Raw genomic sequence first — 56,827 nt, forward strand, 5'->3', positions numbered from 1 at the left:
CGAATAGTGAAGTTTTTCAGCAAATACATAATAATTTCCTTGCCATTGATGAGGAATTCGCCATCAGGCGATACTTCCCCTTGTTATCGGCAGGCAATGAAGAAGATATAATACGTTCTTTATTTTTTTACTTTTTTAAGTCTATCTATTATCCCTGCTGGTCATATCAATATGAATGTTAATGAAATTAGGTAGCATTATTATTCAGATAATTAACCTAAAGCTGCAAGTAATGCGTTGTTTTTCATAACAAATATTTATCAAACCAGGCAAGAGTGCGTTCCCAGGCTAAATCAGCAGCTGCTTTATCATAACGGGGTGTCGAATCGTTATGAAAACCATGATTAACACCGGGATAGATATATGCTTGATAGATTTTCTTATTCACTTTGAGTGCAGCTTCATAAGCGGGCCAGCCTTCATTAATTCGTGTGTCTAGTTCTGCATAGTGTAATAATAAAGGCGCATTAATTTTAGGGACATCAGAAGCAGGAACCTGACGACCATAAAAGGGCACCGCACATGCCAGTTCAGGGAAAGCAACAGCCGCTGCATTCGCCACACCACCACCGTAGCAAAATCCGGTGATCCCCACCTTTCCTGTCGCCATCGAATAACGCTGCATAAACTCAATAGCGGCAAAAAAATCATTCATCAGCTTAACGGGATCAACCTGCTGCTGTAATTCCCGGCCTTTATCATCATTGCCGGGATAACCGCCCAGTGAACTTAATCCATCGGGTGCCAGCGCAATATAACCCGCCTTCGCCACCCGCCGTGCTACATCCTCAATATACGGATTCAGCCCACGATTCTCATGTACCACTACCACCGCCGGAACCTTCCCCGTCACCTTCGCGGGTTTCACCAGATAACCTCGCACATCACCATGCCCATCAGGCGATGGATAGGTAATGTATTCTGCCAGAATATCGGGATCGGTAAATTCTACCTGCGTTGCCAGGGCATAGTTCGGTTTCAGCAAATTGAATAGCGCCAGTGCCGTCATGCCACCTACCGCATATTTCGCCGCCAGATTCAGAAACTCGCGTTTCGTAATTTTGCCATGGGCGTAATAGTCATAGTAATCGAGTAACTCCTGCGGAAAGTCTTTAGCAGTCAGACGCGGCATGGTCGCACTCCTGAGTGATGTTTTTTTAAGCAAAGCACAGCGGTCTGTTTTTGCCCAGTTTTTCATCCCAATGTGACCTGGTGAACGGGATATTCACCACGAACCCGCTAGAATAGAAACGTTGTTTTGAAATTCACCTGCACTAAGGAGGTCTCATGGCCTGGTTTGCCAATCCTGAACGTTATGAGCAAATGCTCTATCGCTACTGTGGGCGCAGCGGCTTGCGCCTGCCCGCGCTGTCGCTGGGTTTATGGCACAGTTTTGGACACGTTCACGCTCTGGATTCACAACGAGCACTGCTGCGAAAAGCATTTGATTTAGGGATCACTCATTTTGATTTAGCCAATAACTACGGGCCACCTCCGGGCAGTGCTGAAGAGAATTTTGGTCGATTGCTGCGCGAGGATTTTGCACAATATCGTGATGAATTGATCATCTCGACCAAAGCGGGTTACGACATGTGGCCGGGGCCTTACGGTTCTGGCGGCTCACGCAAGTATCTGCTGGCCAGCCTCGACCAGAGCCTCAAGCGCATGGGTCTCGACTACGTCGATATCTTCTATTCGCACCGCGTTGATGAAAATACGCCAATGGAAGAGACCGCTTCCGCGCTGGCCCATGCTGTGCAAAGTGGCAAAGCACTGTATGTCGGTATCTCATCTTATTCGCCAGAGCGCACGCAGAAGATGGCCGAACTGCTGCGGGAATGGAAAATTCCGCTGCTTATCCACCAGCCATCCTACAACCTGCTTAACCGCTGGGTAGACAGCAGCGGATTGCTGGATACGCTGGAATCCAACGGGATGGGCTGTATTGCCTTCACCCCATTGGCGCAGGGGCTCCTGACAGGGAAATACCTCAACGGTATTCCTGATGGTTCCCGCATGCAGCGTGAAGGGAAAAAAGTCCGTGGGCTGACGGAAAATATGCTGACGGAAGCAAATCTTAACAGTCTGCGTTTGCTCAATGAGATGGCCCAACAACGTGGGCAGTCGATGGCGCAAATGGCGTTAAGCTGGCTACTAAAAGATAACCGGGTCACATCGGTATTAATTGGTGCCAGCCGACCTGAGCAGTTGGAAGAGAACGTTCAGGCACTGGCAAACCTGACATTCAGCGCCGAAGAACTGGCACAGATTGATAAACATGTCGCGGACGGCAAGCTCAATCTGTGGCAGGCCTCATCAGACAAATAACGATCTGAACATTACGCCGGGTGTAGTCCTACCCGGCCTTAATGGCCTGCTGATGAGAGTGGCAAGTAAATCTCGCCTCACACCTCGTCCTCTTTAATCAACGGACGCTGGTATTCCGGCCATACCAGTGCGACAAGTGCAGGATAGGCTTCCAGGCTGAACTCCCTGAAGCACTGCCGCAAGTTAAGCACATCCAGATCGGCGTGCGGGACTTTCTCCCCGCTGAGGCAGCGCTTTTTAATATTGTCATAATACTTATAAACCGCAGAGTTAAGATCGCTACAGCGCCGCTGCGCGTCAAAGAGCCCGGGCGTTTCATTCAGCTCCACCATTGTCATCCTCTTGACTGTGGAGTGGATAAAATCAATATATTCGTGATTGACTCGCCAATACCATACCGAAGTAATCGAATTCATCAGGGCAGAAAAATGATCTTCTCCCTCTTCTTTACTTAGCATTTCCGGCTGGCGCTGTGCGTTAACATCTTCTGCATAACGGTTTTTATTTGCACTACGCATTAGCAAAAGTACCCCGCAGGTAAGCAATAGCAGGGTAATAACAGAATAAAATATACTGTTCATAGCGGGCTCCATTTTTTTTGATTTTAAAATTACCCCATGCTATTGTCAACGCGGCCTACCTTATTAAAAACATCATATTATTGGCAGCAAAGGATATTTCAACATGCTTCCCGAGCATCTTGTTCCCTCTCGTTTTCATTTATCCGCAACCCCGAACAATACAAATACCACAGAAAATAGTGAAAATTTGACTCAGGGAAAGATAAAACTAAGTGATTACGAATCAGAAATTTTGATTAGCTCCGCAGCTACCGGCCAGTCCCGGAATATGTTATTTGAAGAGTGCGATCGTCATTTAAAAGAGCGCCTTTTCCGCGCCGCAAAAATTGAGTCATTTACTCGTCTGCTCAATTCATTACAGGCGGAAGGCGACATTAATGCCCAGGAATTAAGTAAAATTTTGGCCAAAAAAACCACCATGATAAATGAACAAGGCAACAAAATTTGGCTTAATTTAATTACTCGCGAAACCAACGATCCTATTTTTTATTCTCTGGAAGAGAAATAAAATGAAAGATGTTGAAGATAATAATGTTTATTTGGCTTTAGATAACCACAAAAGCGATGAGTTTGTCTTAAAACAAAATCTGTCTGTGTTGATAGCCAATAAAAACACGACGCTGGAAAGCCTTGCTCAAGAGATGGTTTCTATTCCCGCCGCACTGGTGCGGATGAAATGGCAAAATCGTCATGAAATCTACGCGCTGCAAGCCAAAGAAGAGATTTACGGTGCCACTATCGAGGCCATCATCGCTCAGCAACCAGAATTGCGGGACAAAATAATGGCCCGTCTGGAAAGCACATACCAGCATCTGCTTGCACGTGAAACTGCCACACTGCGCCTGACCCGTAAGCTATCCGATGGGAACTACGAGCCCACAAAAATCACTACGGTGGCGTTGGACGAGAACAGATAAGGCAAAAGACTTGCAGAGGAGTGATATCAGGAGAAGCTTGCCGGGTAAGGTCAAACTGTACCCGGCAACAAGGATTATTTGGCTTTCACGGTCTCTTCACCGACCAAACCAATCTTCAGGTAGCCCGCCTGGTGCAACGTATCCATAACCTTCATCATAGTTTCGTAGTCGACGGTTTTATCTGCCCGGAAGAAGATGGTGGTGTCTTTCTTGCCTTCAGTTAGCGCGTTTAGCTCGTTAATCATCGTCTCATCGGTGACCTGATCGTTACCAATAAACATGGTGTTATCGGCTTTTACTGACAGGTAAACCGGTTTTTCCGGACGCGGTTGCGGCGTACTGGTGGATGCAGGGAGATTGACCTTCACATCCACGGTTGCCAGTGGCGCTGCCACCATAAAGATGATCAACAATACCAGCATGACGTCGATAAACGGCGTCACGTTGATGTCATGCATTTCACCGTTATCGTCCAGGTTTTCATTAAAGCTCATTGCCATGGAACATTATCCTACACGTAATTTCTGCGCAGCACGTACCGGGTGTGCAGACGCGCTTGCACTCAGGTCCAGGTCACGACTTTGCAGCAACAGTACCTGCGCCGCGACATCGCCCAGCATCGCTTTATAGCTGCCGATCTGACGAGCAAAAATGTTGTAGATAACAACAGCAGGGATTGCCGCGACCAGACCGATCGCGGTTGCTAACAGTGCTTCTGCAATACCTGGAGCAACAACAGCCAGGTTGGTGGTTTGGGTTTGTGCGATACCGATGAAGCTATTCATGATGCCCCATACTGTACCAAACAACCCGACAAATGGAGAGATAGCCCCGATGGTTGCCAGGTATCCATTACCCCGCCCCATCTGACGGCCAACGGCGGCAACGCGACGTTCCAGACGGAAACCGGTACGCTCTTTGATCCCTTCGTTGTCATCACTGCCTGCTGACAGTTCCAGTTCATTCTGTGCTTCGTTAATCAACAGAGCGCCCAGGCTTTTGCCATCGAATCCAGCGGCAATCTCACTTGCCTGATCTAAAGAGCGGGCATCTGCCAGCATTTGCTGTTCACGCTTAAGACGGCGCTTCTGCGTAAAGAACTCAAGGCTCTTACTAAAGAAGATAGCCCAGGTGACCACTGACGCCAAAATCAGCCCAATCATCACGCACTTAACCACGATATCGGCGTGCTGATACATACCCCAGACGGAAAGGTCCGTCTGCATCAAATTATTACCCACTCTGTATCTCCAGGACGCAAATCACAAAATCTGAGCGTAATCATATCAAAACGACGTCGAATTGATAGTCGTTCTCATTACTATTTACATAGTGCCGCACCTTTGGTTTCTTTTCCTTGCGCTCACGCAGTAAAAAAGTCACCAGAAATCGATTTGAGAATATTTTGTACTTTATGGCTGTTCTGCAGGACGCGGCAGATGAGATTCATGCTAGTTTAGACATCCAGACGTATAAAAATAGGTAATACAACATGGCAGATAAGCAGCTTGAGACCAAACTCGTTCACGCCGGGCGTAGTAAAAAATACACGCTGGGTTCGGTAAATAGCGTGATCCAGCGCGCGTCTTCACTGGTATTCGACACCGTTGAGGCGAAAAAACAGGCGACGCATAACCGCGCAAACGGTGCCCTTTTCTATGGCCGTCGCGGCACGCTGACGCATTTCTCACTGCAGGAAGCGATGTGTGAACTGGAAGGCGGGGCCGGTTGCGCCCTGTTCCCCTGCGGTGCAGCAGCCGTTGCCAACACCATCCTTGCCTTTGTTGAACAAGGCGATCATGTGCTGATGACCAACACAGCCTATGAACCCAGCCAGGATTTTTGCACTAAGGTGCTGGGCAAGCTTGGCGTGACAACCGGCTGGTTCGATCCGCTGGTCGGCGCGGATATTGTGAAGCATATACAGCCGAACACTAAAGTCGTTTTTCTTGAATCTCCAGGTTCTGTCACCATGGAAGTTCATGATGTTCCAGCCATTGTTGCCGCCGTCAGAAGCGTAGTGCCTGACGCGATCATCATGATTGATAACACCTGGGCTGCGGGCGTGTTGTTCAACGCGCTGGATTTCGGTATCGATATCTCAATTCAGGCAGGGACGAAATATCTGATTGGTCATTCCGACGGCATGGCTGGGACAGCGGTATCCAATGCCCGTTGCTGGGATCAACTGCGTGAAAACGCCTATCTGATGGGACAAATGCTGGACGCCGATACCGCCTATATGACCAGCCGTGGATTGCGGACGTTAAGCGTTCGCCTGCGCCAACACCATGAAAGCAGTTTAAAAGTCGCCGAGTGGCTGGCTGACCATCCGCAGGTTGCCCGCGTGAATCACCCGGCACTTCCCGGCAGCAAGGGACACGAGTTCTGGAAACGCGACTTTACCGGTAGCAGCGGTCTGTTCTCATTTGTTCTGAATAAGAAGCTAAATAATGAAGAACTGTCTGCGTACCTGGATCACTTCAGCCTGTTCAGCATGGCCTATTCCTGGGGCGGTTTTGAATCACTGATTCTGGCTAACCAACCGGAACATATCGCGGCAATCCGTCCGCAAGGCAAAGTGGACTTCAGCGGAACGCTCATCCGTTTGCATATCGGTTTAGAGAATGTTGACGATCTGATTGCCGATTTAGCCGCAGGATTTGCCCGAATCGAGTAACATTGCCGCAGATGGACATATATGCAGACACTTCTGGTGGAAAAGTCTGCAATTGTTGCGTCCGGGATCAAGGCATCCCGGACAATTCAGGAGTACAATCCACTTATAAACGCTGTTCCACAGGAAAGTCCATGGTAGTCATTCAAGATATTATCTCTGCGCTTTGGCAACACGATTTTGCCGCGCTGGCGGACCCACACGTCGTGAGCGTGGTGTACTTCGTGATGTTCGCCACACTGTTTTTAGAAAATGGCCTGCTGCCCGCCTCCTTTTTGCCCGGTGACAGCCTGCTATTACTGGCAGGAGCGCTGATTGCTCAGGACGTGATGAGTTTTTTACCTACCATAGCGATTCTGACTGCCGCTGCCAGTCTCGGTTGCTGGCTGAGCTACATTCAGGGGCGCTGGCTGGGCAACACGCGGACGGTAAAAGGCTGGCTGGCACAATTACCTGAAAAATATCATCAGCGTGCTACCTGTATGTTTGACCAACACGGGTTGATGGCACTACTCGCCGGACGTTTCCTGGCGTTTGTACGTACCTTACTGCCAACCATGGCGGGGATTTCAGGGCTGCCTAACCGTCGCTTCCAGTTTTTTAACTGGCTGAGCGGGCTGCTGTGGGTCACTGTGGTCACCAGTTTCGGCTATGCGCTCAGCATGATCCCGTTTGTTAAACGCCACGAAGATCAGGTGATGACCTTTTTAATGATCCTGCCTGTTGCCCTGTTAACCGCAGGTCTGCTGGGAACGCTGTTCGTGGTGATTAAAAAAAAATACTGTAGCGCCTGAGTATCAGCCGTATGCCGGAGTCACTCCGGCATTTCGTTGATGGCGCGCAGCGTTAAGGCCGACAAGAAATCACCCCCCCTGCATCATCCGAATTCTGGCTGCATCTTCTCCTGGCGTGACGCCAAAGTAACGTTTGAACTCCCGACTAAACTGCGATGCACTCTCATAACCTACGCGCATGGCCGCCGCGCTGGCTTTCATCCCGTCATGAATCATCATCATCCGCGCTTTATGCAATCGATAGCTCTTCAGATACTGCAACGGTGAAGTACTGGTCACCGATTTAAAATTATGATGGAACGCCGACACGCTCATATTGGCCTCTGCCGCCAATTGCTCAACATTGAGATTTTCGGTGTACTTGGTTTCAATTCGCTTCAGCACACGGCTTATCAAACTGAAATGCGTCTGGCGACTGACCAGCGCCAATAACGCGCCACCACGCGGCCCGGTCAGTACGTGGTAGAGGATCTCACGAATAATCTGTTTTCCCAGAATACGTGCATCCAATGGCCGCTCCATCACATCCAGCAGGCGTTCCGCAGCACAGAGAATTTCATCGGATAGCGTCGCCGAATTGATCCCGCTTGCCGCCATTGCAGGCTGGAACAGCTCATCCTCACCAATATCCATCAGCAATTCCTGCAATTGCAGGATATCGACGTTCAGGCGGATACCAGCCAACGGAACGTCCGGTGTCGCATACGTTTCACATTCAAAGGGTAAAGGTACTGTGAGCAGTAAGTATTCGTTGGCATCATAGCGAAAGACACGCTCGTTGATATAACCAATTTTATATCCTGAAAAGAGAAATATAATGCCAGGCTGATACATCACTGGTGTGCGCACCCCAGGTTCAGAGCCGTACAGTAAGCGAATATCAGGCAGCAGATCATTTAATTTATTTTCATTATTTTTCAGCTGTTTAATTTTATCTGTCAGCAGGAGACAGATCTCATCACGGTTCATAGGGCACCATTTCATCATTGATTTGCAACCCTGATATAGTGCGGACTTTTATCCATTTTCTCCAGTAGTCTGTAGAAATGGGCAAGACATTGGCAGAAATGAGCATTGAGAGGAACGCTTCTGACGACCACAATGTTCACCATCAGGCAGGCACTCGCCTACCCTCTTTTTTACCCACACAAGGTAACGAGCAATGAACAACTTTAATCTCCATACCCCAACCCGCATTCTGTTTGGTAAAGGCGCGATTGCAGAACTGCGCGACCAAATCCCACAGGATGCTCGCGTACTGATTACCTACGGCGGTGGTAGCGTGAAAAAAACCGGCGTTCTGGCACAGGTTCAGGATGCACTGAAAGGCCTGGACGTGCTGGAATTTGGCGGTATTGAGCCGAACCCGTCTTATGAAACGCTGATGAACGCGGTAAAAATCGTGCGTGATGAGAAGGTGACATTCCTGCTGGCGGTAGGCGGCGGTTCTGTTCTGGATGGCACAAAATTCATCGCCGCAGCAGCACATTACGCTGACGGTGTTGACCCATGGCGCATTCTGGAAACACGCGGTAACGACGTACAAAGCGCCGTTCCAATGGGCTCCGTATTAACTCTGCCGGCAACTGGCTCCGAATCTAACTCTGGCGCGGTAATTTCGCGCAAAACGACTGGCGACAAACTGGCCTTCATGACCCCGTTTGTCCAGCCGGTATTCGCTGTACTCGATCCGGTTTACACCTATACTCTGCCGCCACGTCAGGTTGCCAACGGCGTGGTAGATGCTTTTGTTCATACCGTAGAACAATACGTGACTTATCCGGTAGACGGGAAAATTCAGGATCGCTTCGCCGAAGGCATTCTGCTGACGCTGATAGAAGACGGTCCGAAAGCATTGCAGGAGCCGGAAAACTACAATGTGCGTGCGAACGTCATGTGGGCAGCCACTCAGGCGCTGAACGGACTGATCGGCGCAGGCGTACCGCAGGACTGGGCAACCCATATGCTGGGTCATGAACTGACGGCAATGCACGGACTTGACCACGCTCAGACACTGGCAATCGTCCTGCCTGCATTGTGGAATGAAAAACGCGATACCAAGCGTGCCAAACTGCTGCAATACGCAGAACGCATCTGGAATATCACCGAAGGCTCCGAAGACCAGCGCATTGATGCCGCGATTGCCGCCACCCGTCAATTCTTCGAACAAATGGGTGTACCGACTCGCCTGTCTGACTACGGTCTGGATGGCAGCTCCATCCCGGCACTGCTGGAAAAACTGCAAGCGCACGGCGGCACGAAACTGGGTGAACATCAGGACATTACGCTGGACGTCAGCCGCCGGATTTACGAAGCTGCCCGCTAAGGTTTTTTAACCTCCGACTTTCGTTTTTGGCTATTTATACCAGGCTTAAGTCACACCTATGTCACCGGAGTATGTTCCGGTGACAGTCATTAAGGGGAGGAATTATGACCACTCCAACCATTATCAAACTACAGGATGGTAACGTCATGCCGCAACTGGGCCTGGGGGTCTGGAAGGCAAGCAACGAAGAAGTCATCACCGCCATTCATAAAGCGCTGGAAGTAGGGTATCGCTCAATTGATACCGCTGCGGCGTACAAAAACGAAGAAGGTGTCGGCAAAGCAATACGCGATGCTGGCGTACCGCGCGAAGAGTTATTCATTACCACCAAGCTGTGGAATGATGATCAGAAACGCCCACGGGAAGCGTTGCTCGAAAGCATGGAGAAACTCCAGCTCGATTACCTCGATCTCTACCTGATGCACTGGCCTGTTCCGGCGATCGATCACTACGTTGAAGCGTGGGAAAACATGATCGACCTGCAAAAAGAGGGGCTGATTAAGAGCATCGGCGTGTGCAACTTTCAGATCAATCATCTCCAGCGCCTGATGGATGAAACAGGTGTCCCGCCGGTGATTAACCAGATAGAACTGCATCCACTGATGCAACAGCGCCAGCTGCACGCCTGGAACGCCACACATAAAATCCAGACCGAATCCTGGAGCCCGCTGGCGCAGGGCGGCAAAGACGTATTTGATCAAAAGATCATTCGCGACCTCGCTGAAAAATATGGCAAATCACCGGCGCAGGTCGTCATTCGCTGGCATCTGGATAGCGGCCTGGTGGTGATCCCGAAATCCGTCACCCCTGCCCGTATCGCCGAGAACTTCAATGTCTGGGACTTCCGCCTGGACAAAGATGAACTCGGTGAAATAGCAAAACTCGATCAAGGTAAACGCCTTGGCCCTGACCCGGATCAGTTCGGCGGTTAATCTCTCCTCTCCAGCCCGGCATTCCCGTCGGGCTTTTCTCCTGTCGAAATATTAAGAAACAATAAACGCGCAACTATTGATGTATTTATGGCACATCCACGTGCAGCATTACGCAATATAACTTACTAATTATTCAGTAATAATATTGATTTAATGAACACATCACAAATATCTATAGGTGCGTGACCATGGCGGAAAAAACACAGCAAGGCGTCAAATGGCTCCCATTGATTCTTATACTATTTATTTCTGCCGGACTCTGGCAGCTTACCCCACCCAGTGGGTTAAGTGCGCCAGCCTGGCATTCAGCCATTATCTTCGTTGCTACCATTGCTTCTATCGTGGCAAAAGTTCTGCCTATTGGCGCAGTCGGCATTATCGGTATTACCGTTTTTGCCCTCGCTTATGCTGCCGGGGATAAAACCGCCAGCGGCGCTATTACCACCGCACTGAGCGAACTGAACAGTTCTCTGATCTGGCTGATTGTCGTCGCCTTTATGATTGCCCGCGGGTTTATCAAAACGGGCCTCGGACGACGTATTGCGCTGCAGATGATCCGCCTGCTCGGCAAGCGCACGCTGGGACTCGCCTACGGACTGGCGTTTGCGGACCTGATACTTTCCCCCGCAATGCCAAGCAACACGGCCCGCTGCGGCGGCGTCATCTATCCCATTGCCGACTCCCTGGCGCGCAGTTTCCACTCGAACCCGGAAGATGAATCCCGCAGTAAAATCGGCACCTTTCTTATCACCTGTATTGGCAACGTCAACGACGTCACCGCCGCGCTCTTTATGACCGGATATACCGGCAACCTGTTGGCAGTGAAGCTGGCGGCCAATGCGGGGGTCACTCTGACCTGGGGCAGCTGGTTTATGGCGGCGCTACTGCCTTGCCTGGTTTCCTTACTGCTGGTTCCATTACTGGTCTACTGGATTGTGCGCCCGGAAATTAAACACACGCCGGATGCCCCTAATCTGGCGCGTAAAGAACTGGCGGAAATGGGTCGTATGTCACGCGGGGAATGGCTGATGCTGGCGACCGTCGGCGTCCTGCTGGTACTGTGGATTTTTGGTGATACGCTGGGCGTCGACGCCACCACTGCCTCATTTGTTGGTTTATCCATCTTGCTGCTCAGCGGCGTTCTGAGCTGGGAAGATGTCAAAAGCGAGAAAGGTGCGTGGGATACACTGATCTGGTTTGCCGCACTATTGATGATGGCAAATCAGTTGAAAAAACTAGGCTTTACCACCTGGTTTGGCAACCTGATTGGCGATAGCCTGAGCAGTACTATGCATGGGACCAGTTGGGTGGTTGTCCTGCTGCTGCTCAACGCCGCGTACTTTTATACCCACTACTTTTTTGCCAGCGGTAATGCGCAGATTGCGGCGCTGTATGCCGTTTTCCTTGGCGTCGGTCTGCATTTGAATATTCCTGCAGCCCCTACGGCGTTGATGCTGGCCTTCACCAGCAGCCTGTACTGTTCCCTCACTCAGTACACTCACGCTCGCGGGCCGATTCTGTTTGGTGCCGGGTACGTACCGACGGGAGTCTGGTGGCGAACAGGATTCATCATCAGCCTGTTCAATCAAGCCGTCTTTATCACTGTAGGGCTGATGTGGTGGAAGATGCTGGGTCTGTACTAAACTCACTGCGTCCTGACGAAACGTCTTATCTACGGAGAAAAGGAATGACCTGTATTTTCTGTCAAATTGTTGAAGGTAAAGCGCCCTGCCATAAAGTCTGGGAAGACGAGCATCACCTGGCCTTTCTGTCGATTTTCCCAAACACCGACGGTTTTACCGTGGTGATCCCGAAAAAGCACTACCCAAGCTATGCATTTGATATGCCGCCACAGGCGCTGGCAGACCTGATGCTGGCGACCCAAAAGGTGGCGAAAAAACTGGATAAGGCTTTCCCGGATGTCAGTCGTACGGGGATGTTTTTCGAAGGGTTTGGCGTGGATCATGTGCACAGTAAACTCAGCCCTATGCATGGCACAGGTGATTTGACGCACTGGAAACCGATTGAGTCCCGGCAGACTAAATTTTTCGAGCAGTATGAAGGGTATCTGTCGTCACATGACCACGAACGGGCTGACGATGAAAAACTGGCCGCATTAGCGGCCAGAATTCGCGAAGCATAAATACTGAGCATGTCTGCCGGATGGCGGTGCGAGCACCTTATCCGGCCTACGGTCTGTCTGGCCCGGTAAGCATTTCACTACCGGGCAAGACAGATTAGCGCCCCGCGACTTTCCCGCGTTTTTTATTCGCCGCAGGTGTCTGACGCTGGTGCGCGACTGGCGTATGCTTGGTCAGTGCCGGACGGGTATGGCGGTTCTGACGACGTGCTTCACGCATCTCTTCCAGCGTCGGGGCCGGAACCAGACATTCGCGACGACCGCCAATCAGATGCTTTTTCCCCATATCTTCCAGCGCCTGACGGATTAACGGCCAGTTAGCAGGATCATGGTAACGCAGCAGTGCTTTATGCAGACGGCGCTGTTTATCACCTCTTGGCACTACTACATCTTCACTCTTATAACCAATTTTGCCCAACGGGTTTTTCCCGGTGTAATACATGGTTGTAGAGTTTGCCAGCGGTGATGGGTAGAAGTTCTGCACTTGATCCAGACGGAAACGACGCTGTTTCAGCCACAGAGCCAGATTCACCATATCCTCATCACGCGTACCCGGGTGCGCAGAGATAAAATAGGGGATCAGGTACTGCTCTTTACCGGCCTGTTTAGAGTAGGTATCGAATAACTCTTTAAAGCGGTCGTAGCTGCCCATACCCGGCTTCATCATCTTCGACAATGGGCCTTCTTCTGTATGCTCCGGCGCAATCTTCAGGTAGCCACCCACATGGTGAGTTGCCAACTCTTTAATATAGCGCGGGTCCTCCACGGCGATGTCATAACGCACCCCGGATGCGATAAGGATCTTTTTAATGCCTTTCAGATCACGCGCGCGGCGGTAGAGATTAATCGTCGGTTCGTGGTTAGTATCCATATGCGGGCAGATATCCGGGTAAACGCAGGACAGACGACGACAGGTCTGTTCTGCACGCGGAGACTTACAGCGCAGCATATACATGTTTGCAGTTGGACCGCCGAGATCGGAAATCACGCCGGTAAAGCCCGGAACGGTATCGCGAATGGCTTCGATCTCATTGATGATCGAATCTTCAGAACGGCTCTGGATAATGCGCCCTTCGTGCTCGGTGATCGAACAGAACGAGCAACCACCAAAACAGCCACGCATGATATTGATCGAGAAACGGATCATCTCATAGGCGGGAATACGGCTGTTACCGTACGCCGGATGCGGTACGCGCTTGTACGGCAGTGCAAAGACGCTGTCCATTTCTTCAGTCGACAACGGGATCGCTGGCGGGTTAACCCAAATATAGCGATCGCCATGCTTTTGCATCAGCGCACGCGCGCATCCTGGGTTCGTTTCGTGATGCAGAATACGCGACGCATGGGCGTACAGAACTTTGTCGCTCTTCACTTTCTCGAAAGACGGTAACAGTACGTAGGTTTTTTCCCACGGCTTCGGACGCGGCGGCTGTACGGTTACCGCTTTCGCTTCTTGTTTTTTCGGTGCGACCGGTTTGTTATCAGCACACGGCAAGTCTTCGCCATACGGATGGGGGATGGGGTCAATTTTCCCAGGCATATCCAGACGTGTGGAATCCACTCCACTCCAGCCCGGCAGCGCTTCTTTAACCATAATCGCGGTATTACGCACGTCGCGGATCTGATCAATGGTTTCGCCCATCGCCAGACGGTGTGCAACTTCCACCAATGGGCGTTCGCCGTTACCAAACATCAGCATGTCAGCTTTTGAATCCACCAGCACGGAACGGCGTACGGTATCTGACCAGTAATCGTAATGCGCAGTACGGCGCAGGCTGGCTTCAATACCGCCGAGAATAACCGGCACATCTTTCCAGGCTTCTTTACAGCGCTGGGTATAAACCAACGTCGCACGGTCCGGGCGTTTACCCGCCACGTTGTCCGGCGTATAGGCATCGTCATGGCGCAGTCGGCGATCGGCGGTATAACGGTTGATCATCGAGTCCATGTTGCCTGCGGTTACGCCGAAGAACAGGTTAGGTTTGCCCAGACGCATAAAGTCATCTTTGCTGTTCCACTCCGGTTGGGCGATGATCCCCACGCGAAAGCCCTGCGCTTCCAGCATACGGCCGCAAATAGCCATGCCGAAGCTCGGGTGATCGACGTACGCATCGCCGGTAACCAGAATGATGTCGCAGCTATCCCAGCCAAGTTGATCCATTTCGTCGCGTGACATCGGCAAAAATGGTGCCGGCCCAAAGCAGGCGGCCCAGTACTGCGGCCAGGAGAAAAGGTCTCTGTCCGGTTGGATCAGGGATATTGCGCTCATAATGCTTCCAAAAAAATGGTAAAAAAATAATCAAAGGCCGGGGATTATACGCTGGATCAACAGGGGAAATGAAGGAGTATTGTAAGGATGTTAAATTTCATCTCTGCTGGTGCTACGCTGACCGTTCCTGTGCTTGCGCACGGTCCAGGCCGGGTTAGGCGAAGCCGCCACCCGGCACAGGAATATCTATTACGGTGCCGGATTCACCAGCATCTGGCCAATAGAACCACGGTCTGCCATTTCCAGCGTCTGGCTGTTGAAGTAGAACGGGAAATGCGCCCAGGAAGGCTGCCCATAATAGACCAGCAACTCCACTTGCCCATCAACCCAGACGGTATCTTTCCAGCCACGGTCTTCCGGGAACGGCATCGCGCCATTCACATTACGGATCAGGAAAGAGACGCCTTCAATATGGAACGACTGCGGCATATCTGCACGCACCGTCCAGCGCTCCCAGGATCCCTGCTGCGCCGTGATGTCCATGCGATTGACATCCCACAGTTGGCCATTGATTCCGGGATCGTCATCAAGGCTAATATCACGGCTGCGAATCGGCGAGCCGCTCAAAATTTCGGTGGGTAACAGACGCATTGGCAGGCTATCCGTTACCAGCGGCAGAAGGCCGGTTGGTCGCAGAGTCAGTACCAGCGTGGAGATCAGGATACTGGAAGGTTCAAAGAAACCACGGATCCTGTCGACAATACTGGCCGCCTCGCCGCAGGTAATCGAAACTTCATCACCGTTGGTCATATCGACCAGAATCTCACGACGCTCGCCTGGCGCCAACGATAGCTGCTTCACCGAAACCGGCGCGGGTAAAAACCCCTGATCGCCTGAGATAACATGCAGCGCACGACCATCGCTCATTTTCAGCAAATAACGACGCGAATTTGAGGCATTCAGCAAACGCAAACGCACCCAGCCGCGGGACACTTCGACATACGGACTTTGCGCCCCGTTGACCAGAAGAGTATCCCCCACAAACCCCCCACTGCCCGGTTCGCTATATTCTGGCGTACCGAAGTTATCCAGACGCTTATCCTGAATAATGACTGGAAAATCATCCACGCCGTAGTGGTTAGGGATCGGCAGTGATTTACTCACTTCATCTTCAACCAGCCACATCCCGGCAAGGCCGTTATAGACCTGCTGGGCAGTGCGATTTGGCGTGTTGGCGTGATACCACAAGGTTGCAGCACTCTGGCGAATCGGCAGCACGGGCGCCCAGTCCGCATTAGGCGACATCATACGCGCCGGCCCCCCCATAAGAGGACCTGGGACCTGTAACCCGGCAACGGTCATTGAGACATTTTCTGTCAGACGGTTGCTGTAGATAAGCTTGACGTCATCACCTTTCCAGACGCGGATTGTCGGCCCCAGGTAGCGCCCGTTAACACCCCAGACGGGTGCGCGCGTGCCCGGCGTAAACGACCAGTGCGCACGTTGCAGCGTCATAAATAGCGGCTGTCCCCGACGGGACTCCAGCAGGGGGGGAACAGGTAGCGGTTGTTGCTGACCGGCAGCATTAGCCTTCAGCGGAACAGCACCTGCACACAGTGCGATCCCCGATGCCTGAATGAACTGACGCCGACTGAATGACATATAAGCTCCATGAAAAACTGGCGATTAACACGCAGGAAATCATTTCCTGTAACAAACCCGAAATGAGCGAATCAAACCTTACCGGCAGCCTCCCGCTCAGCAACTTCTTTATCGAGTTCTGCGATTTTTTGTTCCATCAGCGTGCGGCAATGCGCTGCCAGTTCACGAACCTGATCTTTACCAAAATGACTGATATCCACTGGCGGCAGCATCTCTACAATCGCCAGCCCATTATTGAGTCGGTTCAATTTGATCTTATTAGAGGTCGTTGAAACGCAAACAGGGATAACCGGGACACCCGCAGCAATTGCCGCATGGAACGCACCGGTTTTAAACGGCAGCAGACCGCGACCGCGGCTACGCGTTCCTTCAGGGAACATCCAGATAGAGATACGACGCTTTTTAAAGTGGTTCACCACCGCCGCAATGGTGCTGTGCGCTTTGGCGCGGTTATTTCTGTCGATCAACAGATTACCAGTGAGCCAGTACAGTTGTCCGAAGAAAGGGATCCACAACAGGCTTTTTTTACCTACTGTGACCGTCGGTGGCTGAACGATATTCGCTGCGGTAACCATGTCATAGTTATTCTGGTGGTTACAAATATAGATAGCATTACCATAGTTCTTCGCGTCAGGCGGCATGCGACACTCGACCTTCAGGCCATACAGGGGAGCCAGGCGACCAAACATATGGCCGAACGTCGCAACGTGTTTTGGATTTCTTGGGCTGAACAGACAGTATATGCAACCGAAAATACAGACCAAAATGCAGTAAATAACAGTAATAATTAAACGAAAAATATATAGCATAACAACCTCTAAAGGCCTAAGAGCCTGGCATTCTACGTCACCTGATTCCGAATACTGCATCAGGTTAGGGCATTGTTAAGAGTGGCTCTCTGGAAAAGCGTATTGTTAATCGCAACGCACGAATAAACAACGGTTTCACGGGAATTTTTAAAACAAGCTCTCCCTGTGCGAAAACAGGGAGAGCCAGACGCTGGCGTTATTCTTCACTGTCGCCGTGACTGGCGCGTCGAGGCGAGTCAATCTCAACACGGTCGATGCGTTGCAGACCGCGCATGAGCGTACCGCGACGACCACGCTCGCTGGTTACCTTCTGTAGCTCTTCAGGGCGCAGTTTAATTTTGCGTTTCCCGACGTGGATAGTCAGCGTGCTTTGCGGCGGCAGCACGTAGAGTTGTGCCAGACCATCTTCGCCTTTCGCAGCTTCCGCAGAAGGAATATTGATTATCTTGTTCCCTTTGCCTTTCGACAACTGCGGCAAATCGCTCACCGGGAACATCAACATGCGGCCCGCATGGGTAATCGCCAGCAGCATATCGGTTTCATCTTCAATCACCACCGGCGGCATAACATGCGCGTTTTCCGGTAGCGTAATCAATGCCTTGCCCGCACGGTTACGCGCGACCAGGTCATTGAAGGTGCAGACAAAACCGTAACCGGCATCAGATGCCATCAGCAGCTTCTGATCGTCGCCTTCCATCAGCATATGCTCAACCGTCGCGCCCGGTGGCAGCGTGAGCTTCCCGGTCAACGGCTCCCCCTGACCACGCGCCGACGGCAGCGTAATTGGGTCGATAGCATAACTACGCCCGGTTGAGTCAACGAACACCACCGGTTGGTTGCTCTTACCCTTCACAGCCGACTTAAAGCTGTCGCCCGCTTTATAGCTTAAGCCTGGCGCATCGATGTCGTGGCCTTTCGCGCTACGCACCCAGCCACTCTGGGACAGCACAATAGTCACCGGCTCAGACGGCAGCATGTCATGCTCGCTCATCGCCTTCGCTTCTTCACGCTCCCGCAGTGGAGAACGGCGATCGTCACCATAGGCATCCGCATCAGCCTGCAGTTCTTTCTTCAGCAGGTTACTCATTTTGCGTTCAGAGGCCAGAATGCCCTGCAGTTGATCGCGCTCTTTCGCCAGTTCGTCCTGCTCACCGCGGATTTTCATCTCTTCGAGTTTGGCAAGGTGGCGTAATTTCAGCTCAAGAATGGCCTCCGCCTGAGTTTCTGAAATACCAAACCGCGACATCAGCTCGGGTTTAGGTTCATCTTCATGACGAATAATTTCGATTACTTCGTCAATATTGAGGAACGCTATCAGCAAACCTTCAAGAATGTGCAGGCGTTTGAGTACTTTCTCCAGGCGATAGTTCAGGCGACGGCGCACGGTATCGCGACGGAACGTCAGCCATTCGGTGAGGATCTCCAGTAGGTTTTTAACTGCCGGACGACCGTCGAGGCCAATCATGTTCAGGTTAATGCGATAGCTTTTTTCCAGATCGGTAGTGGCAAACAGATGGTTCATCACCTGTTCCATATCTACGCGATTCGACCGCGGGACAATCACCAGACGAGTCGGGTTTTCGTGATCCGATTCGTCGCGCAGGTCATCGACCATCGGCAGCTTTTTATTGCGCATCTGAGCGGCGATCTGCTCCAGCACTTTAGCCCCGGAAACCTGATGCGGCAGCGCGGAAATCACCACCGCGCCGTCTTCTTTCGTCCATACCGCACGCATACGTACGGAACCGCGTCCGTTTTCGTAAATCTTACGAATCTCCGCACGCGAGGTAATGATTTCTGCTTCGGTCGGATAATCCGGCCCCTGTACGATATCCAGCAGTTGATCCAGCGTCGTTTTCGGCTGCTCAATCAGCGTAATTGCCGCTTTGGCCACTTCACGCAGGTTATGCGGTGGAATATCCGTCGCCATACCCACGGCAATCCCGGTCGTGCCGTTTAGCAGGATATTCGGCAGACGCGCAGGCAGCATTTTCGGCTCCTGCATGGTACCGTCGAAGTTTGGCACCCAGTCTGACGTGCCCTGACCGAGTTCACCCAGCAGGACTTCCGCATATTTAGACAGGCGGGATTCCGTGTAACGCATCGCAGCGAAGGATTTCGGATCGTCTGGTGCCCCCCAGTTCCCCTGCCCGTCAACCAGCGGATAACGGTAAGAGAAGGGCTGGGCCATCAGCACCATCGCTTCATAGCAGGCGCTGTCGCCGTGCGGATGGTATTTACCCAATACGTCACCGACGGTACGGGCGGATTTTTTAAATTTGGCGCTGGCATTCAGCCCCAGTTCGGACATCGCGTAAACGATGCGACGCTGAACAGGTTTCAGACCATCACCAATAAACGGTAACGCCCTGTCCATGATGACGTACATGGAGTAGTTCAGATAGGCGTTTTCCGTGAATTCATGCAGCGCAAGGCGCTCTGCCATATCGCTCATTAATCGTGGTTCCTCAACTTATACCCGTCTATTGAAGGGCAATATTGCCGCAGATACTACCCTATCTGGCGTGTTGAGTCACAAAGAAAAGGGCCGCGACTGCGGCCCTGATGGGGATTATTTGGCAACTTTGGTAATCTGTTTCACGTCGATTTCAACGGAGTTCCAGTCTTTATCCACTTCACCCTGGATTTCAACCACATCCTGCGGCGTGACGGTCACGCCGTTCCAGCGTTTGTGGTCGATATCTACGTTCACTGTGCCGGTTGCATCTTTAAACACATACAGGTCGTCGGAAATACGCTCAACGATGTTCCCGCGCAGGGTAACCCAGGTGTCATCACGCAGCGATTTGGCGCTTTCTACCGTCGTGCTGCTACCGTTTGGGCCAACAAAGCCGCCATTTTGGCTTTGCGTTGTCGTCGTCGGTCCAGAGAAGCCGCCCTGCTGCGCTGCCAGAACAGGTGCGGAACACAGTGCCATTACGGCAACCATTGCAGCTAATTTTTTCATCGTCATGTCTCCCTTTCATGTTGGTTTACGACTATTAAATAAGTTAATCCTTAACAAGTTCTTAAGGCAAAAAAAGATACTTTTTTTACTGTACAGAGGCTGTAGCCACAGGTTTACTTGACGGTAATGAGAGCGACCGCAGGGAAGAACATATGCGTATTTTACTGGTAGAAGATGACACGCTGATTGGCGACGGCCTGAAAACAGGTCTGAGTAAAATGGGTTTCAGCATCGACTGGTTTACCGAGGGTCGCCAGGGGAAAGAAGCACTGTACAGCGCCCCTTATGATGCGGTGATCCTCGACCTGACGCTGCCAGGCATAGACGGGCGCGATATCCTGCGCGAATGGCGAGCCAACGGGAAGCAGGAGCCGGTGCTGATTCTTACCGCTCGTGACGCGCTGACAGAACGCGTGGAAGGTCTGCGCCTGGGCGCGGATGACTATCTGTGTAAACCCTTTGCGCTGATCGAAGTTGCCGCCCGACTGGAAGCATTGGTACGCCGCGCCAGCGGCCAGGCCACCAGCGAACTGCGCCATGGTCAGGTTTCGCTTGATCCCGGCGCGCTGGTCGCCACGTTCGCAGGTGAGCCGTTATCGCTTAAGCCAAAAGAGTTCGCGCTGCTGGAACTGCTGATGCGTAACAAAGGGCGCGTCCTGCCCCGCAAGCTGATTGAAGAAAAACTGTATAACTGGGATGAAAACGTCTCCAGTAATGCGGTGGAGGTCCACGTCCATCACTTGCGCCGTAAGCTCGGCAGCGACTTTATCCGCACGGTACATGGCATTGGCTACACCCTGGGTGACGCATGAAACTCACACAACGCCTGAGTCTACGCATCAGACTTACGCTTATATTTATCATTTTGGTTTTGGTAACCTGGTTGATTTCCAGTTTTGTCGCCTGGAAACAAACCACCGATAACGTGGATGAGATGTTTGACACGCAGCTGATGCTGTTTGCCAAACGGCTGGTCACGCTGGATCTTGATGAACTAAAAGCTTCTGAGCGCATCGCGCAGACACCGAAAAAGTTCAAACATGGCCATATTGACGACGATGTACTGACCTTTGCTGTCTATACGCCAGAAGGAAAAATGGTGCTCCACGATGGCGACAATGGTCAGTACATTCCCTATAGCTATCGTCGGGAAGGGTTTGACGATGGTTATCTGAACGGTGATAACGATAAATGGCGCTTTATCTGGCTAACTTCAGCGGATAAAAAGTACCGGATCGTGGTCGGTCAGGAGTGGGAATATCGCGAAGATATGGCCCTGGCGATCGTGACGGCCCAATTGGTGCCGTGGCTGGTCGCCCTGCCGCTGATGCTGCTGATCCTGATTGTCCTGTTAAGCCTTGAACTTAAGCCGCTAAAAAAGCTGGCGCAGGCTTTACGTGTGCGGGATCCGGAATCTGAAGAACCACTGAGCCTGAAAGGTATTCCTGGCGAGGTTCGCCCACTGGTTGAGTCGCTCAATCAACTGTTTATCCGCACACATTCGATGATGGTTCGCGAACGGCGCTTTACCTCTGATGCCGCCCACGAACTGCGCAGTCCGTTGACGGCACTGAAGGTACAGACCGAAGTCGCGCAGTTGTCCGACGATGATCCGCAGGCACGACAAAAAGCGTTAATGCAGATGCAGACGGGAATTGACCGCGCTACCCGACTGGTTGATCAGCTCCTGACGCTTTCGCGCCTCGACTCCCTCGACAATCTTCAGGATGTGGCGGAAATCTCGCTGGAGGAGCTTCTGCAATCCGCGGTGATGGATATCTACCATCCGGCACAGCAGGCGCACATCGATGTGCGGTTGCAGATTAACGCGCACCACATCACGCACACGGGACAACCGCTGTTACTCAGCCTGATGGTCCGTAATCTGCTGGATAATGCGATTCGCTACAGCCCGCGGGGGAGCATTGTGGAAGTGACGCTCAATACCCGCAATTTCAGCGTCAAAGATAATGGTCCTGGCGTTGCGCCGGAAATCCTGACGCACATCGGTGAACGCTTTTATCGTCCGCCGGGACAAAGTGTTACCGGTAGTGGTCTGGGCCTGTCGATCGTTCGTCGTATAGCGACTTTACACGGGATGTCTGCCTCGTTTGGTAATGCTCCGCAAGGCGGGTTTGAGGTCAAAATCAGCTGGTAAAGACCGCATTATTGCTAGTAATGCAAAAGACTTTGCACATTTTGCTAATTTCACCGCACCACCCGTGGGGGTAAAATAGTCCACAAACGTATTTCCTTGAGGACACAAAATGAGCAACATTCTGATTATCAATGGTGCGAAAAAATTCGGCCACTCTAACGGTCAGTTAAACGACACCCTGACCGAGGTCGCGGACGGTATCCTGCGCGACCTCGGGCATGATGTTAAAGTCGTACGCGCGGACAGCGATTATGACGTAAAAACAGAAGTGCAGAATTTTGTCTGGGCCGATGTGGTTATCTGGCAAATGCCGGGCTGGTGGATGGGTGCACCGTGGACCGTGAAAAAATACATCGATGATGTGTTTACCGAAGGTCACGGTACGCTGTATGCCAGCGATGGTCGTACACGTTCAGATGCCTCTAAAAAATACGGCTCAGGCGGGCTGATTCAGGGCAAAAAATACATGCTGTCCCTGACCTGGAACGCGCCAATGGAAGCCTTCACTGAAAAAGACCAGTTCTTCCATGGCGTTGGTGTTGATGGCGTCTATCTCCCGTTCCATAAAGCAAACCAGTTCCTGGGAATGGAAGCGCTGCCGACCTTTATCACCAATGACGTGATTAAAATGCCGGACGTCCCGCGTTATATCGCAGAATATCGCGAGCATCTGACCGAGATTTTTGGTTAACTGGTAACCTGGAATTAGAAGGAGTTAACCATGCTTACCGTTATTGCAGAAATCCGTACACGTCCAGGTCAACATCACCGCCAGGCGGTACTGGATCAGTTTGCTAAAATCGTTCCGACCGTACTGAAAGAAGAAGGCTGCCACGGCTATGCGCCAATGGTCGATCATGCAGCAGGTGTGAGTTTTCAGACCACAGCGCCAGACTCAATCGTGATGGTTGAACAGTGGGAAAGCATTGCGCACCTTGAAGCGCATTTGCAGACCCCGCATATGAAAGCCTACAGCGAAGCCGTGAAAGGCGACGTGCTGGACATGAATATCCGTATTCTGGAATCGGGTATTTAAGGTTGTCGATTTGCCGGATGAGGCTTTGCTATCCGGCATATAATCGCTTCGTCAGATGAGAGCCGGATAAGGCATTTTACGCCCCTCTCCGGCTTTTCTACATGCAATTAGCCTTCGAGATCCGCCAGGTCACCTTTCTCTTGCAACCAGTTACGACGATCCTCTGAACGTTTCTTGGCCAGCAGCATATCCATCACCGCATTCGTACGCTGATCGTCCTCATCATCAATGATGAGCTGCACCAGGCGACGCGTATTGGGATCCAGCGTCGTTTCACGTAACTGCATCGGGTTCATTTCACCCAGACCTTTAAAGCGCTGGACGTTCGGCTTGCCTTTCTTGCGCTTTAACTGCTCCAGCACGCCCGCTTTTTCTTCTTCTGTTAGTGCGTAATACACCTCTTTGCCGAGATCGATACGATACAACGGCGGCAGCGCCACATAGACGTGACCGTGTTTCACCAGCGTACGGAAGTGTTTCACAAACAGCGCGCACAGCAGCGTAGCGATGTGCAGACCATCGGAGTCCGCATCCGCCAGAATACAGATCTTGCCATAGCGCAGTTGGCTCAGATCATCACTGTCCGGATCGATGCCGATCGCTACCGAAATATCATGCACTTCCTGCGAGGCCAGCACTTCATCAGAAGAGACTTCCCAGGTATTGAGGATCTTACCTTTGAGCGGCATGATCGCCTGGAATTCACGATCGCGCGCCTGCTTGGCCGATCCGCCCGCCGAGTCACCTTCGACGAGGAACAGTTCGGTGCGATTGAGATCCTGTGCGGTACAGTCCGCCAGTTTCCCCGGTAACGCCGGACCGCTGGTCAGCTTTTTGCGTACCACTTTTTTCGCCGCACGCAAACGACGCTGTGCGCTGGAAATCGCCATTTCCGCCAGCAGCTCGGCTGACTGCACGTTCTGGTTCAGCCACAGGCTAAAGGCATCTTTCACTACGCCAGAAACGAATGCCGCACACTGACGCGAAGAAAGACGCTCTTTGGTCTGTCCGGCAAACTGTGGATCCTGCATTTTTACCGACAGCACATAGGCGCAACGATCCCAGATATCTTCTGCTGACAGCTTCACGCCGCGCGGCAGAATATTACGGTACTCGCAGAATTCACGCATCGCGTCCAGCAGTCCCTGACGCAGGCCGTTAACATGCGTACCACCCTGCATGGTTGGGATCAGGTTGACATAACTTTCAGTCAGTAATTCACCGCCTTCCGGCAGCCAGAGCAGCGCCCAGTCTACGGTTTCTGTTTCACCGCTGAAATTACCGATAAACGGTTTTTCCGGCAGCGTTGGCAGACCGTTTACGGCTTCGCTCAGGTAGTCATTCAGACCGTCCTGGTAGCACCAGCGCTGCTCGCTGTTGTTAACTTCATCTTTAAAGGTGATCTCTACGCCCGGACACAGCACCGCTTTGGCTTTCAGTACGTGCGTTAAGCGAGAAACAGAGAAACGCGGGCTGTCAAAGAAGGTTTCATCCGGCCAGAAGTGTACGCTGGTACCGGTATTGCGTTTACCACAAGTACCGACAACCTGTAAATCCTGCACTTTGTCACCGTTTTCAAACGCGATGTTGTACACCTGCCCGTCGCGGCGTACGTTCACTTCCACACGTTTGGACAGAGCGTTAACAACGGAGATACCCACACCGTGCAGACCACCGGAGAACTGGTAGTTCTTGTTGGAGAACTTGCCGCCCGCGTGCAGGCGACAGAGGATCAGCTCGACCGCCGGAACGCCTTCTTCTGGGTGAATATCCACCGGCATGCCGCGTCCGTCGTCAATGACTTCCAGCGATTGATCGGCATGTAAAATCACATCCACGCGTTTCGCGTGGCCAGCCAGTGCTTCATCCACACTGTTATCAATCACTTCCTGTCCAAGATGGTTAGGACGGGTCGTGTCAGTGTACATCCCAGGGCGACGGCGTACCGGCTCAAGCCCAGTGAGTACCTCAATGGCATCAGCGTTATAAGTTTGCGTCATGGTTTAAATTAGCAATTCGAATTGATCGTCAGAAACTGTGCAGTCCAAGGAAATCGACAATCGGGTTGAAATAATCTTCGAAGCCCGTGAATGCGTGGTTTCCGCCCTCAATAACTGTCTGACGGCAGGAGGCGTAATACGCCACCGCCAGGCGGTAGTCCAACACTTCATCGCCCGTTTGTTGAAGCAGCCAAATCAAATCCGGCGCTTCCAGCGGGTCAATCTGCATGACTTTAAGATCGTAAATATGGCGTGACTCTAGCACATATTGCAGCCCCGTGTAGGGGTTCTCGTTCTGACCGAGATAGTCGACCAGCAGTTCGTAAGGCCGCACGGCAGGGTTCACGACCACCGCTGGCAGCATAAAACATTGCGACAGCCAGGTGGCGTAATAGCCTCCTAATGACGAGCCGACAATCCCCAGCGACTCGCCGCCATGCTCAAGGATAATTGACTCCAGCATCTCTGCCGCCTGGGCTGGATACGGAGGTAACTGCGGTACAATCATCTCAACGTGCGGATGGTGCTCCGCCAGCCATTTTTTTAGCAGACATGCCTTCGCCGAGCGAGGAGAACTGTTAAATCCATGAAGATAGAGAAGCGTAGACATCAGTAGCCTTCTGAAGCGGTATCTGGGTGGAACCGATTACCCTGTAGACGACACACCTGGGTCTGTAACGTACCGTCGGCAAAGAGTTCCAGCGTCCGCCAGCCAGGGCTGATGGTATCTAACGTGAAGTTGGAACAATGCGGCTTAAACTGCACGCAGGTCGATGGCGTCGCCAGCAGGCGGCGGCCGTTCCAGTCGAGATCCAGCTCCTGATGAATATGCCCGCACAGCAGATACTTCACGCGCGGATAGTTCACCAGCACGTTGTCGAGCTCCGCCGCATTGCGCAGACTGTGTTGATCGAGCCAACTGCAGCCCGCAGGCAGAGGATGGTGATGTAGAAGCAGCAAAGTATTACGTTCAGGCGCATCGGCAAGTTTACGCTCCAGCCATTCAAGCTGAAATTCGCTTAACTCACCGTGAGGGACGCCGAACACCTGGCTGTCGAGCAACAATATTTGCCACTGTTCACCGATGAAGATGCGTTTGGCGGGGGAAATACCCGCATCCTGAAGCGCGCTGTACATCGCTGGCTGAAAGTCGTGATTACCTGGTAACCAAACGCAGGGCGCACGAAAACTTGCGATGCCCTCAGCAAAATGCTGATAGGCCGCAGCGGATTGATCCTGCGCCAAATCCCCAGTCGCAACGATCAGATCGTACTCTGGCGACTCTGCATGTATGGCATCCAGTACGCACTGGTAGCTATCCCAGGTGTTCACACCCAGTAAGGTTTCATGCTTTTCGGCAAACAGGTGAGTGTCTGTAATTTGTAAGATCCTGACTCTGGCCTCACCAGCCAAAGGAAGGGTTAACAGGCTTTCCAAATGGTGTCCTTAGGTTTCACGACGCTAATAAACCGGAATCGCCATCGCTCCATGTGCTAAACAGTACCGTAACCAGTCGGCCAAAAACTGATTAATTTGATGCTTTTCGTCGCGTTGATGCAACTTTTTATTTGGATAATCATACCGCGCTTTGAAGCGAAAGATCTGCTGACTTGAACACACTTCAGCCACCCTCGCATCATGATACAGGCGCACGGTCAGCGACGGCAGGCTCCAGTAGGTAACCGCTGGTGCCGTCTGTTCGATCGCGACAAGCGTAGTGTATCGGGTCGATTCCACAATCGTTAATCGATATTGTGCGTTTGCAACCTGATAGCTCACTGTTTCACCGGCTGCATCATTGCGTGGCAACAGGCGGCGCAACTGCGAAAAATTGGTTTCGCACAGGCGCATCATTTCAGGGAAGTCAGGTGTGTAACGCTTCATTTTTTCCACTCAGTTTTTAACTCTTGATAGTGCAGCTGTAACCATTGCAAGGCGATGACAGAAGCCGCGTTGTCGATTATCCCCTCTTCTACCCATTGATAAGCCTGTTCCCGACTCACCACATGAACACGAATATCTTCGTTTTCATCCGCCAGACCGTGGATACCATTTGCGGTCGAAGCGTCCACTTCACCTACCAAAATAGACAGGCGCTCACTGGTGCCGCCAGGGCTTGCCAGATAACTCAGCACGGGCTTAGTCCGCTTCACATCCAGTCCGGCTTCTTCCATTGCTTCACGGCGAGCCACATCTTCAACGGTTTCGCCTTCTTCAATCATTCCGGCTACCATTTCCAGTAGATACGGCGTTTCGCTGGTGTCATAGGCCGCGATGCGGATTTGTTCGACCAACACAACTTCATCCCGCTCAGGGTCAAAGGGTAGCAAGACTGCCGCGTGTCCGCGCTCAAAAATTTCACGCTTCACTTCACCGCTCATATCACCGTTAAACAGGCGATGACGGAAGCGATAAAGATCCAGTGAAAAAAAACCGCGGTATAGTGTTTCTCGTGCAATAATTTCTACATCATTTTTAGTGAATGTCATTGGCAAGTTGTCTGGTTTACGCATTGTGCTGTCCTGGTACCAATAGTGATTAAAATGTGAATTTCAAGGTCGTTTGACTGCTGTTTGAGCGCCCTTGTGTTAAATTGATGCAAATTAACGCCGTATGGCACGTAACGCCAACTTTTTGAAGTGGCGGATTCTGCTAGAATCAGCAATTATTTTTACAATTTGATCAGCGCTAAATACTGCTTCACAACAAGGAATGCAAATGAAGAAATTGCTCCCCATCCTTATCGGCCTGAGCCTGTCGGGGTTCAGTACTCTGAGCCAGGCAGAAAACCTGATGCAGGTTTATCAGCAAGCACGCCTGAGCAACCCGGAATTGCGTAAATCCGCCGCCGATCGCGATGCTGCATTCGAAAAAATTAACGAAGCGCGTAGTCCTTTACTGCCGCAACTGGGCTTAGGTGCCGATTACACCTACAGCAATGGCTTTCGTGATGCCAATGGCGTCAACTCCAACGCGACCAGTGCTTCGTTAAGCCTGACTCAGACTCTGTTCGATATGTCAAAATGGCGTGCCCTGACGCTGCAAGAAAAATCAGCGGGCATCCAGGACGTGACCTATCAGACCGATCAGCAAACGCTGATCCTGAATACTGCCACGGCTTATTTTAACGTATTGAACGCGATTGACGTGCTCTCTTATACCCAGGCACAAAAAGACGCCGTTTATCGTCAGTTGGATCAGACGACCCAGCGTTTTAACGTTGGCCTGGTCGCCATCACTGACGTACAGAACGCCCGTTCACAGTACGATACCGTGTTGGCAAATGAAGTTACCGCGCGTAACAACCTGGACAACGCCGTTGAACAGTTGCGTCAGGTCACCGGCAATTACTACCCGGAACTGGCTTCGCTGAATGTTGATGGCTTTAAAACCAACAAACCGCAGGCGGTAAATTCGCTGCTGAAAGAAGCAGAAAACCGCAATCTGACGTTATTGCAGGCACGTTTAAGCCAGGATCTGGCGCGTGAGCAAATTCGTCTGGCACAGGACGGTCATCTGCCGACGCTGGGTTTAACCGCCTCTACTGGTGTTTCTGATACCTCTTACAGTGGTTCTAAAACTAATACCTCTCAGTATGACGACAGCAACCAGGGCCAGAATAAAATTGGTCTGAACTTCTCGCTGCCGCTGTACCAGGGCGGGATGGTTAATTCGCAGGTGAAACAAGCGCAGTACAACTTTGTTGGCGCCAGTGAACAACTGGAAAGCGCGCACCGCAGCGTAGTACAGACCGTTCGTTCATCATTCAACAACATTAATGCGTCTATCAGTAGCATTAATGCGTACAAACAAGCGGTTGTCTCTGCCCAAAGCTCCCTGGATGCGATGGAAGCCGGCTATTCTGTAGGTACACGTACCATTGTGGACGTGTTGGATGCTACTACCACGCTGTACAACGCTAAGCAGCAGTTGGCAAATGCGCGTTATACCTATCTGATCAACCAGTTAAACATCAAGTCTGCGCTCGGTACGCTTAACGAGCAGGATCTGGTGGCGTTGAACAATACGCTGGGTAAACCTATTTCCACCGCGCCTGACGCCGTTGCGCCGGAAAACACCCAGCAAGACGCCGCAGCAGATGGTTATACTGCCAACAGTGCGGCACCAGCGGTCAAACCGGCAACAGCACGTACAACCAGCAGCAGTAACGGCAACAACCCGTTCCGTAATTGATGCTGTAGACGGGGCTTCGGCCCCGTCTGAACGTAAGGCAACGTAAAGATCTACCCCTTCCTGCGCATTCTCGCCTCTTCCCGCTTCAATTTCGACCAGTCATCCTCTATCCTGAGCATTATTTACTGTGTTTACCACTGGGTCCTGGAAGACAAAAATGAAACGGACAAAATCGATACATCATGCCTCGTTCCGCAAAAGCTGGAGCGCGCGCCACCTGACTCCTGTCGCCCTGGCAGTTACCGCAGTGTTTATGCTCGCGGGCTGTGAAAAGAGTGACGAAACGGTTTCGCTTTATCAGAACGCGGACGACTGCTCTGCGGCGAATCCGGGTAAAAGCGCCGAATGCACCACCGCGTTTAACAACGCGCTGAAAGAAGCTGAACGCACCGCGCCAAAATACGCCACGCGTGAAGACTGTATTGCTGAATTCGGCGAAGGCCAGTGCCAGCAGGCACCTGCGCAGGCGGGCATGGCACCGACCGGTGAAGGCCAGGCTCAGGCGCAGAATCAAAGCAGCGGCAGCTTCTGGATGCCGCTGATGGCAGGCTACATGATGGGCCGACTGATGGGCGGCGGAATGGGCGCTCAGCAACCGCTGTTCAGCTCGAAAAACCCGGCCAGCCCTGCATACGGCAAATATACTGACGCCAGCGGCAAAAACTACGGCGCAGCAACGCCGGGCCGCACCATGACCGTACCAAAAACCGCCATGGCACCGAAACCTGCCACCACCTCTACCGTAACCCGCGGCGGATTTGGTGAGTCAGTCGCCAAACAGAGCACCATGCAGCGTAGCGCAAGCGGCACCACCACACGTTCGATGGGTGGCTGATCGTCATGGAAAGAGTCAGTATTGTTGAGCGCCCGGACTGGCGCGATAAGGCCACCGAATACGGTTTCAACTTTCACACCATGTACGGCGAGCCGTACTGGTGTGAAGACGCGTACTATAAGCTGACGCTTGCTCAGGTCGAAAAGCTGGAAGAGGTCACCGCAGAGCTGCATCAGATGTGCCTCAAAGTGGTGGAAAAGGTCATTGCCAGCGATGAGCTGATGACCAAGTTTCGCATTCCAAAGCATACCTGGGGCTTTGTCCGCCAGTCCTGGCTGACACAGCAACCGTCGCTCTATTCCCGTCTCGATCTGGCGTGGGACGGTACCGGTGAACCTAAGCTTTTAGAAAACAACGCCGATACGCCAACCTCATTGTACGAAGCCGCCTTTTTCCAGTGGATCTGGCTGGAAGATCAGCTTAATGCGGGCAACCTGCCGGAAGGCAGCGATCAGTTCAACAGCCTGCAGGAAAAACTGATCGAACGTTTCACTGCGCTGCGCGAGCAGTACGGTTTTCAGTTGCTGCACCTGACCTGCTGTCGCGATACGGTCGAAGATCGTGGAACGATCCAGTATTTGCAGGATTGCGCGGCTGAGGCTGAAATTGCCACTGAATTTCTCTATGTCGAGGATATCGGGCTCGGTGAAAAAGGTCAGTTCACGGACATGCAGGACCAGGTGATCGCCAATCTGTTCAAGCTCTATCCGTGGGAGTTTATGCTGCGTGAAATGTTCTCCACCAAGCTGGAAGACGCTGGCGTCCGCTGGCTGGAACCGGCCTGGAAAAGCATTATCTCCAACAAAGCGTTGTTACCGCTGCTGTGGGAAATGTTCCCGAACCATCCGAATCTTCTGCCGGCGTACTTCGCCGAAGACGACTATCCGCAGATGGATAAGTTTGTCGTGAAACCGATCTTCTCGCGTGAAGGCGCTAACGTTTCCATCATTGAGAACGGTAAAACGATCGAAGCCGTGGAAGGGCCATACGGTGAAGAAGGCATGATCGTGCAGCAGTTCCATCAGCTACCGAAGTTTGGCGACAGCTATATGCTGATCGGCAGCTGGCTGATTAACGATCAACCTGCCGGGATCGGCATTCGCGAAGACAGAGCGTTGATCACCCAGGATCTCTCACGCTTCTATCCGCATATTTTTGTCGAGTAATTCGTTGTGCCCGGTATCGCTAATGCTTACCGGGCCTACGTTTTTATCCCACCTGTACTGACAACATACTCAGGCTACCCATCTCAATCCCATCAACAGGAATCGTCACCGGCTCTTTGCCATCCCACGTGCCGAGGACATACAGCAGCGGCAGATAGTGATCTGCCGTTGGGTTCGACAGCGATCCGCCTTCATGATCCATATAGTTAACCAGCGGGTGCTGTTCAACCGGTCCCTGCCATGTGAGGTTTGCTTTAACATAATCGTTAAATGAGGTCGCCCACGGGTATGGTGTATTCTCACCATGCCAGCGTGCTGTACGCAGGTTATGCACTACGTTGCCACTGGCCACCAGCATAATGCCTTCATCGCGCAACGCTGCCAGCTTACGGCCCATTTCAAAATGCCACGCCGCAGGTTTGGTGCTATCGACACTCAACTGCACCATCGGGATATCTGCGTTCGGGTACATCTTGATTAGCACACCCCATGAACCGTGGTCAAAACCCCACGCTTCTTTGTCTAAGGCGACGGGCACAGGAGCAAGCAAGTCAACCAGATGCTGTGCCAGTTCTGGCGAGCCCGGGGCCGGATAATGCGTGTCATACAGTGCCTGCGGGAAACCACCAAAATCGTGGATAGTTTTAGGTGCTTCCATCGCGGTTACGCCAGTACCGCGTGTAAACCAGTGTGCCGATACCACAACAATCGCTTTCGGGCGCGGCAACGTTTCCCCCAGTTGCTGCCAGGCACGGGTATAAACGTTATCTTCCAGAACATTCATTGGGCTGCCGTGTCCCAAAAACAATGCTGGCATACGAGTTGAAGACATGATGATATCCTTACTGAGGGAGTCATTTTGATATCACCACAATACGCTTTTTCGGTTGATGAAGAACTCAGATAACCATGATGAAGATCATCAGTTATTTTGACGATCCGCCCCGAACAGCAGATTGATAAGGAGTTTTATTTGTCGATGTCAGTACCTTTACTTCTGACCTTACTGGCAGGCGCCGCCACATTTATCGGTGCATTTCTCGGCGTGCTGGGACAAAAACCCTCTAACCGCGTTCTCGCGTTTTCTCTGGGTTTTGCCGCAGGTATCATGTTGCTGATCTCCCTGATGGAAATGTTGCCAGCCGCACTGGCAGCAGAGGGAATGTCGCCGGTGCTGGGTTACGGGATGTTTATCGTTGGTTTGCTGGGCTACTTTGGCCTGGATCGTTTGCTGCCGCACGCTCACCCTCAGGATTTAGTCCAAAAAACCACACAACCGTTACCCGGTTCCATTAAGCGTACTGCGATTTTATTAACTCTGGGTATCAGCCTGCACAACTTCCCGGAAGGGATTGCAACTTTTGTTACCGCCAGCAGCAACCTCGAACTGGGCTTTGGTATCGCGCTTGCCGTCGCATTACACAATATTCCTGAAGGATTAGCCGTTGCAGGTCCGGTCTATGCAGCCACGGGCTCCAAACGTACCGCTATATTCTGGGCCGGGATCTCGGGAATGGCGGAAATATTAGGTGGGGTACTGGCATGGTTAATTCTGGGCAGTTTGATTTCGCCCGTGGTGATGGCAGCAATTATGGCCGCGGTCGCCGGAATTATGGTGGCGCTGTCAGTCGATGAATTGATGCCACTGGCAAAAGAGATCGACCCAAATAATAATCCCAGCTATGGGGTCCTGTGCGGAATGTCGGTGATGGGGTTAAGCCTCGTCATCCTCCAGTCCATGGGAATCGGATAATCCAGAGGGCGGATGCCACCCTGCTCATTTACAGCATCCGCTCATCCATAGCAGAACGTGAAGGACTATTCCTGTTCCTTAATCACGCTGTTATCTTCACCAGAGCGACGAAAGAGTTTGTTTCGCGCCTCGAGCAATGCGTCTCTGTCTTGCCGGAATGCCCGGCAATAACGCTTCATATGGCAATAATAACCCAATGCAACGAATGCAATTAATACGATCCAATACCAGGCAATAAACATTCTTTTACCCTTAACATTTAACATCATTAAACATTTAACGTTAAAATTTTACACAAGCTTATTCTGACATACTCCTATAGTGGCATATTCCAGAAACAAATATATGATTTCGATCATATAAACCAGCGGCTAAGCCAATAGTCAAACTCGCTATAGAAAATAAAACAATGTCGACAAGATCACACTACGCAATAATAAATATTGTTCTCAGAATATCTCACTCATACTATCGAAAATAATAAAAAATAATTCCGCAAATAATACATTTTATCAAAATTAATACATTCACCATAATAGTTGAATCAGTAACACCATTTTATATTTTATCGACACCATGAAAACATAATATATTCAGCATAATTATATTTATAGATAATATAAGGAGATATATCCATGTTTATACAATATCGAAAAACGCTTCTCGCAGGCACTCTGGCACTGACGTTTGGATTAACAGTCGGAAACTCTTTTGCCGCGGGTTTTCAACCCGCCCAACCCGCAGGGAAACTGGGCGCAATAGTCGTTGATCCTTATGGAAACGCCCCGCTTACCGCGTTAGTGGAATTAGACAGTCACGTTATCTCAGATGTTAAAGTCACCGTTCATGGCAAAGGCGAGAAAGGAGTTCCTGTTACTTATACTGTTGGCAAAGAATCGTTAGCAACCTATGACGGCGTGCCTATTTTTGGTCTTTATCAAAAGTTTGCTAATAAGGTCACCGTTGAATATAAAGAAAATGGCAAAGCCATGAAGGATGATTATGTGGTGCAAACGTCCGCCATCGTTAATCACTACATGGATAACCGTTCAATTTCCGATTTACAGCAAACGAAAGTGATTAAGGTAGCGCCTGGTTTTGAAGACCGTCTCTATCTGGTGAATACCCATACCTTCACTGCACAAGGGGCGGAATTCCACTGGCATGGCGAAAAAGATAAAAATGCCGGCATCCTGGATGCGGGTCCGGCGGGTGGGGCATTACCCTTTGACATTGCCCCCTTCACCTTTATCGTCGATACGGAAGGTGAATATCGTTGGTGGCTGGATCAAGATACCTTCTACGATGGCCATGACATGGATATCAATAAGCGCGGTTACTTGATGGGTATCCGGGAAACGCCGCGCGGCACCTTCACAGCCGTTCAGGGTCAGCATTGGTACGAATTCGATATGATGGGGCAGATTCTGGCCGATCATAAGCTACCGCGCGGCTTCCTCGACGCATCGCATGAATCGATAGAAACAATCAACGACACCGTGCTGCTTCGCGTGGGCAAACGCGATTATCGCAAAGAAGATGGCATCCATGTGCAAACCATCCGTGATCAGATAATTGAAGTAGACAAGTCCGGCCGTGTGGTTGATGTGTGGGATCTGACAAAGATACTCGATCCGATGCGTGATGCGCTTCTGGGTGCACTGGACGCAGGCGCGGTATGCGTCAACGTTGACCTCGCTCATGCCGGTCAACAGGCGAAACTGGAGCCAGATACACCTTACGGTGACGCCCTCGGGGTAGGTGCGGGTCGTAACTGGGCGCACGTTAACTCCATTGCCTATGATGCCAAAGATGACTCCATTATTATCTCTTCCCGCCATCAGGGCGTCGTTAAAATCGGTCGCGATAAACAGGTGAAATGGATCCTCGCTCCGTCGAAAGGCTGGAATAAGGCGCTGGCAAGCAAGCTGTTAAAACCGGTTGATGGTAAAGGCAACGCACTAAAATGTGACGAAAACGGCAAGTGCGAAAACACCGATTTCGATTTTACTTATACACAGCACACCGCATGGCTCTCGAGCAAAGGGACATTAACCATCTTTGACAACGGCGATGGTCGTGGGCTCGAACAACCAGCATTGCCGACGATGAAATATTCCCGTTTCGTCGAATATAAAATTGACGAGAAAAAAGGTACCGTTCAGCAAATCTGGGAATACGGCAAAGAACGCGGTTACAACTTCTATAGTCCCATCACCTCGGTTATCGAATATCAGAAAGACCGTGACACCATGTTTGGCTTTGGTGGTTCAATTAATTTATTTGACGTTGGGCAACCAACCATTGGCAAAATCAATGAAATTGACTACAAGACCAAAGAAGTCAAAGTTGAGATTGATGTCCTTTCAGATAAGCCAAACCAAACTCACTACCGTGCATTACTGGTCCGCCCACAACACATATTTAAATAATCGCGTTAGATTAAGGATTAATTATGTCATCTAAATGGATTACTTCATTATTTAAAAGCGTGATATTAACCGCAGCGCTTGCCTCGTCGTTTGCCGCCTCCGCTTTTACAGAAGGCACTGATTATATGGTTTTAGAGCAACCGATTCCGAATGCTGATAAAACGTTAATCAAAGTATTTAGCTACGCCTGCCCGTTCTGTTACAAATATGATAAAGCCGTGACTGGCCCGGTTTCTGAAAAAGTGGCCGATCTCGTCACCTTCACACCATTTCATCTGGAAACCAAAGGGGAATATGGTAAACAGGCCAGTGAAGTTTTTGCAGTAATGATTGCTAAAGATCAGGCCGCAGGGATTTCATTATTTGATGCCAAATCGCAGTTCAAAAAAGCGAAATTCGCTTATTACGCTGCTTACCACGACAAGAAAGAGCGCTGGTCAGATGGTAAAGATCCGGCCGCATTCATTAAAACAGGTCTGGATGCTGCAGGAATGAGCCAGACAGATTTTGACGCCGCGCTGCAAGATCCCACCGTTCAGCAAACGCTGGAGAAATGGAAAGCGGCATACGACGTCGCAAAAATTCAGGGGGTTCCGGCTTACGTCGTTAACGGTAAATACCTGATCTACACCAAAAGTATCAAATCCATTGACTCCATGGCTGAGCTTGTCAGAGAGCTGGCGACAAAATAAACAGGGACCTGGCTATGGCTTTCATAAAAGGATTTTGGCGGGACTTACGTACCACGCCGGTTGATACGCTGGTGAGATGGCAGGAACGGCGCTTTCTGTGGCTACTGATGGCCTGCGCGATGGGCGGGTTAATAATACTGGCGCACTCATTCTTTCAAATCTATCTCTATATGGCTCCCTGCGAGCAGTGTGTCTACATTCGCTTCGCCATGTTTGTGATGGTTTTCGGTGGATTGATCGCGGCAATAAATCCCAAAAATGTTGCTCTGAAGCTTATTGGCTGCATCGCGGCATTTTATGGCAGCATCATGGGCATTAAGTTCTCCATCAAACTTAACGGCATTCATTATGCTGTACATAACCCGGATCCGGACTCGCTGTTTGGCGTCCAGGGATGTTCCACCGATCCGATATTCCCTTTCAATTTGCCGTTGGCAAACTGGGCTCCGGAGTGGTTTAAGCCCACAGGAGATTGCGGCTATGACGCCCCCGTGGTTCCCGATGGCGTAGCGCTCAGCAGTACGCAAAAGTGGTTTATCGATCTATACCAACAGTCTGAAGGCTGGTATCTGCTCCCGCCGTGGCATTTTATGAACATGGCACAGGCCTGTTTGCTGGCCTTTGGTTTATGTTTACTACTGCTGGTGATAATGAGTGGAGCCTGGGCTTTAAAACTGACCAGAACCAAATAATTAAAAAACCGAAGCCAGGAAGACGGCTTCGGTTTTTTATGCTTACCACAACTAACGTGGTAATAGTCTATTAGCTGGCTTTGCGCTCGTGCGCCTGACGATAAGCCACTAAATCTTCGATAGTGACTACAGCCATATTGTGCTTGCCGGCAAACTCAATGCACTGTGGCGCACGCGCCATGGTACCATCATCATTAGTCAATTCGCACAGCACACCAGCCGGTTTAAAACCAGCCAGCGTCACCAGATCGATGGTGGCTTCGGTGTGGCCACCGCGAGTTAACACACCGCCAGCCTGAGCACGCAGCGGGAAAACGTGACCCGGGCGATTCAGATCGGAAGGTTTAGCGCCATCTTTAATCGCCGCGCGAACTGTAGTGACACGGTCTGCTGCGGAAACACCGGTAGTCACACCTTCTGCGGCTTCAATGGTCACGGTAAAACCGGTACCGTAAGCGCTGGTATTATTTTCCACCATCATTGGCAGATCGAGCTGTTTGCGTCGGTCTTCAGTGATGCACAGGCAAACAATACCGCTACCGTGACGGATGGTCAGCGCCATCTGTTCAACGGTCATGGTTTCTGCCGGGAAAATCATATCACCTTCGTTTTCACGGTCTTCATCGTCAAGCACCATCACACCGCGTCCTTCACGCAGTGCAGCAAGCGCATGTTCAACACGTTCGAAAGGCGTACCAAAAGAGGAAAGTAGCGTCTGATTCATGGTAAAAAAACCTCACTAAATTTATGGTTACCAGAATCAGGGCAGTCTTAGGAGTGCCGTCAAAGCGGCAAAAAAATAACGTGAGCGGGTCCATGCCCGACTGGATCGTTACTCTCTCCCATCCGGACTCTAACCGTCGGCCCCGGAATTACACCGGATCTGCTGACCTTTTCGCATTCACGAAAAGCGCTCGCGGGCTTTCAACATCAGTTGATTTACCGCCGGTGGGGAATTTCGCCCCGCCCTGAGAATAAGCGAGTTAACTATAACGCTATTGATTACCTTCATCAACGCCTTTGCTCGTCTTAGCTTCACACAATTCTGGTTTATGCCTGTGCCAGTTCGCACTACAATATGCAGCAACACGTACCAGTTCAGGGAAACCACAATGATTGACCCGAAAAAAATTGAGCAGATTGCTCGTCAGGTTCATGAGTCGATGCCGAAAGGGATCCGCGAGTTTGGCGAAGACGTCGAGAAGAAAATTCGTCAAACGCTTCAGTCACAGCTGACCCGTCTGGATCTGGTAAGCCGTGAAGAGTTTGATGTACAGACTCAGGTTTTGCTGCGTACTCGTGAGAAGCTGGCGCTGCTTGAGCAACGCCTGACTGAGCTGGAATCGCGTGAAACAACGGCAGAAGTTAAGCCTGCCCCGGCGATCCCATCAGTCGATCCGCAAGAGTAAAAACGACAACGGGCCGCAAGGCCCGTTTCTCTGTTAGTGTTCCAGTTCCAGCTTCCTGGCCTCCGTCGCCTGCTGGCAGTAAAGTGCATAGCGTTTGCAAAACCAGCTACGGTGTTCTTCATCCATATTCCCAGTTATCGCCTGGATATCAACGGGATGGCCCTCAGCCTGCATCCTGGCAAAACTTCGGGCCAGGAAATCGAAATTGTTCATTGAATACATACTGCTGTTCATGAGCATACCCTCCAGTTATTGAATATCTGCTAAGGCCATATGCTTTTTCTGATTTCAGTATTTCCCTGGATGCGAAGATATTCTGCACATATTGTGCGCAAAAAAACCTTCAGCTTCACAGTTTCCTACGAAATCTAAGAGGGGGATGAGCCTCTTTTCGGATTCAAGACCAGGAGGACGCATGTTATTGTAACGTCATGTAAAAGTAAGAGGTGAAACCATTACTTTTGACACTATCAGGGAACGCGGTCGCAGGAGGAAGAAAGTTGGTTTTATTCACGGATTATAACGGACCCTACCTGTTTGCTATTTCATTTGTCCTGCTGATTGGCTTACTGGAAGTCATCTCTCTTGTTTTCGGGCACTTCCTTTCGGGCGCACTGGATGCGCATCTCGATCACTACGATGCCCTGACTTCAGGCAATATTGGACAAGCGCTGCACTATTTGAATATCGGACGTATTCCCGCACTGATCGTGCTGTGCTTACTCGCTGGCTTCTTTGGACTCTTCGGCATCCTTCTTCAACATGGTTCGGTCACACTGTGGCAAGCTCCGCTCAGCAACCTGCTGCTTGCTCCGGTGAGTTTTATTCTTGCCGTCTTCGCCGTGCATTACAGCGGAAAAATCATTGCTCCCTGGCTGCCACGGGATGAAACCACCGCTCTCGCAGAAGATGAGTTTATCGGCAGCATGGCGATTATTACCGGACATTCCGCAAGTGCCGGAACCCCATGCGAAGGGAAATTTACCGATAAGTTCGGGCAGACCCACTATGTGCTACTAGAGCCTGAAGCAGGCAAAGAATTCAAAAAAGGAGACAAGGTGCTGATTATCTGCCGACTCTCCGCAACGCGTTACCTGGCCGAGCTAAACCCCTGGCCAAATGTTTTGTAATTTTTACTTTAAGGGAATAACACAATGGATGATGTTTTTGGCATGTTACCTTCATGGATGTTTACCGCTATTGTGGCGGTGGTCGTCTTATTAATTATCGGGATTATCTTTGCCCGCCTGTATCGCCGCGCGTCAGCTGAACAGGCGTTTGTACGTACCGGACTTGGCGGGCAAAAGGTGGTGATGAGCGGTGGCGCAATTGTCATGCCCATCTTCCACGAAATTATTCCTATCAACATGAACACCCTCAAACTTGAGGTGAGCCGTTCGACTGTCGACAGCCTCATCACTAAAGACCGTATGCGTGTGGATGTCGTCGTCGCCTTTTTCGTGCGTGTAAAACCGTCTGTTGAAGGGATTGCTACCGCCGCACAGACCCTGGGGCAGCGGACGCTGTCACCAGAGGATTTACGTGTGCTAATAGAAGATAAGTTTGTCGATGCCCTGCGTGCCACTGCGTCGCAGATGACCATGCATGAACTGCAGGATACGCGTGAAAACTTCGTTCAGGGCGTACAAAATACCGTCGCGGAAGATCTATCCAAAAACGGCCTGGAACTGGAGAGCGTTTCACTCACCAACTTTAACCAGACCGAAAAAGTCCATTTCAACCCGAATAACGCCTTTGATGCCGAGGGTCTGACCAAGCTGACCCAGGAAACAGAACGCCGTCGCCGCGAACGTAACGAAGTCGAACAGGACGTTGAAGTTGCGGTGCGTGAGAAAAACCGTGATGCGCTGTCGCGCAAGCTGGAGATCGAACAGCAGGAAGCCTTCATGACGCTCGAGCAGGAGCAGCAGGTGAAAACACGCACAGCCGAGCAAAACGCCAAAATTGCCGCCTTCGAAGCCGAACGTCATCGTGAAGCTGAACAGACGCGTATCCTTGCTGAACGCCAGATTCAGGAAACAGAAATCGAGCGCGAACAGGCAGTGCGATCCAGAAAAGTCGAGGCCGAGCGTGAAGTTCGCATCAAAGAGATCGAACAGCAGCAGGCAACGGAGATAGCCAACCAAACCAAGTCCATCGCCATTGCCGCCAAGTCTGAGCAGCAGTCTCAGGCTGAAGCACGCGCTAACGATGCCCTGGCCGAAGCGGTTCGCGCCCAGCAGAACGTAGAAACCACCCGCCAGACCGCAGAAGCGGATCGTGCCAAACAGGTCGCGCTGATCGCCGCGGCGCAGGATGCAGAAACCCAGGCAGTTGAATTGACCGTGCGGGCAAAAGCCGAAAAAGAAGCCGCAGAATTGCAGGCGGCGGCAATTGTTGAACTGGCCGAAGCGACGCGCAAAAAAGGTCTCGCAGAAGCCGAAGCCCAGCGTGCACTCAACGATGCCATCAACGTGCTTTCCGACGAACAGACCAGCCTGAAATTTAAGCTGGCTCTGCTGCAGTCTCTGCCAGCGGTTATTGAGAAATCCGTTGAGCCAATGAAGTCTATCGACGGAATCAAGATTATCCAGGTTGATGGACTGAATCGTGGTGGCGCCGTCGGTGAAGTGAACGCAGGTAACGTAAGCGGTGGAAATTTGGCTGAGCAGGCATTATCAGCCGCCCTTGCCTATCGTACACAAGCGCCGCTGATTGACTCACTGTTAAATGAAATTGGTTTGTCCGGCGGTTCGCTAAATGCGCTTACCACTCCGTTAAACGCCACGACAACAGTCGACGTTAACCATCAGACAACGATAAAAGAAGAATAACGACTTCTGCCTTATGTCCCCCGTCCCTGGCCCATAAAGCCGGGGATTTTTTATTCTGGCGCGCCGTTTTGCGTGGATGCTCCAGCAATAAAAAACCTGCGGGAGAAAGCCCTTGCGCCTGTCAGGTCGCTCACTAACAATCGCTTGGTCAGCAAGGGGCTGCAACGAGAAAGCCCCTCTCGAAGAAGGGGCTTTAATAAGGAAAGGGTTATGATGAAGCGAGTCATCATACTGGTTGTGCTGTTACTGTTAAGTTTCCACGCTTACTAACAGTCAATCAGAGGGGGGAGAAATCCCCTCTCACCCTTATTCCTGTACTTTAGGTCGAAAAAACAGCAGCGTCAACAGCGGGAAACGCACAGAAACGAAAAGTTTGACCCGTTTCCAGCATTTGTTATTTATCGCTGTCTTTCTGGATCTTCTTGATGATATTGGTCGTCGAACAACCATCTTCGAAGTTCAGCACCAACACTTCTCCGCCGTTGGCCCATACCTCTTTGCTGCCCGCAATATCTTCTGGCTTATAGTCGCCGCCTTTGACCAGCAGATCCGGCAGGATGCCAGCGATCAGACGCTGCGGCGTATCCTCTTCAAAAGAGACCACCCAGTCGACGGATTCCAGCGCGCCCAACACGATCATGCGCTGTTCCAGCGGGTTGACCGGACGCGTTTCGCCTTTCAGACGTTTGGTCGACGCATCGCTGTTTACCGCCACGATCAGGCGATCGCCCAGCTTGCGTGCATTTGCCAGATAGGAGACATGGCCCGCATGCAGGATGTCGAACACGCCGTTAGTCATCACCACTTTCTCACCGCGCTTGCGGGCGCTGGCGACGGCCTGTTTCAGCTCAGATTCGCTCATCACGCCAAAACCAGTATCAGCCCGACCACGCACGGCGTTTTCCAGTTCAATCGGAGAAACGGTGGAGGTTCCCAGTTTACCGACCACGACACCGGCTGCAGCGTTAGCAAAATAGCACGCCTCTTCCAGCGAATTACCCGCCGCCAGCGTCGCCGCCAGCACACCGATTACCGTATCGCCCGCACCGGTCACGTCATACACTTCCTGCGCCTGCGTCGGCATATGCAGTGGCGATTTGCCCGGTTGCAGCAACGTCATCCCCTGTTCTGAACGGGTAATCAGCAGTGCGGAAAGGTCGAAATCAGCAATCACTTTCATGCCGCGCTCAACCAGTTCATCTTCGCTTTTGCATTTACCGGCGACCGCTTCAAACTCAGACAGGTTCGGCGTTAGCAGCGTTGCGCCGCGGTAACGTTCAAAATCGGTCCCTTTCGGATCGATAAGCACCGGCACGCCAGCCTTACGCGCCAGAGCAATCATTTGCTGCACGCTTGCCAACGCGCCTTTGGCGTAGTCAGAGAGCACCAGAGCGCCGATAGAACCCAGCGCCTGATTAATACGCTCGTGCAGCGGTTGCGGATCTACGCCTTCAAAACCTTCTTCGAAATCCAAGCGAATCAACTGCTGGTTACGGGAAAGTACGCGTAGTTTGGTGATTGTCGGATGCGTCGGCACGGAAACGAAGTCGCATTTTACGTTCACATCCGCCAGCGTTTTGCTCAGCGCACGCGCCGCGTCGTCGATACCAGTCAAACCCACCAGACGAGAATTTGCGCCCAGAGAGGCAATGTTCATCGCCACGTTTGCTGCGCCACCGGGACGTTCTTCGATGGTATCGACCTTCACCACCGGAACCGGCGCTTCAGGTGAAATACGGCTGGTAGGGCCGTACCAGTAGCGATCCAGCATCACATCACCGACAACCATGACTCCTGCACGTTCAAACTCTGGCAGCGTTACTTTCATTCCTGTCTCCTGAGAGATTCTCTGAGGGTCTTAAAATTTGCGCGCGATAATAGCACACTTCACTCGGCAACCAGCCACTTCTGCCAGCTGTCACGCACCAGCGTACGTTCAGCGCTGAAGTGTTCCGCCGCTACATGGCCCGGAAGTTCCTGCAGGGCAAGATGGTGAAGTTCGTCGCGCAGCGTTGTATAAGCGCGGGTAAGCGCCAGCGCTTCCTGCTCATCCATAATGTCGTTTTGCGCCAGCAATTCCAGAATGCGCACGTTATCCGACCAGCGCGTCAGCTTCGGTTTTTCATGCGCATAGCGCAGCACCAGATATTGTGTAATAAATTCAATATCTGTAATGCCACCCTCATCCGCTTTAATATCAAAACGATCCCGATGCTTATTGCCCAAATGGGCGCGCATTTTCTCACGCATTTCACGCACGTCGGTCTGCAAGGTTTTCCCATCACGGACGAGGGTCATGATATCGCGACGAATCGCATCAAACTGAGAGGTCAACTGCGGGTCGCCGTATACCACGCGAGCACGCACCAGCGCCTGATGCTCCCACGTCCAGGCTTCGTTGCGCTGGTAGTCAGCGAAAGCATCTGTTGAGGTCACCAGCATTCCCGCCGCGCCAGACGGACGCAGCCGCGCATCCACTTCGTACAAAATACCGGACGAAGTACGGGTACTGAAAAGGTGCATAATGCGCTGCGACAGACGCAGATAGAACTGTCGCCCGTCAATCTCACGCTCACCGTCCGTCATCACGTCCATCGGACAATCATGCAGGAAGATCAAATCGAGATCCGAACTGTAGCCCAGTTCCCAGCCGCCCAGTTTGCCATAGCCGACGACGGCAAAACCGCGCCCCTCACGTTCACCAAGATGCGTTGGCTGCCCGTAGCGAGCAACCATCTGCGTCCACGCCTGCTGGACTACCGCATCGATAATCGCTTCCGCCAGCCAGGTTAAGTGATCGCTCACTTTCATCACTGGCAGCGTACCGGCAATATCAGCCGCGGCAATACGCAGTAGCTGCGTTTGTTTAAACTGGCGCAGTGCCTCCAGTTGCTGTTCTTCGTCATCTTCCGGTACGCGCAGCAAATACTGGCGCAGCTCATCGCGGTAGGCATCCGTCGCGGTGGGTTGATACAGGGTGTTCGGATCCAGCAGTTCATCGAGCAACAGCGGATACCGCGCCAGCTGGCTGGCAATCATCGGCGAGGCGGCACAGAGCGAAATCAGGTGCTTAAGCGCGCCAGGGAATTCACTCAGCAGCTCCAGATAGGTCGTGCGGGTCACAATGCCCACCAGCAGCGGTGTGATGCGCGACAGCGGTATTGAGGCGTCGTCACGCGTACAGACATCGCTCAACAGATGCGGCATTAAATGATCCAGCACCTGACGTCCTCGCGGGCCAATGGTGCGTTTATCCAGCTCTTTGCGGAAATCGGCAATCAGAGACAGCACGCGCCGCCGATCTTCATCCGCCAGATGCGTCAGCACTGGCGTGGTGTCATCTTCCTGTAATGCGTCCTGCCACAGTTCGCGCCACTGTTCTGAGAGTGACTCTTCCTGGGTTTCGGCCTCGTCATCGCCAATCAGCTCGTTAAATACCCGGCGTACGTTGTCCATATGATTGGCCAGTACATCGGTTAATTGCTGCCAGTCATCAACGTTCATCCCCCACGCCAGTCGCGCGCGATTCAGTTCATCGCCCGGCAGCGTTTGGGTCTGTTCATCATTGATGCTTTGCAGCAGGTTTTCCAGGCGGCGTAAATAGAGATAGGCTGCGCGCAGTTGTTCCGCGTCGGTATCAGACAGCAGGTGTAATTCATTGATGGCACTGAGCGTGGGTAACAGCGAGCGGGATTGCAGCGACGGCTCCCGCCCACCGCGAATAAGCTGGAATACCTGCACGATAAATTCGATTTCACGAATGCCGCCCGCCCCCAGCTTGATGTTGTCTTTCAGGCCACGACGGCGTACTTCACGCGCAATCATCCCTTTCATGTTACGCAGCGACTGGATCACGCTAAAATCAATATAGCGACGGAAGACAAAAGGCCGCAGCATCGCGCGAAGCTCGCTGACGTAAGTACCGTCAGAATCGCCCATAATGCGGGCTTTGACCATCGCATAGCGTTCCCAGTCGCGCCCTTGCTCCTGGTAATAATCCTCCAGCGCGGAGAAGCTCAGCACCAGCGGGCCGCTGTCGCCAAACGGGCGTAAACGCATATCCACCCGATAGACAAACCCATCCATTGTGGGCTGATCCAGCACTTTGATAAGCCGCTGGCCCATACGGGTAAAGAACTGCGCGTTATCCAGCTCGCGACGCCCACCCTGTGTGCTGCCGTGTTCCGGCCAGGCAAAAATCAGGTCGATATCAGAGGAGAAATTCAGCTCGCCGCCGCCGAGTTTTCCCATACCTAAAATCAGCAGCGGCTGCGCCACACCTTCAGGATTACACGGCGTACCCCACTCTCGACAGCAGGCGTCATACAACCAGTCTCGAGCGGCAATAATCAGCGTTTCAGCCAGATGGCTTAACTGCTGCAAAATACTCTCTTCCGTCACCAGCGACAGCGTCTGCGCCCAGGCGATACGCACCATGATACGGCGGCGAAACAGGCGCAGCTCGCGCATCAGCGTGTTTTCATCGCCGACGTCAACCAATGCTTGCTGCAACCACTCGGCATAGTGTTGCCATTCATCCGCCTGAGGTGGCGCACTTTCCAGCTCAACCAGCCATTCGGGATGGGCAATCATGCTGTCGCGGACAAAATCACTGAATGTAAGCACTGACTTCGCCTGCACGCTAAGCGAGGACTCAGAGATTGCTGCTGGCAGCCGCTCAACAACGGTCGGCCAGTACTGCTGTAACGGTGAAGAGAGCTGCTTCATGTATGGGACATCCTTTGCGTATTGAGGCTCATGGTATGGCCTCGTAGGCCTGATAAGCGCAGCGCCATCAGGCATCCCGGCCTCAACCCTGATTATCGTTTTCCGCTGTGCAGCCAGAACGGCTCCAGCGCGATCGCCTCGTTGCGGAAGTGTTCAATTTCAATATATTGGTTAGCTATAATGGCGCGACGTAAGCCCTGCCAGTTGGCGATCCATTCCGATGCAACATTTTCGTCGTAGTATCCCGCCAGCATCAGCATGCTATCAATGTTGCGCGTCAGGCGCGGTAGCTGATCGACGTACTTATCGCCCAACGGCTGAGCGAAAGTGGTTTTCAGTTCAGCGGCATGGCGTGAGAGATGCGTATCCGAGAAGCGCTTAAAGGAGTCGGCAATTTTGCCCTGCGCCTTCGCATCCAGGAACGGCTGCCACCCTTTGGTCACCAGCCATTCGGTTAACGCCAGTTTGGCCATTGCCGTTTGGGTGCTGTAAACCGCCGAAATAGCAGAAACGTCCGACGCAATGATCGCTTCCGATTGGGTCAGCAACTCACGTAAGTGAGCGCTCGCTTTTCGTGGCACATTACCGCCAAACAACATCAGAATGTGACGCACCAGACCCATTGCCGCCAGCACCTCGGCTTTCGCCCCTTTGACGCCGCGTACCCACAGCTCTTCGTGGTACTGCCACTGTGATAATGCCAGCTCCAGCGCCGCTTCCAGCCCCTGCTCAATACTCGCTTTCGCCGGAACCTGCAGAATGCGCGTCGGTTTGAGTTCACGTGGCGCATTCCCCTGAGCCAGATGATAGCCGCGCGCCGCTTTGCTCAAGCTGCCCTGGCGTAAACCGGCCTGCGAAACCAGCTGATTTGCCAGCTTCAGTACCGCCAGGGTATCGCCGCTTAACAGCTCAAGTTCAAGCTCACAGATAGGTTCTGCAAACTCGCCCGCTTTCACCTCCCCCAGATCGAGGGCCATTTCAATCCGGCTGCCATCAACATCAACCAACCATTTCTCACGGTAAAAATCGGTGCTGAACAACGGCTGCACTTGAGAAGCAAGTTCAGCGGGCAGCTCGCCATCGGGCCAGACTTCCGTTGGGAACAAGGTGAGATCCAGCTCAGGCGCGTTTAGTGCAACGTTATATTCCGGCCGCTGGTGCAGTCCGCCCGTCACGCGTCCGGCAATTTTCATGGTCATTTCGTAATGACCGTTTTCACCGCGAATACGCAGCCCCATATCGTGACCACGCAACCACGCATCCGGCGTTTCGTAGTAAATATTCAGCAACTGGCTGGGCGCATGATGCTCTCCCCCCAGCGTATTCAGACGTTCACGCAGCGCATCTACAGCGTCACTATTAACGATAAATTTTAATTCGATTTCCTGGGCCATGGTCTTGTACTTATGGGTTATGTCACAGTTGAGAAAACTGACTGCGAACTAAGTTCGTTCTTTATGGTCAGTAGATAGTATTTTGCGCCAAATTGCCATGCAACGAGCAATTTGACGGGCGTAAAAGTTTCGGGTGGTGGCAAAAAGGACACAGATGATTCCGATTGATGTCGAATGCTTTGCGTAGAGACACTGATGCCACTACTATCGTTCCACTTTCTATGACAATAACGACAGCCTGATGCCAAAATTACGCCTGATTGGATTAACTTTACTCGCACTTAGCGCCACTGCAGTCTCTCATGCCGAAGAGAAGCGCTATGTCTCTGACGAACTGAACACCTGGGTCCGCAGCGGTCCGGGAGATAATTATCGCCTCGTGGGTACGGTTAACGCCGGCGAGGAAGTCACGCTATTACAGACCGATGCCAACACCAACTACGCCCAGGTGAAAGACAGCACCGGACGTACCGCCTGGATCCCACTGAAAGAGCTGAACAGTACGCCAAGCCTGCGTACCCGTGTACCCGATCTGGAAAACCAGGTTAAAACACTGACCGATAAGCTCAATAATATCGATACCACATGGAATCAGCGTACCGCCGATATGCAGCAAAAAGTATCGCAAAGCGACAGCGTGATCGACGGGTTGAAGGAAGAAAACCAGAAGCTGAAGAACGAGCTTATCGTGGCGCAAAAGAAGGTAAGCGCAGCCAACCTTCAGCTTGATGACAAACAGCGTACTATCATCATGCAATGGTTTATGTATGGCGGCGGCGTGCTGGGTCTTGGTCTGCTGCTCGGTCTGGTTCTGCCGCACATGATCCCAAGCCGTAAACGCAAAGATCGCTGGATGAACTGAATCGCCTTCTCCGCCACACTGACATATGATTAAGGGATGTTTTTTTCAAAAGGAAAGTGGCGTGAAGATTTATCTGGTCGGTGGTGCTGTTCGGGATGCGTTATTAGGGCTACCGATTAAAGATAAAGATTGGGTCGTTGTCGGTGCCACGCCGCAGGAGATGCTTGACGCGGGCTATCAGCAGGTAGGCCGCGATTTCCCCGTGTTTCTCCACCCACACTCCCGGGAAGAGTATGCGCTGGCGCGCACCGAACGAAAATCGGGCTCAGGTTACACCGGATTCACCTGTTATGCCGCGCCAGATGTGACGCTGGAAGCCGATCTTCAGCGGCGCGACCTGACCATCAACGCAATGGCCCGCGATGACAACGGGGAGATTATCGACCCGTATAACGGACGCGACGATCTGGAAAACCGCCTGCTGCGTCATGTTTCCCCGGCTTTTAGCGAGGATCCACTGCGCGTTCTGCGCGTGGCGCGCTTTGCTGCTCGCTATGCGCACCTTGGCTTTCGTATCGCTGACGAAACCATGACGCTGATGCGCAACATGGCCGCCGCTGGAGAGCTGGAACACCTGACGCCAGAACGCGTGTGGAAAGAGACAGAAAGCGCCTTAACCACCCGCAACCCACAGGTATTTTTTCAGGTTCTGCGCGACTGCGGCGCACTGCGCGTGCTGTTCCCGGAAGTAGATGCTCTGTTCGGCGTTCCCGCGCCCGCGCAGTGGCATCCGGAAATTGATACCGGTATTCACACGCTGATGACGCTGTCGATGGCAGCCATGTTAAGTCCGGAGGTCGACGTACGTTTCGCCACGCTGTGTCACGATCTCGGTAAAGCATTAACGCCTAAAGCGCTATGGCCGCGCCACCACGGCCACGGTCCGGCGGGCGTTAAGCTGGTCGAGCAACTGTGTCAGCGCCTGCGCGTGCCGAATGACATCCGCGACTTAGCCAAACTGGTAGCCGAGTTCCACGACCTGATTCATACCTTCCCGATCCTGCAACCGAAAACCATCGTTAAGCTGTTTGATTCCATCGATGCGTGGCGCAAACCGCAGCGCGTGGAGCAAATCGCCCTCACCAGCGAGGCCGACGTGCGTGGGCGAACCGGTTTTGAAGCGGCGGATTACCCGCAAGGCAGGCTGTTGCGCGAAGCCTGGCAGGTTGCGCAGGCGGTACCCACGAAAGATGTCGTGGAAGCGGGATTCAAAGGTCAGGCAATTCGTGAAGAACTGACCCGACGCCGCATAGCGGCGGTGGCCAACTGGAAGGAGAAGCGGTGTCCTAAACCCACCGCCTGAACGGATATCACCCGTAGGCCGGATAAGGCGAAACGCCGCCATCCGGCACCACGGTAAGTCATCAGAAGAACACGACGTAAACGGCAGCCGCCACAACAAAGCGGTAAATCGCAAACGGAATGAACGAGATACGCTTAATCAGCTGCAGGAAGGTTTTGATCGCCACCAGTGCCACGATAAACGCCGTCACAAATCCAACTGCAAACATCGGAATATCTGACGCGCTGAGGAACGACCAGCTTTTGTAGAGATCCAGCGCCGTCGCGCCCATCATCATCGGCACCGCCAGCAGGAATGAAAATTCAGAAGCCGCGTAACGGCTCACGCCCATCAGCATACCGCCAGAAATCGTCGCTCCTGAGCGAGAAAAACCCGGCCACAGCGCGAGACACTGAAAACAGCCAATCATAAACGCCTGGCGATATGTCATATCATCCAGACCCGGCGCGCGCGGCTCTTTCGGTTTCAGGCACTCTGCGACAATCAGCAGCACGCCCCCCACCACCAGCGCATACATCACGTTGATCGGATTAAACAGTGACTTGATGGTGTCGTGGAAGACCAGCCCAAGGACAACGGCTGGAATCATCCCCAACAGGATATGTCCCAGCGTCAGCCGACCTTTACCAGTACCTTCATGCGGGGCCTTGCCAAAGTGAATGCCAATTAAACCAAACAGACGTCGCCAGAACATCACCACTACCGCCAGAATGGAACCCAGTTGGATCACGACTTCAAACGTTTTTGCGGTATCGCCCTCAAAACCTAACAAGTGGCCAACAATTATCATATGGCCGGTACTGGAAACGGGTAGGAACTCCGTCAGCCCTTCGACCACACCCAAAATTGCCGCCACCAGCAGCGAGTGCATATCACTCATCAATAAACCCCTAACGAAAGAGAAAAAGCACGGCAAAAAAGAGCCGACGTCAGGACTCTTTTATACCCGTTTGATTTAGAAATTATTAAATTAATTATTTTCTTTCAGATTATTGCCACGCTCAATAACGACCCCGACGTTTGCCGCACGGGCCACCGCACCAGGTTTGCTCAGCTTGATGCGCACCCACGGAGAATTAAAGCGGTTAAGTAGCAAATCCGCCACCTCTTCCGCCACACGTTCTACCAGCGCAAAACGCCCACCTTCCACATGATTAACAACCGTTTGAGCAATATCAGCATAGCTCAGGCAATCAGCCACATCATCGCTTTTAGCTGATTTGCGGTTATCCCATGCCATTTCGATATCGAACACCAACCGTTGTTCGATCGTTTGTTCCCAGTCGTAAACACCAATAGTGGTGATTACAGAAAGTTGCTCTATAAATACAATATCCATCACGACCTGCCTGCTTTTTGGCTAACCCGGATACCACTTCCGGCGAAATATGCGTATTATCCACAGAAGTAGCGTTTTACACGACATTTTCAAAACGGAACAGCTTATGAGTGCAATCGCGCCTGGAATGATTATCTTCGCGTACCTCTGTGGCTCAATTTCCAGTGCTATTCTGGTATGCCGCCTTGCTGGATTGCCGGACCCGCGCGACAGCGGCTCTGGGAATCCGGGCGCGACAAACGTGCTGCGCATCGGTGGCAAGGGAGCCGCCGTCGCGGTACTGATTTTCGACGTCCTGAAAGGTATGTTACCCGTCTGGGGTGCCTATGCGCTAGGCGTCAGCCCCTTCTGGCTGGGATTGATCGCAATCGCCGCCTGTCTGGGACACATTTGGCCGGTATTTTTCGGCTTTAAAGGTGGAAAAGGCGTTGCCACCGCCTTTGGCGCAATTGCGCCGATTGGCTGGGACTTAACCGGCGTGATGGCCGGAACCTGGCTACTAACCGTCCTGTTAAGCGGCTATTCGTCGTTAGGCGCTATCGTCAGTGCGCTGATCGCCCCTTTTTACGTCTGGTGGTTCAATCCCCAGTTCACTTTCCCGGTGTCCATGTTGTCGTGCTTAATTCTGCTTCGTCACCATGACAACATTCAGCGTCTGTGGCGTCGTCAGGAGCCGAAGATCTGGACCAAGCTAAAGAAAAAACGCGAAAAAGATCCCGAGTGATTTTATTGTCGGATAGCGACGCGTCGGCGTCTTATCCGGCCTCGGGGATGTGATACCCCTCCACCGGTTTGCCTAATCGGTTCTGACACCACGTCGCCAAAAACTCCACGCACACGCGAAGCTTCACGCTGCGATACAACGGCTCCTGATAAACCGCCCAGATATTAGCGCTTTGCGCATAGTCCGGTAGCACCCGCACCAGTTCACCGCTAGCCAGAAACGGTTGTACGTCCCATTCAGAACGCAGCATGATCCCTTTTCCCTGCAGCGCCCACTGCAGCACAATCTCACCGCTGTTAGAAGAAAGATGTCCCGCCACCTTAACCGACTTTTTCTCCTGACCGTTATCCAGTTCCCACACCCCGTGAGTCATATCCCGTTCTTTGGTGACCAGACAATCATGCCGAATTAATTCCTGTAACGTCATCGGCCCACCGTATTTTTGTAAATACGTCGGGGCCGCACACAATATTCTTTTGTTTTTCGTTAACAAATGCGCAATATAATAATCCGGAATTTCATCATTAATACGAATATCCAAATCGATATTATCCTGCGCCAAATCAATTTGCCGATCGTAAAGTTCAAAATGTACCTGTAATTCAGGATAGCTGTGCATCAATTCGGTAATTGCCGGTGCAATATAACTGCGCCCAAAACCAAAGCTACAGCCGATACGAATCATCCCTGCCGGACGCGTTTTGAGTTGCGTAACGTCATCGACCAGATGCTGATAACCTGCGAGGATCGCCTGCGCATGTTCATAGCAACGTTGACCACTCTCCGTGAGCGCTACGCCACGCGCAGAGCGGCTTAGCAGCGTCGTCCCCAGCGTAGACTCAAGGATCTGAATGCGTTTCGTCACAAACGCCGGCGTTTGCCCCAGCGTCGCAGCGGCGGCGCTAAAGCTGCCGCTATGAACAATTTCAACCAGCACCTGCAGGTCTTTCGCCAGGGGATACGTGTTCAGCATGATCGGTAATCCGTAATGTGGTTAACCGCAGTGTAATTCTCCCATACGTATTAAACCCTGCCCTGGCGCAATTTTTATTGCCTTATCTGGACATCATTCACGAACTGTTAATTAGATATTCACAGTGCCAAATAATATAAAACCACATTTTTAGTGGTAGTTTGTGGCGGAGAATTTATTTCCAGACAAATAAAAGAACTGGAGTTAATAAGATGAGCAATCAAAATAACCAACAAGCGATAACTACGCTGACGAACATTGTCGCCGACTTTACCGCCATGATTTCTACCCGCATGCCTGACGATGTTGTGGATAAATTAAAGCAACTGCGTGAAGGCGAAACATCAAAGATGGGTAAAATCATCTACCACACCATGTTTGACAACATGCAGAAAGCTATCGACCTGAATCGTCCGGCCTGTCAGGACACCGGTGAAATCATGTTTTTTGTGAAGGTCGGTTCCCGTTTTCCACACCTCGGCGAACTGCAAAGCATTCTGAAACAGGCCGTTGAAGACGCCACGGTAAAAGCGCCGCTGCGCCATAACGCGGTTGAGATTTTTGACGAAGTGAATACCGGAAAAAATACCGGTACCGGTGTGCCGTGGGTCACCTGGGACATCATCCCTGATAATGATGACGCGGAAATCGAAGTCTACATGGCAGGCGGCGGCTGTACGCTGCCGGGGCGCTCGAAAGTGTTAATGCCTTCTGAAGGCTACGAAGGCGTGGTGAAATTTGTCTTCGAAAATATCTCCACGCTGGCAGTCAACGCCTGTCCGCCGGTGCTGGTGGGCGTAGGTATTGCCACCTCCGTAGAAACCGCTGCCGTGCTTTCTCGTAAAGCGGTGCTGCGCCCAATCGGTTCACGCCATCCAAACCCAAAAGCGGCAGAACTGGAACTGCGCCTGGAAGAAGGACTTAACCGTCTGGGCATTGGGCCGCAAGGGTTGACCGGGAATAGCTCAGTGATGGGTGTGCATATCGAATCCGCCGCGCGCCACCCGTCGACTATCGGCGTTGCCGTCTCTACCGGCTGCTGGGCGCATCGTCGCGGCACGCTGTTGGTTCATGCCGACCTCTCCTTCGAAAACCTGTCTCACACCCGGAGCGCGTTATGAAAAAGATCCTCACAACCCCGATCAAAGCCGAAGATCTGGCAGACATTCGCGTTGGCGATGTCATTTACCTGACCGGTACGCTGGTGACCTGCCGTGACGTTTGCCACCGCCGCCTGATCGAACTGAAGCGCCCGATTCCTTATGACCTGAACGGCAAAGCCATTTTCCATGCGGGCCCGATCGTCCGTAAGAACGGTGAAAAATGGGAGATGGTCTCCGTCGGCCCAACTACCAGCATGCGTATGGAAGCGTTTGAGAAAGACTTTATCGAGCAGACGGGCGTCAAGCTGGTGGTCGGCAAAGGCGGCATGGGACCGCTGACGGAAGAAGGCTGCAAACAGTTCAAAGCGCTGCACGTCATCTTCCCGGCTGGCTGTGCGGTCGTGGCGGCAACTCAGGTTGAAGAAATTGAAGAGGTACACTGGACTGAACTCGGCATGCCGGAATCTCTGTGGGTATGCAGGGTAAAAGAGTTCGGCCCGCTGATCGTTTCCATCGATACCCACGGCAATAACCTGATTGCCGAAAACAAAAAGCTGTTCGCTGAACGTCGCGATCCTATCGTCGATGAAATCTGCGAGCACGTGCACTACATCAAATAACCCTCCCGGAGGGGCGTAACGCCTCTCCCTCTTCGCAGGGATACAACAATGGCACCTTTAGCTGGTTGGTGGCGATACCTGGCTCCGCTGGTGGTCATCGCCATTATTGCTGTTCTGCCCGTCCCCACCGGTCTTGAGAGTCATACCTGGCTCTATTTTGCCGTCTTTACCGGTGTGATTGTCGGGCTTATTCTGGAACCTGTACCGGGCGCAGTGGTGGCGATGATTGGAATTTCGATCATCGCCGTCCTTTCACCGTGGCTGCTGTTCAGCCCGGAGCAACTCGCGCAGGACGGTTTTAAATTTACCGCCAAATCGCTGTCGTGGGCGGTATCTGGATTCTCAAACTCGGTTATCTGGCTGATCTTCGCGGCCTTTATGTTTGGTACCGGCTATGAAAAAACCGGGCTCGGTCGGCGTATCGCGCTGATGCTGGTGAAAAAGATGGGACACCGGACGCTTTTTCTCGGCTATGCGGTGATGTTCTCAGAGCTGATCCTCGCTCCCGTCACGCCTTCCAACTCCGCGCGCGGAGCCGGAATAATCTACCCGATTATCCGCAACCTGCCGCCGCTGTATAATTCACAACCCAATAGCGCCAGTTCACGCTCCATTGGCTCGTACATCATGTGGATGGGCATTGTCGCTGACTGCGTTACCAGCGCTATTTTCTTAACGGCGATGGCACCGAACCTGCTGTTGATCGGCCTGATGAAAGGCGCGTCCCACACGGCGCTGAGCTGGGGCGACTGGTTCTTAGGCATGCTGCCACTGAGCATTTTGCTGGTGCTGATCGTGCCGTGGCTGGCGTACGTGCTGTATCCACCGGTACTGAAATCCGGCGATCAGGTTCCACGCTGGGCGGATACAGAGCTAAAAGCGATGGGACCACTCTGCGCCCGCGAGAAAAAGATGCTGGTGCTGATGGTCGGCGCACTGGTGTTGTGGATTTTCGGCGGCGATTTTATTGACGCGGCGATGGTCGGATACAGCGTAGTGGCGTTGATGCTGGTTTTGCGCATCATCAACTGGGATGACATCGTCAGTAATAAAGCCGCGTGGAACGTCTTTTTCTGGCTGGCCTCGCTGATAACGCTCGCCACCGGACTGAACAACACCGGCTTTATCTCCTGGTTCGGCAAGCTGCTGGCAAACGGGCTGAGTGGCTATTCGCCGGTGATGGTGATGGTAGCGCTGATCGTGGTGTTCTACCTGCTGCGATACTTCTTTGCCAGCGCCACGGCGTATACCTCTGCCCTCGCGCCGATGATGATTGCCGCCGCGCTGGCGATGCCGGAAATCCCATTACCGGTCTTCTGCCTGATGGTCGGCGCCGCCATTGGTCTGGGCAGCATTCTGACCCCATACGCCACCGGTCCCAGCCCTATCTACTACGGCAGCGGCTATTTGCCGACGGTGGATTACTGGCGGCTCGGCGCTATTTTTGGCCTGATTTTCCTCGTGCTGCTGGTGATCACCGGTCTGCTCTGGATGCCCCTCGTGTTACTGTAAACCCCATTGGGGCGGCGTATTGTCGCCCCTTTTTCCATAAGCTTCTCATATGACCCTTTTCCCGATGCGCTGAGGCATACTTTTTTGTATGCAAACACCCTCATGCTGATAGGGGAAACGCTCTGGACACGGTTGCGCACGAGACACTCACACGGGGCTGGCAGGCCGAACTGGATCTGCATTTTACCCGCACCGGGCACAAAACGGTGCTCGCCTCGGCGCGTCATCATGGTCCATTGACGGTTCAGCGTCCGTTTTACCCGGAAGAGGAGGTCTGTCACCTCTATTTGCTGCATCCACCTGCGGGGATCGTTGGCGGAGATGAGCTTCATATTGCCGTCACGCTCGACGAAAACAGCCATGCGTTAATCACCCAGCCCGGCGCGGGCAAGTTTTATCGCAGCCGAGGACCACAAGCGTTGCTGCGCCAGCATTTCACGCTCGCTTCGCACGCCACGCTGGAGTGGCTGCCGCAGGATACAATCCTCTTTCCCGGTGCCAACGCTGTTATTCAGTCTGTATTTCACATCGCATCAGAGAGTCGTTTGCTGGCCTGGGATCTGTTGTGTCTTGGGCGACCGGTTATGCAAGAGACCTTCAGCCACGGCGTGCTGCAAAACCGTCTGGAAGTGTGGCGAGATGACCAGCCGCTGTTGATAGAACGCTTGCAGTTGCAGGAGGGAGAGCTGAGTGGCGTTGCGCATCATCCCTGGGTCGGCACGTTG

56 protein-coding genes and 1 riboswitch (2 of these 57 cut by a window edge) are annotated in these 56,827 nt (G+C 52.2%); of the genes, 31 read left to right on the top strand and 25 right to left on the bottom strand.

Going from position 1 to position 56,827, the window contains the following annotated elements; genetic code table 11:
• Positions 1 to 29: the 5' portion of a methyl-accepting chemotaxis protein gene (locus tag SK32_RS16110; RefSeq protein ID WP_048213219.1), read on the bottom strand. Its footprint begins 1,612 nt before the window's first position; the window shows 29 of its 1,641 coding nt (coding positions 1-29); it begins with the start codon at positions 27 to 29; the stop codon falls past the left edge of the window.
• 215 nt (positions 30 to 244) lie between these two features.
• Positions 245 to 1,132 (bottom strand): YghX family hydrolase, encoded by an 888-nt coding sequence (yghX, locus tag SK32_RS16115; protein ID WP_048213220.1) that lies wholly within the window; start codon positions 1,130 to 1,132, stop codon positions 245 to 247.
• 155 nt (positions 1,133 to 1,287) lie between these two features.
• Between yghX and SK32_RS16120 the strand changes: the two genes are divergently transcribed.
• Positions 1,288 to 2,328 carry an aldo/keto reductase gene (locus SK32_RS16120; RefSeq protein WP_005123138.1) on the top strand — a complete coding sequence of 347 codons (1,041 nt, stop codon included), beginning with the start codon at positions 1,288 to 1,290 and terminating at the stop codon, positions 2,326 to 2,328.
• A gap of 77 nt (positions 2,329 to 2,405) precedes the next feature.
• Here the strand turns inward: SK32_RS16120 and SK32_RS16125 are convergent, their stop codons facing one another.
• A complete protein-coding gene (locus SK32_RS16125) occupies positions 2,406 to 2,909 on the bottom strand; it encodes an ESA_00282 family adhesion-associated protein (protein WP_048213221.1) in 504 nt (167 codons plus the stop codon).
• Between the two features lie 103 nt (positions 2,910 to 3,012).
• Here SK32_RS16125 and SK32_RS16130 point away from each other — a divergent pair, with 103 nt between their 5' ends.
• Both SK32_RS16130 and SK32_RS16135 read left to right on the top strand, forming a co-directional pair.
• Complete coding sequence (locus tag SK32_RS16130; protein WP_048213222.1) at positions 3,013 to 3,417, top strand: hypothetical protein; 405 nt, start codon at positions 3,013 to 3,015, stop codon at positions 3,415 to 3,417.
• A gap of 1 nt (position 3,418) precedes the next feature.
• Entirely contained in the window at positions 3,419 to 3,826 is a 408-nt protein-coding gene (locus tag SK32_RS16135; RefSeq protein WP_048213223.1) for a hypothetical protein, read from the top strand.
• Positions 3,827 to 3,900: 74 nt separating this feature from the next.
• Here SK32_RS16135 and exbD read toward each other — a convergent pair whose 3' ends face one another.
• A complete protein-coding gene (exbD, locus tag SK32_RS16140; RefSeq protein ID WP_048213224.1) occupies positions 3,901 to 4,326 on the bottom strand; it encodes a TonB system transport protein ExbD in 426 nt (141 codons plus the stop codon).
• Between the two features lie 6 nt (positions 4,327 to 4,332).
• Positions 4,333 to 5,067 carry a tol-pal system-associated acyl-CoA thioesterase gene (exbB, locus tag SK32_RS16145; protein WP_048213225.1) on the bottom strand — a complete coding sequence of 245 codons (735 nt, stop codon included), beginning with the start codon at positions 5,065 to 5,067 and terminating at the stop codon, positions 4,333 to 4,335.
• Positions 5,068 to 5,318: 251 nt separating this feature from the next.
• Between exbB and metC the strand changes: the two genes are divergently transcribed.
• Together metC and yghB are read left to right on the top strand one after the other, a co-directional pair.
• Complete coding sequence (gene metC, locus SK32_RS16150) at positions 5,319 to 6,506, top strand: cystathionine beta-lyase (RefSeq protein ID WP_048213226.1); 1,188 nt, start codon at positions 5,319 to 5,321, stop codon at positions 6,504 to 6,506.
• Between the two features lie 131 nt (positions 6,507 to 6,637).
• A complete protein-coding gene (gene yghB, locus SK32_RS16155; protein WP_048213227.1) occupies positions 6,638 to 7,297 on the top strand; it encodes a DedA family general envelope maintenance protein YghB in 660 nt (219 codons plus the stop codon).
• Positions 7,298 to 7,366: 69 nt separating this feature from the next.
• On the opposite strand, the gene SK32_RS16160 is transcribed toward yghB, so the two are convergent.
• On the bottom strand, positions 7,367 to 8,266 hold the full coding sequence (locus tag SK32_RS16160) for an AraC family transcriptional regulator (RefSeq protein ID WP_048213228.1): 900 nt from the start codon (positions 8,264 to 8,266) through the stop codon (positions 7,367 to 7,369).
• Between the two features lie 193 nt (positions 8,267 to 8,459).
• Between SK32_RS16160 and yqhD the strand changes: the two genes are divergently transcribed.
• The 4 genes from yqhD to SK32_RS16180 all read left to right on the top strand — a co-directional run bounded on the left by yqhD (position 8,460) and on the right by SK32_RS16180 (position 12,698).
• Positions 8,460 to 9,623 carry an alcohol dehydrogenase gene (gene yqhD / locus SK32_RS16165; protein ID WP_048213229.1) on the top strand — a complete coding sequence of 388 codons (1,164 nt, stop codon included), beginning with the start codon at positions 8,460 to 8,462 and terminating at the stop codon, positions 9,621 to 9,623.
• Between the two features lie 104 nt (positions 9,624 to 9,727).
• Entirely contained in the window at positions 9,728 to 10,555 is an 828-nt protein-coding gene (gene dkgA, locus SK32_RS16170; protein WP_048213230.1) for a 2,5-didehydrogluconate reductase DkgA, read from the top strand.
• 188 nt (positions 10,556 to 10,743) lie between these two features.
• Positions 10,744 to 12,198, top strand: coding sequence for a DASS family sodium-coupled anion symporter (locus SK32_RS16175; RefSeq protein WP_048213231.1), 1,455 nt, complete (start codon positions 10,744 to 10,746; stop codon positions 12,196 to 12,198).
• Positions 12,199 to 12,242: 44 nt separating this feature from the next.
• Positions 12,243 to 12,698 (top strand): HIT family protein, encoded by a 456-nt coding sequence (locus SK32_RS16180; RefSeq protein ID WP_048213232.1) that lies wholly within the window; start codon positions 12,243 to 12,245, stop codon positions 12,696 to 12,698.
• A 94-nt stretch (positions 12,699 to 12,792) separates the two neighbouring features.
• Here the strand turns inward: SK32_RS16180 and SK32_RS16185 are convergent, their stop codons facing one another.
• From SK32_RS16185 to SK32_RS16205, 5 genes are all read right to left on the bottom strand, one after another.
• Complete coding sequence (locus tag SK32_RS16185; RefSeq protein WP_040233974.1) at positions 12,793 to 14,964, bottom strand: YgiQ family radical SAM protein; 2,172 nt, start codon at positions 14,962 to 14,964, stop codon at positions 12,793 to 12,795.
• A 189-nt stretch (positions 14,965 to 15,153) separates the two neighbouring features.
• Positions 15,154 to 16,566, bottom strand: coding sequence for a cell division protein FtsP (gene ftsP / locus SK32_RS16190; protein ID WP_005123112.1), 1,413 nt, complete (start codon positions 16,564 to 16,566; stop codon positions 15,154 to 15,156).
• Positions 16,567 to 16,637: 71 nt separating this feature from the next.
• Entirely contained in the window at positions 16,638 to 17,375 is a 738-nt protein-coding gene (gene plsC, locus SK32_RS16195) for a 1-acylglycerol-3-phosphate O-acyltransferase (protein WP_040233973.1), read from the bottom strand.
• A 196-nt stretch (positions 17,376 to 17,571) separates the two neighbouring features.
• A complete protein-coding gene (parC, locus tag SK32_RS16200) occupies positions 17,572 to 19,830 on the bottom strand; it encodes a DNA topoisomerase IV subunit A (protein ID WP_048213233.1) in 2,259 nt (752 codons plus the stop codon).
• A 117-nt stretch (positions 19,831 to 19,947) separates the two neighbouring features.
• Positions 19,948 to 20,343, bottom strand: coding sequence for a YgiW/YdeI family stress tolerance OB fold protein (locus tag SK32_RS16205; RefSeq protein ID WP_005123105.1), 396 nt, complete (start codon positions 20,341 to 20,343; stop codon positions 19,948 to 19,950).
• A gap of 152 nt (positions 20,344 to 20,495) precedes the next feature.
• Between SK32_RS16205 and qseB the strand changes: the two genes are divergently transcribed.
• The 4 genes from qseB to SK32_RS16225 all read left to right on the top strand — a co-directional run bounded on the left by qseB (position 20,496) and on the right by SK32_RS16225 (position 23,537).
• Complete coding sequence (gene qseB / locus SK32_RS16210) at positions 20,496 to 21,155, top strand: quorum sensing response regulator transcription factor QseB (protein WP_048213234.1); 660 nt, start codon at positions 20,496 to 20,498, stop codon at positions 21,153 to 21,155.
• Entirely contained in the window at positions 21,152 to 22,501 is a 1,350-nt protein-coding gene (gene qseC, locus SK32_RS16215; protein WP_048213235.1) for a quorum sensing histidine kinase QseC, read from the top strand. Before qseB ends, qseC begins: the two co-directional genes overlap by 4 nt.
• A gap of 109 nt (positions 22,502 to 22,610) precedes the next feature.
• On the top strand, positions 22,611 to 23,192 hold the full coding sequence (locus tag SK32_RS16220) for an NAD(P)H-dependent oxidoreductase (protein ID WP_048213236.1): 582 nt from the start codon (positions 22,611 to 22,613) through the stop codon (positions 23,190 to 23,192).
• Positions 23,193 to 23,222: 30 nt separating this feature from the next.
• The gene (locus SK32_RS16225; protein ID WP_003024557.1) at positions 23,223 to 23,537 is read left to right on the top strand and encodes a putative quinol monooxygenase; all 315 of its coding nucleotides are present in this window, start codon (positions 23,223 to 23,225) and stop codon (positions 23,535 to 23,537) included.
• A 107-nt stretch (positions 23,538 to 23,644) separates the two neighbouring features.
• Here SK32_RS16225 and parE read toward each other — a convergent pair whose 3' ends face one another.
• From parE to nudF, 5 genes are read right to left on the bottom strand one after another with little or no spacing between them, the layout of a single operon-like run.
• On the bottom strand, positions 23,645 to 25,537 hold the full coding sequence (gene parE / locus SK32_RS16230) for a DNA topoisomerase IV subunit B (RefSeq protein ID WP_040233967.1): 1,893 nt from the start codon (positions 25,535 to 25,537) through the stop codon (positions 23,645 to 23,647).
• 28 nt (positions 25,538 to 25,565) lie between these two features.
• Positions 25,566 to 26,147: an esterase YqiA gene (gene yqiA, locus SK32_RS16235; RefSeq protein WP_048213237.1), complete on the bottom strand. Its 582-nt coding sequence runs from the start codon at positions 26,145 to 26,147 to the stop codon at positions 25,566 to 25,568.
• Positions 26,147 to 26,974 (bottom strand): 3',5'-cyclic-AMP phosphodiesterase, encoded by an 828-nt coding sequence (gene cpdA / locus SK32_RS16240; protein ID WP_048213238.1) that lies wholly within the window; start codon positions 26,972 to 26,974, stop codon positions 26,147 to 26,149. The genes yqiA and cpdA overlap by 1 nt, the downstream gene beginning before the upstream one ends.
• 24 nt (positions 26,975 to 26,998) lie before the next feature.
• The gene (locus tag SK32_RS16245; RefSeq protein WP_005123087.1) at positions 26,999 to 27,421 is read right to left on the bottom strand and encodes a DUF1249 family protein; all 423 of its coding nucleotides are present in this window, start codon (positions 27,419 to 27,421) and stop codon (positions 26,999 to 27,001) included.
• Positions 27,418 to 28,050, bottom strand: coding sequence for an ADP-ribose diphosphatase (gene nudF / locus SK32_RS16250; protein ID WP_048213239.1), 633 nt, complete (start codon positions 28,048 to 28,050; stop codon positions 27,418 to 27,420). The genes SK32_RS16245 and nudF overlap by 4 nt, the downstream gene beginning before the upstream one ends.
• 199 nt (positions 28,051 to 28,249) lie before the next feature.
• Between nudF and tolC the strand changes: the two genes are divergently transcribed.
• The 3 genes from tolC to SK32_RS16265 all read left to right on the top strand — a co-directional run bounded on the left by tolC (position 28,250) and on the right by SK32_RS16265 (position 31,732).
• Entirely contained in the window at positions 28,250 to 29,731 is a 1,482-nt protein-coding gene (gene tolC, locus SK32_RS16255; RefSeq protein ID WP_086523458.1) for an outer membrane channel protein TolC, read from the top strand.
• Between the two features lie 157 nt (positions 29,732 to 29,888).
• Positions 29,889 to 30,566, top strand: coding sequence for a DUF1190 family protein (locus tag SK32_RS16260; protein WP_003024591.1), 678 nt, complete (start codon positions 29,889 to 29,891; stop codon positions 30,564 to 30,566).
• A 5-nt stretch (positions 30,567 to 30,571) separates the two neighbouring features.
• A complete protein-coding gene (locus SK32_RS16265; protein WP_048213241.1) occupies positions 30,572 to 31,732 on the top strand; it encodes a glutathionylspermidine synthase family protein in 1,161 nt (386 codons plus the stop codon).
• 43 nt (positions 31,733 to 31,775) lie between these two features.
• Here the strand turns inward: SK32_RS16265 and ygiD are convergent, their stop codons facing one another.
• A complete protein-coding gene (ygiD, locus tag SK32_RS16270; RefSeq protein WP_048213242.1) occupies positions 31,776 to 32,564 on the bottom strand; it encodes a 4,5-DOPA-extradiol-dioxygenase in 789 nt (262 codons plus the stop codon).
• Between the two features lie 147 nt (positions 32,565 to 32,711).
• Between ygiD and zupT the strand changes: the two genes are divergently transcribed.
• From zupT to dsbI, 4 genes are all read left to right on the top strand, one after another.
• Complete coding sequence (zupT, locus tag SK32_RS16275) at positions 32,712 to 33,485, top strand: zinc transporter ZupT (protein WP_003024600.1); 774 nt, start codon at positions 32,712 to 32,714, stop codon at positions 33,483 to 33,485.
• A gap of 635 nt (positions 33,486 to 34,120) precedes the next feature.
• Positions 34,121 to 35,917, top strand: coding sequence for an aryl-sulfate sulfotransferase (locus SK32_RS16280; RefSeq protein ID WP_048213243.1), 1,797 nt, complete (start codon positions 34,121 to 34,123; stop codon positions 35,915 to 35,917).
• A 23-nt stretch (positions 35,918 to 35,940) separates the two neighbouring features.
• Positions 35,941 to 36,609 (top strand): thiol:disulfide interchange protein DsbA/DsbL, encoded by a 669-nt coding sequence (locus tag SK32_RS16285; protein WP_048213244.1) that lies wholly within the window; start codon positions 35,941 to 35,943, stop codon positions 36,607 to 36,609.
• Positions 36,610 to 36,623: 14 nt separating this feature from the next.
• Positions 36,624 to 37,301, top strand: coding sequence for a protein-disulfide oxidoreductase DsbI (dsbI, locus tag SK32_RS16290; RefSeq protein WP_048213245.1), 678 nt, complete (start codon positions 36,624 to 36,626; stop codon positions 37,299 to 37,301).
• A gap of 70 nt (positions 37,302 to 37,371) precedes the next feature.
• On the opposite strand, the gene ribB is transcribed toward dsbI, so the two are convergent.
• Entirely contained in the window at positions 37,372 to 38,025 is a 654-nt protein-coding gene (gene ribB, locus SK32_RS16295; RefSeq protein ID WP_048213246.1) for a 3,4-dihydroxy-2-butanone-4-phosphate synthase, read from the bottom strand.
• A gap of 106 nt (positions 38,026 to 38,131) precedes the next feature.
• Positions 38,132 to 38,281: riboswitch (FMN riboswitch) on the bottom strand.
• 132 nt (positions 38,282 to 38,413) lie between these two features.
• Here ribB and ubiK point away from each other — a divergent pair.
• The gene (ubiK, locus tag SK32_RS16300) at positions 38,414 to 38,710 is read left to right on the top strand and encodes a ubiquinone biosynthesis accessory factor UbiK (RefSeq protein WP_048213247.1); all 297 of its coding nucleotides are present in this window, start codon (positions 38,414 to 38,416) and stop codon (positions 38,708 to 38,710) included.
• 33 nt (positions 38,711 to 38,743) lie between these two features.
• On the opposite strand, the gene glgS is transcribed toward ubiK, so the two are convergent.
• Complete coding sequence (gene glgS, locus SK32_RS16305) at positions 38,744 to 38,950, bottom strand: cell surface composition regulator GlgS (RefSeq protein ID WP_086523459.1); 207 nt, start codon at positions 38,948 to 38,950, stop codon at positions 38,744 to 38,746.
• Between the two features lie 260 nt (positions 38,951 to 39,210).
• Between glgS and SK32_RS16310 the strand changes: the two genes are divergently transcribed.
• From SK32_RS16310 to SK32_RS26270, 3 genes are all read left to right on the top strand, one after another.
• Positions 39,211 to 39,840, top strand: a complete 630-nt coding sequence (locus SK32_RS16310) for an OB-fold-containig protein (protein ID WP_048213249.1) — start codon at positions 39,211 to 39,213, stop codon at positions 39,838 to 39,840.
• 24 nt (positions 39,841 to 39,864) lie between these two features.
• Positions 39,865 to 41,544 carry a flotillin family protein gene (locus SK32_RS16315; protein ID WP_048213250.1) on the top strand — a complete coding sequence of 560 codons (1,680 nt, stop codon included), beginning with the start codon at positions 39,865 to 39,867 and terminating at the stop codon, positions 41,542 to 41,544.
• A 210-nt stretch (positions 41,545 to 41,754) separates the two neighbouring features.
• Positions 41,755 to 41,814, top strand: a complete 60-nt coding sequence (locus tag SK32_RS26270; RefSeq protein ID WP_137346154.1) for a type I toxin-antitoxin system Ibs family toxin — start codon at positions 41,755 to 41,757, stop codon at positions 41,812 to 41,814.
• Positions 41,815 to 41,938: 124 nt separating this feature from the next.
• Here SK32_RS26270 and hldE read toward each other — a convergent pair whose 3' ends face one another.
• The 3 genes from hldE to SK32_RS16330 all read right to left on the bottom strand — a co-directional run bounded on the left by hldE (position 41,939) and on the right by SK32_RS16330 (position 47,666).
• Positions 41,939 to 43,372: a bifunctional D-glycero-beta-D-manno-heptose-7-phosphate kinase/D-glycero-beta-D-manno-heptose 1-phosphate adenylyltransferase HldE gene (gene hldE / locus SK32_RS16320; RefSeq protein ID WP_048213251.1), complete on the bottom strand. Its 1,434-nt coding sequence runs from the start codon at positions 43,370 to 43,372 to the stop codon at positions 41,939 to 41,941.
• 59 nt (positions 43,373 to 43,431) lie between these two features.
• The gene (gene glnE, locus SK32_RS16325; protein ID WP_048213252.1) at positions 43,432 to 46,272 is read right to left on the bottom strand and encodes a bifunctional [glutamate--ammonia ligase]-adenylyl-L-tyrosine phosphorylase/[glutamate--ammonia-ligase] adenylyltransferase; all 2,841 of its coding nucleotides are present in this window, start codon (positions 46,270 to 46,272) and stop codon (positions 43,432 to 43,434) included.
• A gap of 92 nt (positions 46,273 to 46,364) precedes the next feature.
• A complete protein-coding gene (locus SK32_RS16330) occupies positions 46,365 to 47,666 on the bottom strand; it encodes a CYTH domain-containing protein (protein ID WP_048213253.1) in 1,302 nt (433 codons plus the stop codon).
• A gap of 241 nt (positions 47,667 to 47,907) precedes the next feature.
• Between SK32_RS16330 and SK32_RS16335 the strand changes: the two genes are divergently transcribed.
• Positions 47,908 to 48,528, top strand: coding sequence for a TIGR04211 family SH3 domain-containing protein (locus SK32_RS16335; RefSeq protein WP_048213254.1), 621 nt, complete (start codon positions 47,908 to 47,910; stop codon positions 48,526 to 48,528).
• 61 nt (positions 48,529 to 48,589) lie between these two features.
• On the top strand, positions 48,590 to 49,831 hold the full coding sequence (locus SK32_RS16340; protein WP_048213255.1) for a multifunctional CCA addition/repair protein: 1,242 nt from the start codon (positions 48,590 to 48,592) through the stop codon (positions 49,829 to 49,831).
• Positions 49,832 to 49,892: 61 nt separating this feature from the next.
• Here the strand turns inward: SK32_RS16340 and bacA are convergent, their stop codons facing one another.
• Entirely contained in the window at positions 49,893 to 50,711 is an 819-nt protein-coding gene (bacA, locus tag SK32_RS16345; RefSeq protein ID WP_048213256.1) for an undecaprenyl-diphosphate phosphatase, read from the bottom strand.
• Positions 50,712 to 50,801: 90 nt separating this feature from the next.
• A complete protein-coding gene (gene folB / locus SK32_RS16350; protein WP_003838117.1) occupies positions 50,802 to 51,170 on the bottom strand; it encodes a bifunctional dihydroneopterin aldolase/7,8-dihydroneopterin epimerase in 369 nt (122 codons plus the stop codon).
• Between the two features lie 106 nt (positions 51,171 to 51,276).
• Between folB and plsY the strand changes: the two genes are divergently transcribed.
• Entirely contained in the window at positions 51,277 to 51,894 is a 618-nt protein-coding gene (gene plsY, locus SK32_RS16355) for a glycerol-3-phosphate 1-O-acyltransferase PlsY (RefSeq protein ID WP_003024662.1), read from the top strand.
• A gap of 31 nt (positions 51,895 to 51,925) precedes the next feature.
• Here plsY and ttdR read toward each other — a convergent pair whose 3' ends face one another.
• On the bottom strand, positions 51,926 to 52,867 hold the full coding sequence (gene ttdR / locus SK32_RS16360; RefSeq protein ID WP_048213257.1) for an L-tartrate utilization transcriptional activator TtdR: 942 nt from the start codon (positions 52,865 to 52,867) through the stop codon (positions 51,926 to 51,928).
• A 212-nt stretch (positions 52,868 to 53,079) separates the two neighbouring features.
• On the opposite strand from ttdR, the gene ttdA reads away from it, so the two are divergent.
• From ttdA to SK32_RS16380, 4 genes are all read left to right on the top strand, one after another.
• Positions 53,080 to 53,988, top strand: coding sequence for a L(+)-tartrate dehydratase subunit alpha (gene ttdA / locus SK32_RS16365; RefSeq protein WP_048213258.1), 909 nt, complete (start codon positions 53,080 to 53,082; stop codon positions 53,986 to 53,988).
• Positions 53,985 to 54,590 (top strand): L(+)-tartrate dehydratase subunit beta, encoded by a 606-nt coding sequence (gene ttdB / locus SK32_RS16370; protein WP_003828447.1) that lies wholly within the window; start codon positions 53,985 to 53,987, stop codon positions 54,588 to 54,590. The genes ttdA and ttdB overlap by 4 nt, the downstream gene beginning before the upstream one ends.
• A 48-nt stretch (positions 54,591 to 54,638) precedes the next feature.
• A complete protein-coding gene (locus tag SK32_RS16375) occupies positions 54,639 to 56,102 on the top strand; it encodes an anion permease (protein ID WP_048213259.1) in 1,464 nt (487 codons plus the stop codon).
• A gap of 122 nt (positions 56,103 to 56,224) precedes the next feature.
• A protein-coding gene (locus SK32_RS16380; RefSeq protein WP_197081319.1) for an urease accessory protein UreD crosses the window boundary here: on the top strand, positions 56,225 to 56,827 show its 5' portion. It continues 222 nt past the right edge of the window; 603 of the gene's 825 nt are visible here — the first part of the coding sequence; the start codon lies at positions 56,225 to 56,227; its stop codon lies beyond the right edge, outside the window.

The organism is Citrobacter sp. MGH100, from assembly GCF_001034465.1.
Lineage (GTDB): Bacteria > Pseudomonadota > Gammaproteobacteria > Enterobacterales > Enterobacteriaceae > Citrobacter > Citrobacter youngae.

What these genes read in the sequence shown, in the direction of transcription:
- yghX (WP_048213220.1), bottom strand. Translation starts at nt 1,132, where the DNA reads ATGCCGCGTCTGACTGCTAAAGACTTTCCGCAGGAGTTACTCGATTAC.
- SK32_RS16120 (WP_005123138.1), top strand. Translation starts at nt 1,288, where the DNA reads ATGGCCTGGTTTGCCAATCCTGAACGTTATGAGCAAATGCTCTATCGC.
- SK32_RS16125 (WP_048213221.1), bottom strand. Translation starts at nt 2,909, where the DNA reads ATGAACAGTATATTTTATTCTGTTATTACCCTGCTATTGCTTACCTGC.
- SK32_RS16130 (WP_048213222.1), top strand. Translation starts at nt 3,013, where the DNA reads ATGCTTCCCGAGCATCTTGTTCCCTCTCGTTTTCATTTATCCGCAACC.
- SK32_RS16135 (WP_048213223.1), top strand. Translation starts at nt 3,419, where the DNA reads ATGAAAGATGTTGAAGATAATAATGTTTATTTGGCTTTAGATAACCAC.
- exbD (WP_048213224.1), bottom strand. Translation starts at nt 4,326, where the DNA reads ATGGCAATGAGCTTTAATGAAAACCTGGACGATAACGGTGAAATGCAT.
- metC (WP_048213226.1), top strand. Translation starts at nt 5,319, where the DNA reads ATGGCAGATAAGCAGCTTGAGACCAAACTCGTTCACGCCGGGCGTAGT.
- yghB (WP_048213227.1), top strand. Translation starts at nt 6,638, where the DNA reads ATGGTAGTCATTCAAGATATTATCTCTGCGCTTTGGCAACACGATTTT.
- SK32_RS16160 (WP_048213228.1), bottom strand. Translation starts at nt 8,266, where the DNA reads ATGAACCGTGATGAGATCTGTCTCCTGCTGACAGATAAAATTAAACAG.
- yqhD (WP_048213229.1), top strand. Translation starts at nt 8,460, where the DNA reads ATGAACAACTTTAATCTCCATACCCCAACCCGCATTCTGTTTGGTAAA.
- dkgA (WP_048213230.1), top strand. Translation starts at nt 9,728, where the DNA reads ATGACCACTCCAACCATTATCAAACTACAGGATGGTAACGTCATGCCG.
- SK32_RS16175 (WP_048213231.1), top strand. Translation starts at nt 10,744, where the DNA reads ATGGCGGAAAAAACACAGCAAGGCGTCAAATGGCTCCCATTGATTCTT.
- SK32_RS16180 (WP_048213232.1), top strand. Translation starts at nt 12,243, where the DNA reads ATGACCTGTATTTTCTGTCAAATTGTTGAAGGTAAAGCGCCCTGCCAT.
- SK32_RS16185 (WP_040233974.1), bottom strand. Translation starts at nt 14,964, where the DNA reads ATGAGCGCAATATCCCTGATCCAACCGGACAGAGACCTTTTCTCCTGG.
- ftsP (WP_005123112.1), bottom strand. Translation starts at nt 16,566, where the DNA reads ATGTCATTCAGTCGGCGTCAGTTCATTCAGGCATCGGGGATCGCACTG.
- plsC (WP_040233973.1), bottom strand. Translation starts at nt 17,375, where the DNA reads ATGCTATATATTTTTCGTTTAATTATTACTGTTATTTACTGCATTTTG.
- parC (WP_048213233.1), bottom strand. Translation starts at nt 19,830, where the DNA reads ATGAGCGATATGGCAGAGCGCCTTGCGCTGCATGAATTCACGGAAAAC.
- SK32_RS16205 (WP_005123105.1), bottom strand. Translation starts at nt 20,343, where the DNA reads ATGAAAAAATTAGCTGCAATGGTTGCCGTAATGGCACTGTGTTCCGCA.
- qseB (WP_048213234.1), top strand. Translation starts at nt 20,496, where the DNA reads ATGCGTATTTTACTGGTAGAAGATGACACGCTGATTGGCGACGGCCTG.
- qseC (WP_048213235.1), top strand. Translation starts at nt 21,152, where the DNA reads ATGAAACTCACACAACGCCTGAGTCTACGCATCAGACTTACGCTTATA.
- SK32_RS16220 (WP_048213236.1), top strand. Translation starts at nt 22,611, where the DNA reads ATGAGCAACATTCTGATTATCAATGGTGCGAAAAAATTCGGCCACTCT.
- SK32_RS16225 (WP_003024557.1), top strand. Translation starts at nt 23,223, where the DNA reads ATGCTTACCGTTATTGCAGAAATCCGTACACGTCCAGGTCAACATCAC.
- parE (WP_040233967.1), bottom strand. Translation starts at nt 25,537, where the DNA reads ATGACGCAAACTTATAACGCTGATGCCATTGAGGTACTCACTGGGCTT.
- yqiA (WP_048213237.1), bottom strand. Translation starts at nt 26,147, where the DNA reads ATGTCTACGCTTCTCTATCTTCATGGATTTAACAGTTCTCCTCGCTCG.
- SK32_RS16245 (WP_005123087.1), bottom strand. Translation starts at nt 27,421, where the DNA reads ATGAAGCGTTACACACCTGACTTCCCTGAAATGATGCGCCTGTGCGAA.
- nudF (WP_048213239.1), bottom strand. Translation starts at nt 28,050, where the DNA reads ATGCGTAAACCAGACAACTTGCCAATGACATTCACTAAAAATGATGTA.
- tolC (WP_086523458.1), top strand. Translation starts at nt 28,250, where the DNA reads ATGCAAATGAAGAAATTGCTCCCCATCCTTATCGGCCTGAGCCTGTCG.
- SK32_RS16260 (WP_003024591.1), top strand. Translation starts at nt 29,889, where the DNA reads ATGAAACGGACAAAATCGATACATCATGCCTCGTTCCGCAAAAGCTGG.
- SK32_RS16265 (WP_048213241.1), top strand. Translation starts at nt 30,572, where the DNA reads ATGGAAAGAGTCAGTATTGTTGAGCGCCCGGACTGGCGCGATAAGGCC.
- ygiD (WP_048213242.1), bottom strand. Translation starts at nt 32,564, where the DNA reads ATGTCTTCAACTCGTATGCCAGCATTGTTTTTGGGACACGGCAGCCCA.
- zupT (WP_003024600.1), top strand. Translation starts at nt 32,712, where the DNA reads ATGTCAGTACCTTTACTTCTGACCTTACTGGCAGGCGCCGCCACATTT.
- SK32_RS16280 (WP_048213243.1), top strand. Translation starts at nt 34,121, where the DNA reads ATGTTTATACAATATCGAAAAACGCTTCTCGCAGGCACTCTGGCACTG.
- SK32_RS16285 (WP_048213244.1), top strand. Translation starts at nt 35,941, where the DNA reads ATGTCATCTAAATGGATTACTTCATTATTTAAAAGCGTGATATTAACC.
- dsbI (WP_048213245.1), top strand. Translation starts at nt 36,624, where the DNA reads ATGGCTTTCATAAAAGGATTTTGGCGGGACTTACGTACCACGCCGGTT.
- ribB (WP_048213246.1), bottom strand. Translation starts at nt 38,025, where the DNA reads ATGAATCAGACGCTACTTTCCTCTTTTGGTACGCCTTTCGAACGTGTT.
- ubiK (WP_048213247.1), top strand. Translation starts at nt 38,414, where the DNA reads ATGATTGACCCGAAAAAAATTGAGCAGATTGCTCGTCAGGTTCATGAG.
- glgS (WP_086523459.1), bottom strand. Translation starts at nt 38,950, where the DNA reads ATGCTCATGAACAGCAGTATGTATTCAATGAACAATTTCGATTTCCTG.
- SK32_RS16315 (WP_048213250.1), top strand. Translation starts at nt 39,865, where the DNA reads ATGGATGATGTTTTTGGCATGTTACCTTCATGGATGTTTACCGCTATT.
- hldE (WP_048213251.1), bottom strand. Translation starts at nt 43,372, where the DNA reads ATGAAAGTAACGCTGCCAGAGTTTGAACGTGCAGGAGTCATGGTTGTC.
- glnE (WP_048213252.1), bottom strand. Translation starts at nt 46,272, where the DNA reads ATGAAGCAGCTCTCTTCACCGTTACAGCAGTACTGGCCGACCGTTGTT.
- SK32_RS16330 (WP_048213253.1), bottom strand. Translation starts at nt 47,666, where the DNA reads ATGGCCCAGGAAATCGAATTAAAATTTATCGTTAATAGTGACGCTGTA.
- SK32_RS16335 (WP_048213254.1), top strand. Translation starts at nt 47,908, where the DNA reads ATGCCAAAATTACGCCTGATTGGATTAACTTTACTCGCACTTAGCGCC.
- bacA (WP_048213256.1), bottom strand. Translation starts at nt 50,711, where the DNA reads ATGAGTGATATGCACTCGCTGCTGGTGGCGGCAATTTTGGGTGTGGTC.
- folB (WP_003838117.1), bottom strand. Translation starts at nt 51,170, where the DNA reads ATGGATATTGTATTTATAGAGCAACTTTCTGTAATCACCACTATTGGT.
- plsY (WP_003024662.1), top strand. Translation starts at nt 51,277, where the DNA reads ATGAGTGCAATCGCGCCTGGAATGATTATCTTCGCGTACCTCTGTGGC.
- ttdR (WP_048213257.1), bottom strand. Translation starts at nt 52,867, where the DNA reads ATGCTGAACACGTATCCCCTGGCGAAAGACCTGCAGGTGCTGGTTGAA.
- ttdA (WP_048213258.1), top strand. Translation starts at nt 53,080, where the DNA reads ATGAGCAATCAAAATAACCAACAAGCGATAACTACGCTGACGAACATT.
- ttdB (WP_003828447.1), top strand. Translation starts at nt 53,985, where the DNA reads ATGAAAAAGATCCTCACAACCCCGATCAAAGCCGAAGATCTGGCAGAC.
- SK32_RS16375 (WP_048213259.1), top strand. Translation starts at nt 54,639, where the DNA reads ATGGCACCTTTAGCTGGTTGGTGGCGATACCTGGCTCCGCTGGTGGTC.